At 71.1% G+C, this 57,273-nt stretch carries 47 protein-coding genes, 1 tRNA gene and 6 pseudogenes (2 of these 54 cut by a window edge); 24 read left to right on the top strand and 30 right to left on the bottom strand.

All coding sequences use genetic code 11. The annotated features are described in order from the left end of the window. A protein-coding gene (locus tag N5875_RS22720; protein ID WP_318210822.1) for an MFS transporter crosses the window boundary here: on the bottom strand, positions 1-1,154 show its 5' portion. 268 nt of this gene lie to the left of the window's left edge; 1,154 of the gene's 1,422 nt are visible here — the first part of the coding sequence; the start codon lies at positions 1,152-1,154; its stop codon lies beyond the left edge, outside the window. Between the two features lie 186 nt (positions 1,155-1,340). Beyond that, entirely contained in the window at positions 1,341-4,190 is a 2,850-nt protein-coding gene (gene nirB, locus N5875_RS22715) for a nitrite reductase large subunit NirB (RefSeq protein ID WP_338495601.1), read from the bottom strand. A gap of 400 nt (positions 4,191-4,590) precedes the next feature. Between nirB and N5875_RS22710 the strand changes: the two genes are divergently transcribed. The 4 genes and pseudogenes from N5875_RS22710 to N5875_RS22695 all read left to right on the top strand — a co-directional run bounded on the left by N5875_RS22710 (position 4,591) and on the right by N5875_RS22695 (position 8,831). Further along, positions 4,591-5,364, top strand: a complete 774-nt coding sequence (locus N5875_RS22710) for a CbiX/SirB N-terminal domain-containing protein (protein ID WP_338495600.1) — start codon at positions 4,591-4,593, stop codon at positions 5,362-5,364. A gap of 137 nt (positions 5,365-5,501) precedes the next feature. Continuing rightward, complete coding sequence (locus N5875_RS22705; RefSeq protein WP_338495599.1) at positions 5,502-6,731, top strand: low temperature requirement protein A; 1,230 nt, start codon at positions 5,502-5,504, stop codon at positions 6,729-6,731. Positions 6,732-6,757: 26 nt separating this feature from the next. Then, positions 6,758-7,900, top strand: coding sequence for a P1 family peptidase (locus tag N5875_RS22700; RefSeq protein WP_338495597.1), 1,143 nt, complete (start codon positions 6,758-6,760; stop codon positions 7,898-7,900). Between the two features lie 83 nt (positions 7,901-7,983). Continuing rightward, a pseudogene (locus N5875_RS22695) lies at positions 7,984-8,831 on the top strand (DUF6227 family protein). 55 nt (positions 8,832-8,886) lie between these two features. Here N5875_RS22695 and N5875_RS22690 read toward each other — a convergent pair. Beyond that, positions 8,887-9,252 carry a hypothetical protein gene (locus N5875_RS22690; protein WP_338495595.1) on the bottom strand — a complete coding sequence of 122 codons (366 nt, stop codon included), beginning with the start codon at positions 9,250-9,252 and terminating at the stop codon, positions 8,887-8,889. A gap of 497 nt (positions 9,253-9,749) precedes the next feature. After that, positions 9,750-9,953: pseudogene (locus N5875_RS22685) on the bottom strand (glycosyltransferase); the annotation flags it as partial. Between the two features lie 434 nt (positions 9,954-10,387). Here N5875_RS22685 and N5875_RS22680 point away from each other — a divergent pair. After that, the gene (locus N5875_RS22680) at positions 10,388-11,305 is read left to right on the top strand and encodes a hypothetical protein (protein ID WP_338495594.1); all 918 of its coding nucleotides are present in this window, start codon (positions 10,388-10,390) and stop codon (positions 11,303-11,305) included. Between the two features lie 85 nt (positions 11,306-11,390). Here N5875_RS22680 and N5875_RS22675 read toward each other — a convergent pair whose 3' ends face one another. From N5875_RS22675 to N5875_RS22660, 4 genes and pseudogenes are all read right to left on the bottom strand, one after another. Then, a complete protein-coding gene (locus N5875_RS22675) occupies positions 11,391-13,415 on the bottom strand; it encodes a fructose-specific PTS transporter subunit EIIC (RefSeq protein WP_338495593.1) in 2,025 nt (674 codons plus the stop codon). Positions 13,416-13,446: 31 nt separating this feature from the next. Further along, positions 13,447-14,367 (bottom strand): annotated as a pseudogene (pfkB, locus tag N5875_RS22670) (1-phosphofructokinase); the annotation flags it as partial. Beyond that, the gene (locus tag N5875_RS22665) at positions 14,364-15,125 is read right to left on the bottom strand and encodes a DeoR/GlpR family DNA-binding transcription regulator (protein ID WP_318210812.1); all 762 of its coding nucleotides are present in this window, start codon (positions 15,123-15,125) and stop codon (positions 14,364-14,366) included. The pseudogene pfkB and the gene N5875_RS22665, both read right to left, overlap by 4 nt. Positions 15,126-15,366: 241 nt before the next feature. Beyond that, a pseudogene (locus tag N5875_RS22660) lies at positions 15,367-16,918 on the bottom strand (MFS transporter). 62 nt (positions 16,919-16,980) lie between these two features. Between N5875_RS22660 and N5875_RS22655 the strand changes: the two are divergent. Continuing rightward, a pseudogene (locus N5875_RS22655) lies at positions 16,981-17,939 on the top strand (YafY family protein). Positions 17,940-18,345: 406 nt separating this feature from the next. Here the strand turns inward: N5875_RS22655 and N5875_RS22650 are convergent. Next, complete coding sequence (locus N5875_RS22650; RefSeq protein WP_338499191.1) at positions 18,346-19,548, bottom strand: IS110 family transposase; 1,203 nt, start codon at positions 19,546-19,548, stop codon at positions 18,346-18,348. 530 nt (positions 19,549-20,078) lie between these two features. Further along, positions 20,079-21,104, bottom strand: a complete 1,026-nt coding sequence (locus N5875_RS22645; RefSeq protein WP_318210809.1) for a sigma-70 family RNA polymerase sigma factor — start codon at positions 21,102-21,104, stop codon at positions 20,079-20,081. A gap of 382 nt (positions 21,105-21,486) precedes the next feature. On the opposite strand from N5875_RS22645, the gene N5875_RS22640 reads away from it, so the two are divergent. Continuing rightward, positions 21,487-22,575, top strand: coding sequence for a questin oxidase family protein (locus N5875_RS22640; RefSeq protein ID WP_338495591.1), 1,089 nt, complete (start codon positions 21,487-21,489; stop codon positions 22,573-22,575). 36 nt (positions 22,576-22,611) lie between these two features. On the opposite strand, the gene N5875_RS22635 is transcribed toward N5875_RS22640, so the two are convergent. Continuing rightward, complete coding sequence (locus tag N5875_RS22635; RefSeq protein ID WP_318210807.1) at positions 22,612-23,418, bottom strand: class III extradiol ring-cleavage dioxygenase; 807 nt, start codon at positions 23,416-23,418, stop codon at positions 22,612-22,614. A gap of 124 nt (positions 23,419-23,542) precedes the next feature. Between N5875_RS22635 and N5875_RS22630 the strand changes: the two genes are divergently transcribed. Beyond that, a complete protein-coding gene (locus tag N5875_RS22630) occupies positions 23,543-24,031 on the top strand; it encodes a MarR family transcriptional regulator (RefSeq protein WP_318210806.1) in 489 nt (162 codons plus the stop codon). Between the two features lie 49 nt (positions 24,032-24,080). Here N5875_RS22630 and N5875_RS22625 read toward each other — a convergent pair whose 3' ends face one another. Both N5875_RS22625 and N5875_RS22620 read right to left on the bottom strand, forming a co-directional pair. Beyond that, a complete protein-coding gene (locus N5875_RS22625; RefSeq protein WP_318210805.1) occupies positions 24,081-25,610 on the bottom strand; it encodes an MFS transporter in 1,530 nt (509 codons plus the stop codon). 116 nt (positions 25,611-25,726) lie between these two features. Further along, the gene (locus N5875_RS22620; protein ID WP_318210804.1) at positions 25,727-26,389 is read right to left on the bottom strand and encodes a TetR/AcrR family transcriptional regulator; all 663 of its coding nucleotides are present in this window, start codon (positions 26,387-26,389) and stop codon (positions 25,727-25,729) included. 263 nt (positions 26,390-26,652) lie between these two features. Between N5875_RS22620 and N5875_RS22615 the strand changes: the two genes are divergently transcribed. Beyond that, positions 26,653-27,924: a M6 family metalloprotease domain-containing protein gene (locus N5875_RS22615; protein WP_318210803.1), complete on the top strand. Its 1,272-nt coding sequence runs from the start codon at positions 26,653-26,655 to the stop codon at positions 27,922-27,924. Between the two features lie 171 nt (positions 27,925-28,095). On the opposite strand, the gene N5875_RS22610 is transcribed toward N5875_RS22615, so the two are convergent. After that, positions 28,096-29,793 (bottom strand): class I adenylate-forming enzyme family protein, encoded by a 1,698-nt coding sequence (locus N5875_RS22610; protein WP_338495588.1) that lies wholly within the window; start codon positions 29,791-29,793, stop codon positions 28,096-28,098. 236 nt (positions 29,794-30,029) lie between these two features. Here N5875_RS22610 and N5875_RS22605 point away from each other — a divergent pair, with 236 nt between their 5' ends. The 7 genes from N5875_RS22605 to N5875_RS22575 all read left to right on the top strand — a co-directional run bounded on the left by N5875_RS22605 (position 30,030) and on the right by N5875_RS22575 (position 37,762). Continuing rightward, a complete protein-coding gene (locus N5875_RS22605; RefSeq protein ID WP_318210801.1) occupies positions 30,030-30,569 on the top strand; it encodes a hypothetical protein in 540 nt (179 codons plus the stop codon). A 123-nt stretch (positions 30,570-30,692) separates the two neighbouring features. Then, on the top strand, positions 30,693-31,529 hold the full coding sequence (locus tag N5875_RS22600; protein ID WP_338495587.1) for a DUF4097 family beta strand repeat-containing protein: 837 nt from the start codon (positions 30,693-30,695) through the stop codon (positions 31,527-31,529). 274 nt (positions 31,530-31,803) lie between these two features. Beyond that, on the top strand, positions 31,804-32,262 hold the full coding sequence (locus N5875_RS22595) for a hypothetical protein (RefSeq protein WP_318210949.1): 459 nt from the start codon (positions 31,804-31,806) through the stop codon (positions 32,260-32,262). Positions 32,263-32,516: 254 nt separating this feature from the next. Beyond that, positions 32,517-34,778, top strand: a complete 2,262-nt coding sequence (locus N5875_RS22590) for an MMPL family transporter (protein ID WP_338495586.1) — start codon at positions 32,517-32,519, stop codon at positions 34,776-34,778. Positions 34,779-35,120: 342 nt separating this feature from the next. Then, entirely contained in the window at positions 35,121-36,164 is a 1,044-nt protein-coding gene (locus N5875_RS22585) for an ATP-binding cassette domain-containing protein (protein ID WP_318210799.1), read from the top strand. Then, entirely contained in the window at positions 36,161-36,985 is an 825-nt protein-coding gene (locus tag N5875_RS22580; protein WP_338495585.1) for an ABC transporter permease, read from the top strand. The genes N5875_RS22585 and N5875_RS22580 overlap by 4 nt, the downstream gene beginning before the upstream one ends. A 102-nt stretch (positions 36,986-37,087) precedes the next feature. Beyond that, positions 37,088-37,762 (top strand): hypothetical protein, encoded by a 675-nt coding sequence (locus N5875_RS22575; protein ID WP_338495583.1) that lies wholly within the window; start codon positions 37,088-37,090, stop codon positions 37,760-37,762. Between the two features lie 462 nt (positions 37,763-38,224). Here N5875_RS22575 and N5875_RS22570 read toward each other — a convergent pair whose 3' ends face one another. After that, positions 38,225-39,208 (bottom strand): hypothetical protein, encoded by a 984-nt coding sequence (locus N5875_RS22570; protein WP_338495581.1) that lies wholly within the window; start codon positions 39,206-39,208, stop codon positions 38,225-38,227. Positions 39,209-39,942: 734 nt separating this feature from the next. Between N5875_RS22570 and N5875_RS22565 the strand changes: the two genes are divergently transcribed. The 4 genes from N5875_RS22565 to N5875_RS22550 are packed head-to-tail and all read left to right on the top strand — an operon-like array spanning position 39,943 to position 42,024. Further along, positions 39,943-40,500: a hypothetical protein gene (locus N5875_RS22565; RefSeq protein WP_338499237.1), complete on the top strand. Its 558-nt coding sequence runs from the start codon at positions 39,943-39,945 to the stop codon at positions 40,498-40,500. Between the two features lie 51 nt (positions 40,501-40,551). After that, a complete protein-coding gene (locus N5875_RS22560) occupies positions 40,552-41,073 on the top strand; it encodes a transposase (protein WP_338499236.1) in 522 nt (173 codons plus the stop codon). Positions 41,074-41,080: 7 nt separating this feature from the next. Continuing rightward, positions 41,081-41,617: a hypothetical protein gene (locus N5875_RS22555; protein ID WP_338495579.1), complete on the top strand. Its 537-nt coding sequence runs from the start codon at positions 41,081-41,083 to the stop codon at positions 41,615-41,617. Beyond that, positions 41,614-42,024: a hypothetical protein gene (locus tag N5875_RS22550; RefSeq protein WP_338495577.1), complete on the top strand. Its 411-nt coding sequence runs from the start codon at positions 41,614-41,616 to the stop codon at positions 42,022-42,024. The genes N5875_RS22555 and N5875_RS22550 overlap by 4 nt, the downstream gene beginning before the upstream one ends. 13 nt (positions 42,025-42,037) lie before the next feature. On the opposite strand, the gene N5875_RS22545 is transcribed toward N5875_RS22550, so the two are convergent. From N5875_RS22545 to N5875_RS22525, 5 genes are all read right to left on the bottom strand, one after another. Then, entirely contained in the window at positions 42,038-42,694 is a 657-nt protein-coding gene (locus N5875_RS22545) for a hypothetical protein (RefSeq protein WP_318210794.1), read from the bottom strand. A gap of 11 nt (positions 42,695-42,705) precedes the next feature. Then, positions 42,706-43,725: a hypothetical protein gene (locus tag N5875_RS22540; protein WP_338495576.1), complete on the bottom strand. Its 1,020-nt coding sequence runs from the start codon at positions 43,723-43,725 to the stop codon at positions 42,706-42,708. Between the two features lies 1 nt (position 43,726). Continuing rightward, positions 43,727-45,982, bottom strand: a complete 2,256-nt coding sequence (locus tag N5875_RS22535) for a DUF6571 family protein (RefSeq protein WP_338495575.1) — start codon at positions 45,980-45,982, stop codon at positions 43,727-43,729. Between the two features lie 12 nt (positions 45,983-45,994). Further along, positions 45,995-46,438: a hypothetical protein gene (locus N5875_RS22530; RefSeq protein ID WP_318210791.1), complete on the bottom strand. Its 444-nt coding sequence runs from the start codon at positions 46,436-46,438 to the stop codon at positions 45,995-45,997. A 207-nt stretch (positions 46,439-46,645) separates the two neighbouring features. Next, on the bottom strand, positions 46,646-47,143 hold the full coding sequence (locus N5875_RS22525; protein ID WP_338499394.1) for a hypothetical protein: 498 nt from the start codon (positions 47,141-47,143) through the stop codon (positions 46,646-46,648). Here N5875_RS22525 and N5875_RS22520 point away from each other — a divergent pair. Continuing rightward, positions 47,127-47,899 (top strand): annotated as a pseudogene (locus N5875_RS22520) (transposase). The gene N5875_RS22525 and the pseudogene N5875_RS22520 overlap by 17 nt on opposite strands. 392 nt (positions 47,900-48,291) lie before the next feature. Further along, positions 48,292-48,364 (top strand) — tRNA-Arg (locus N5875_RS22515). 1,073 nt (positions 48,365-49,437) lie between these two features. On the opposite strand, the gene N5875_RS22510 is transcribed toward N5875_RS22515, so the two are convergent. The 10 genes from N5875_RS22510 to N5875_RS22465 form a co-directional block, all read right to left on the bottom strand. Then, positions 49,438-50,589: a site-specific integrase gene (locus N5875_RS22510; protein ID WP_338495574.1), complete on the bottom strand. Its 1,152-nt coding sequence runs from the start codon at positions 50,587-50,589 to the stop codon at positions 49,438-49,440. Continuing rightward, positions 50,589-50,780: a helix-turn-helix domain-containing protein gene (locus tag N5875_RS22505; RefSeq protein WP_338495573.1), complete on the bottom strand. Its 192-nt coding sequence runs from the start codon at positions 50,778-50,780 to the stop codon at positions 50,589-50,591. Before N5875_RS22505 ends, N5875_RS22510 begins: the two co-directional genes overlap by 1 nt. Further along, on the bottom strand, positions 50,777-52,165 hold the full coding sequence (repSA, locus tag N5875_RS22500) for a replication initiator protein RepSA (RefSeq protein WP_338495572.1): 1,389 nt from the start codon (positions 52,163-52,165) through the stop codon (positions 50,777-50,779). Before repSA ends, N5875_RS22505 begins: the two co-directional genes overlap by 4 nt. Positions 52,166-52,255: 90 nt before the next feature. Further along, positions 52,256-52,561: a SpdD-like protein gene (locus N5875_RS22495; protein ID WP_338495571.1), complete on the bottom strand. Its 306-nt coding sequence runs from the start codon at positions 52,559-52,561 to the stop codon at positions 52,256-52,258. 26 nt (positions 52,562-52,587) lie between these two features. Then, positions 52,588-52,746 (bottom strand): hypothetical protein, encoded by a 159-nt coding sequence (locus tag N5875_RS22490; RefSeq protein ID WP_017947661.1) that lies wholly within the window; start codon positions 52,744-52,746, stop codon positions 52,588-52,590. Between the two features lie 13 nt (positions 52,747-52,759). After that, on the bottom strand, positions 52,760-52,954 hold the full coding sequence (locus N5875_RS22485; RefSeq protein WP_338495570.1) for a mobile element transfer protein: 195 nt from the start codon (positions 52,952-52,954) through the stop codon (positions 52,760-52,762). A gap of 17 nt (positions 52,955-52,971) precedes the next feature. Continuing rightward, a complete protein-coding gene (locus tag N5875_RS22480; RefSeq protein WP_338495568.1) occupies positions 52,972-53,622 on the bottom strand; it encodes a DUF2637 domain-containing protein in 651 nt (216 codons plus the stop codon). An 89-nt stretch (positions 53,623-53,711) separates the two neighbouring features. Then, positions 53,712-55,076, bottom strand: coding sequence for an FtsK/SpoIIIE domain-containing protein (locus N5875_RS22475; protein ID WP_338495567.1), 1,365 nt, complete (start codon positions 55,074-55,076; stop codon positions 53,712-53,714). 2 nt (positions 55,077-55,078) lie between these two features. Then, complete coding sequence (locus N5875_RS22470) at positions 55,079-55,435, bottom strand: hypothetical protein (protein ID WP_150269278.1); 357 nt, start codon at positions 55,433-55,435, stop codon at positions 55,079-55,081. Between the two features lie 138 nt (positions 55,436-55,573). After that, positions 55,574-56,353, bottom strand: a complete 780-nt coding sequence (locus tag N5875_RS22465; RefSeq protein WP_338499235.1) for a GntR family transcriptional regulator — start codon at positions 56,351-56,353, stop codon at positions 55,574-55,576. 18 nt (positions 56,354-56,371) lie between these two features. Between N5875_RS22465 and N5875_RS22460 the strand changes: the two genes are divergently transcribed. Further along, positions 56,372-56,842 (top strand): NUDIX domain-containing protein, encoded by a 471-nt coding sequence (locus tag N5875_RS22460; RefSeq protein ID WP_338495566.1) that lies wholly within the window; start codon positions 56,372-56,374, stop codon positions 56,840-56,842. Beyond that, positions 56,839-57,273 carry the 5' portion of a hypothetical protein gene (locus N5875_RS22455; protein WP_338495565.1) on the top strand. The gene runs 42 nt beyond the window's last position, so 435 of the gene's 477 nt are visible here — the first part of the coding sequence; it begins with the start codon at positions 56,839-56,841; the stop codon falls past the right edge of the window. Before N5875_RS22460 ends, N5875_RS22455 begins: the two co-directional genes overlap by 4 nt.

Raw genomic sequence — 57,273 nt, 5'->3', positions numbered from 1 at the left:
ATCTGGCGGAAGGTGGAGCCGTTGCCGATTCCGGAGAAGAAGAACGCGGCGAGGAAGCAGAAGAAGAAGCCGTGGAACGAGCCGCCGTCACCGCCCGAGGGCAGGAAGTTGATCACGCCGATGATCGCGACGGCCATGCCCACGAAGGACAGGATGGTGACCCGGGCGCCGCCCCACTTGTCGGCGATCCAGCCGCCGCCCCAGCGGGCGAGCGCGCCCACGGCGGGGCCCATCCAGGCGTAGGTGGCGATCGAGTAGTCCGGGAACGTGGTCTTGATCAGCATCGGCAGGGCGGCGGCGAAGCCGATGAAGGAGCCGAAGGTGCCCACGTACAGCCAGGTCATCAGCCAGTTGTGCTTGCGCCTGAAGATGATCTTCTGCTGATTGAACGGGGTCGAGGCGACCTTCAGGTCGTTCTGCCCGAACCAGGCGACGGCCGCCAGGACCAGCAGCACCGGGACCCAGAGGAACGCGGCGTTCTGCAGGTACACCGGGGTGCCGTCGGCCTCGTGCTGCGCCGAGCCGATGGCGATGGTCGACCAGGTGATGACGATCGGGGTCAGCAGCTGCACGACGGAGACACCGAGGTTGCCGAGACCGCCGTTGATGCCGGTCGCGCTGCCCTTCTTCGCCTTGGGGAAGAAGAAGCCGATGTTGGCGAGGGAGGAGGCGAAGTTCGCGCCGCCGATGCCGCAGAGGGCGGCGATGGCGACCATCACGGCGTACGGGGTCGTCGGGTCCTGGATGGCGATGCCGAGCCAGATCAGCGGCACGATCAGCACGACCGTCGACAGCGCGGTGAAACGGCGCTGGCCGACCATCGGGCCGAGGAAGGTGTAGAAGATCCGGGCGGTGCCGCCGGTCAGACCGGGGATGGCCGTCAGCCAGAACAGCTGGGAGGTCGAGAAGCCGAAGCCGACGTCCTTGAGGTTGGTCGCGGTGACCGACCAGACCTGCCAGACGACGAACGCCACGAGAAGCGCCGGGACGGCGATCCACAGGTTGCGGGTGGCGACCTTCCTGCCGATCGACTTCCAGAAGAGCTCGTTCTCTGGCTCCCAGTCGGTGATCGGCTTGCCGGGGCGGTACTGCTCCGTGTCGTACGAGGCGGAGGGCCCGCCCGTCCTTCTGCTGTCCTGGACTACGGAACTCATGGCGCTTCCCTGACTTCCCTGACGTTCGGGGGTGACCTTCGGGGGTGACCTTCGGGGCTTTCCTTGCTCTTCCAGGCTGCGCCGCGGGGTGGGGGGCGGGTGAGTGCCGATGGTCGTCAGGGGGCCGGGCCTAGGTCGGGCCGTCGGGCGGGCCTAGGTCGGGCCGTCGGGCGGGCCTAGGTCCCCTCAGGGGCGGGCCGTAGGCACCGGGAGGACCGGGAGGGTCACCTCCGGGTCGTCGAGGCAGGCGCCGGTCCGCAGGTCGAACTCCTGCTTGTGCATGGGGGATGCCACCACCGGAACGCCGTCCCGGCTGCCCATGATCCCGTTCGCGATCACGGCGGCGCCCGAGAACGGGTCCCGGTTGCCCACCGCGTACACCTCGCCGTCCCCGTCCCGGAACAGTGCCGCCTCGGTGCCGTCCGCGAGGACCGCGGCACGGCCCCGGCCCGGCTCCAGGAACTCCACCGCGGCCACGTGCGGCTCGAAGCGGGCCAGGGCCGCCGGGTCGTCGAGGACGGCCTGCCACTCGTCGCGGTACGCGGCCACATGCCGGTCCATCTGCGCTTCCAGCTCCGCGCACAGCCCCAGCGCGTCCTCGATCAGGACCTCCCTGAGGTGGTCGAGGCCGCCGTCGAGGCGTTCCAGCCACGCCGAGGTGCGTTCGAGGCGCTCCCCGGTCCATACGTAGTACATGAGGAACCGGTCGATCAGCGCGAACAGTTCGGCGGCCGACACGTCGGAGGCGAGCAGCTCGGCATGCCGGGGGTCGGTGCCGCCGTTGCCGCAGACGTACAGGTTCCAGCCGCCGGCGGTGGCGATGACGCCGATGTCCTTGCCCCGGGCCTCCGCGCACTCGCGCAGACAGCCCGAGACCCCGCCCTTGATCTTGTGCGGGGCGCGCAGGCCCCGGTAGCGGAGCTCCAGGTCGATCGCGAGCCGCACCGAGTCGCCCTGCCCGAAGCGGCAGAACCGGGACCCGACACAGGACTTGACCGTGCGCAGGGACTTTCCGTACGCCTGCCCCGATTCGAGGCCCGCCGCGATCAGCTTGCGCCAGATGGCGGGGAGTTCCTCCTTCCTGGCGCCGAAGAGGTCGATCCGCTGGCCGCCGGTGATCTTGCTGTAGAGGCCGTGGTCGCGGGCCACCTCGCCGATGGCGATGAGCTGCTCGGCGGTGATCTCGCCGCCCGGGACGCGCGGCACGACCGAATAGGTGCCGTCCTTCTGGAGGTTGGCGAGGAAGAGGTCGCTGGAGTCCTGGAGCGCGGCCTGTTCGCCGTCGAGGACGTGCCGCAGACCGAGCTCGGGGGCGAGGGTGCCGAGGACGTTGGCGACGACGGGCTTGCAGACGGTGCAGCCGCTGCCCGCGCCTGCCCCCGCGCCCTCGCGTGCACCCGCGCCCGCGCCCGCACGCGTACCCCCGCCGTCGGAGCCGTACCGCTCCATCAGCTCGGTGTACGAGCGGATGTGCTCGGTGCGGATCAGTTCGTAGATCTCGGGGCGGGAGAGGTCCGGGAAGTGCTCGCACAGTCCGCGTGCCTTCTCCACGCCCGACGCGTCGAGGACGGCCTGGAGGGTGTTCACACAGCCGCCGCAGCCCGTGCCTGCCTTGGTGCAGCGCTTGATTCCGCCGATGTCGGTCAGGCCGTGCTCGGCGATCGCGCCGGCCACCGCGCCCTTGGTCACGTTGTGGCAGGAGCAGACCACGGCGTCGTCGGGGAGCGCGTCCGCGCCGGGCAGAGCGGCGGCGGAGGCCGGGAGGAGGAACGCCTCGGGCGGGGCGGGCAGTCGGCGGCCCGCGTGCGGCTTGAGGGAGCCGTACGCCTCGGTGTCGCCGACCAGGATGCCGCCGAGGAGCTGCCCCTCGGGACCGAGCAGCAGCTTCTTGTAGACGCCCTCGCGCCCGTCCGAGAACACGATCTCGGTGGCCCGCGGCCCGCCGTCCGGCCCGTCTCTCCCGTCCCTCCCGTCCCTCTCGTCCGCGAACGGATCGCCGAAGGAGGCCACGTCCGCGCCGAGCAGCTTCAGTTCGGTGGAGGTGTCGGCGCCCGTGAAGACCGTCGCACCGGAGCCCGCGAGCTGGTCGGCGACCGCCTCCGCCATCTGGTAGCCGGGCGCGACCAGGCCGTACACCCGCCCGTCGGAGGTCTGCGCGCACTCGCCGATCGCGTACACGGACGGGTCGGTCGTCCGGCAGCGCTCGTCCACCGCCACTCCCCCGCGGTCCCCGACCGCGAGCCCCGCCTCGCGGGCGAGCCGGTCGCGCGGCCGCACCCCGGCGGAGAAGACGACGACGTCGGCGGGGAGCCGCTCGCCGTTCGACAGCTTCAGCAGGCAGGCCTTCCCGTCGGCGTCCGTCTCGACCTCGACGGCGCCGACGCCGGTGTGCACGGCCACGCCCATCGACTCGATCGTCGCGCGCAGGGCCGCCGCGCCGCCGTCGTCGACCTGGAGCGGCATGAGCCGGGGCGCGAACTCGACGACGTGCGTGGCGAGTCCGAGGGTACGGAGCGCCCCGGCGGCCTCCAGGCCGAGGAGGCCGCCGCCGATGACGACACCGGTCCGGGCCTGCTCGGCGTACTGGGCGAGGGCGTCGACGTCGTACAGCGTGCGGTACGTGAAGCAGCCGGGCGCGTCGGCGCCGGGGATCGGCGGCACGAAGGGGTACGAGCCGGTCGCCAGGACCAGGACGTCGTACGGGACGACCGCGCCGGAGGTGGTGGTGACCGTGCGGGCGGCCGGGTCGATGTGCTCGGCCGGGTCGCCGAGCCGCAGGTCGATGCCGTGACCGGCCAGGAACTCGGGGGTGGAGAGACCGAGTTGGTTGGGGTCGGTGCCGGTGAAGACGGAGGACAGGTGCACCCGGTCGTAGGCGGGCACGTCCTCCTCGGCGAGCACCGTGACCTGCCAGCCGGGAGCACCGCGCACGGCCGGGTCGGCGAGCGCGCCGCGCTCGGCCAGCGCCTCCAGGAGCCGGTGGCCGACCATGCCGTGGCCGATGAGCACGAGGGTCTGTGTCCGCTGGGCGGCCATGGCGGTCTCCGTGGGGTGGTGAGGTCGGGTGCGCGGGGTGTGGTTCGCGGTCTGATTCGCGGGGTGCGGTTCGCGGGTCGGGTTCGCGGGGTGTGGTTCGGGGGTCGGGTTCGCGGGGTGTGGTTCGGGGGTCGGGTTCGCGGGGTGTGGTTCGGGGGTCGGGTTTCGCGTACGGGTGGTTTCTCCTCCGACCGTAGGGGCGCGGGGTGGGCGTGTCGGGGCCGTGAAGGGCCCGAGGATCCGGGACTTGAGACCCCCCGACCGGGGCCGAACGGCGCGGCCGCGGGGCGGCGGCGTGGGCTTAGCGTCAGCGGGTGGGGCCGCGACGACGAACGACACCGTCGCGCGGCCCCCGACGGGGCCGAACCGCACGACCGGGGCGGGTGGAGGTGAGGTACGGATGACGCGCGACCTGGTGATCGCCGTGCATGGGAGCACCGCGCCGGAGGCGGGAGCGACGGTCGCACGGCTCGCCGGCTCCGTGCGCGAGCTGGCCGGTGCGCCCGTCACCGTCGGGCACCTCGACCATCGGACGCCCTCCCTGCCGCATGTCCTGGCGGACCGGCCCGGTGCGGTCGTCGTGCCGCTGCTCCTCGGCGACGGCTACCACCGCACCGTCGACATCCCGGCCGTCGCCCGCCGCTTCGACTGCGCGGTCACGCGCGGCCTGAGCGGCGACCACGCGGTGGCCCTCGCCCTGTACGACCGGCTGCGGGCCGCCGAACGGGTGGCCGGCGGTCCGGCGGACGCGGTCGTCGTCGCCGGCGCGGGCTCCTCCCGGCCGGGCGGCAACGACGGCACCCTCGCGGCGGTCCGGCAGCTGGGCCTGCTCCTGCCGCCGCCGGTATCGGTGCCGGTGCCGGTGCCGGTATCGGTATCGGTGCCGGTGACCGCCGCCTACTGCTCGGCGACCAGCCCGACCCCGGCCGAGGCGGTCGCGCTGCTGCACGCCCGCGGCTTCCGCCGGGTCGTGGTGGCCACCCACCTCCTCGCCCCGGGCCGCTTCACGCGCGCGCTGGCCTCGGTCCCGGACACCTGGGCGGTCACGGCCCCGCTCGCCGACCACGCGCGCGTGGCGCGGCTTGTGGTGGCGCGGTACACGGGGTACGCGGGGTACACGGGCGCCGACGGGGTGGACGTACGGGCAGCCGCGGGAGCGCGGGCCGCCGCCTGAGGTCCCACCGGGCCGGGGCCCTCCCCGGCTCCGGCTCCGACTCCGGCTCCGGCTCCGGCTCCGGCTCCGGCCCCGGCCCCGCCCCGATGCGCGTGGCAAGCCGACACGAGAGGCCTCCCCTCTGGTGTGCTGGGGTCATGACACAACCGTTCCTCCCCCTCACCGCGCGCTCCCGCGAGGAGTCACACCGGGCGGCCACGCCCCTGGAGCTGTTCTTCGACCTGTGTTTCGTCGTCGCCGTCGCACAGGCGGGCGCGGAGCTCGTGCACGCGGTCGCCGAAGGCCACGCGGGCGAAGGGGTCATCAACTACGCGATGATCTTCTTCGCGATCTGGTGGGCGTGGATGAACTTCACGTGGTTCGCCTCGGCCTACGACAACGACGACGTGCCGTACCGCGTCGTCACCCTCGTCCAGATCGCGGGCGTGCTCATCCTCGCCGCCGGGGTCTCGCGGGCCTTCGAGGACCACGACTTCCTCGTGGTCTACATCGGCTACGCCGTCATGCGGCTCGCGCTCGCCTCACAGTGGCTGCGGGCCGCTCACCACGCCACCGATCCCGCCGAGCGGACGATGTGCCGGCGGTACGCGGGCGGGGTCGTCGCCGTGCAGATCGGCTGGATCGCACTGCTCCTCGTGCCGGAGTCGGCCCGGCCGTGGGTCTTCCTCGTCATGGCGCTCGCCGAGATGGCCGTGCCGCTGGTCGCGGAGAGGGACGCGCCCAGCACGTGGCACCCGCACCACATCGCCGAGCGGTACGGCCTGTTCACCATCATCGTGCTCGGTGAGACCGTCGCCGCGGCGACCGTGGCCGTGAAGACCGGCATCGCCGAGAACGACGCCCTCGGCGAGGTGCTGCCGATCGCCGCGGGCGGGCTGCTGCTCGTCTTCGCCGCCTGGTGGATCTACTTCGTCGTCCCCGCGCACGACCGGCTGACCTCCAGCCGCGAGGCCTTCCGGTGGGGGTACGGCCACTACGTGATCTTCGCGGCGGCGGCGGCCGTCGGCGCGGGCCTGGAGATCGCCGTGGAACAGGCCGTGGGCAAGGCCCACATCTCCACGCTCGCCGCCTCGTCCGCGGTGACGATCCCGTCGGCCGTGTTCCTGCTGTCCGTGTGGTTCCTCCACGCCCGCTACTTCAAGGTCGGCATCGCCCAGCAACTCGTCCTGCCGGTCTCGGCGCTCGCGATCCTGATGTGCTCGTTCGCGGGCCACTGGGCAATCCTGGCCGCGGGCGTCGTCGCGGCGGTGACGGTCGCGGTCGGCGTGACCCTGACGGCGCGGAACCCGGCGACGCGGCCGGGCACCGGCGCGGGCACGGGTACGGGGACCGGCGCAGGTACGGGCACGGGCACGGCGGCCGGCTGAACCGGCCCACGTGGTAGGCAGGGGACATGACACAGCCCGAACAGCACCGGACGACGGACTCGATCACCGATGTGCGCGGTCTACGCGTGGGGCACGCGCGCGTGGAGGGCGACGGGGCGCTGACCGGTACGACCGTGGTGCTCGCCCCGGTCGGCGGAGCCGTCGCCGCCGTGGACGTGCGGGGCGGCGGGCCGGGTACGCGGGAGACGGACGCGCTCGACCCGCGCAACGTCGTCCAGCGGATCGACGCCGTCGTCCTGACCGGCGGCAGCGCGTACGGCCTGGAGTCCGCCGCCGGGGTGATGGCCTGGCTGGAGGAGCGGCACCGGGGCGTGCGGGTGGGCCCCGATCCCTCCCACGTGGTGCCGGTCGTGCCCGCCGCGTGCGTCTTCGACCTGGGCAGGGGCGGTGACTTCGCGGCCAGGCCCGGCCCGGCGACAGGGCGGGCGGCGGCGGAGGCGGCCGACGCGAGCGGGGACCACGCGCGCGTGGAGACGGGCGCGGTCGGCGCGGGCACGGGTGCCGTGGTCGGCGGCCTCCGGGGCGGGGTGGGCACGGCGAGCACCGTCCTGGAGTCCGGGATCACGGTCGGCGCGCTCGTGGTGGTGAACGCGGTGGGCTCGGCCGTCGACCCGGCCACGGGTGCCCTGTACGGGAGTTACGGGAGTGCCGGGGGTTACGGGAGCGCTGGGAGTTACGGGAGTCATCTCGACGGCGGCCTGCCCGTCTTCCCCGACCCGGCGGTGCACGAGGCCGCGACGCGGCGCCTCGCCGAGGCGCGGGAGGCGGCTGCCCCGCCCCCGCTGAACACCACGCTCGCCGTCGTCGCGACCGACGCCGTCCTGACCCGCGCGCAGGCGCAGAAGGTCGCGGGCACGGCCCACGACGGCATCGCGCGCGCCCTGCGCCCGGTGCACCTGATGAACGACGGCGACACCGTCTTCACCCTCGCCACCGGGGTGCGCGAACTACCGGAAGGCCCCGGTCCGCTGGCCCTGAACGAGATCCTGACGGCCGGTGCGGACCTGGTGACCCGGGCGATCGTCCAGGCCGTGCTCGCGGCCCCCGGCGGCCTGCGCGGGCCGGGCGGGGACTTCCCCTCGTACCGTGAGCTCTACGGCGGCGAGCACGGGGAGAACGGACCGCGATCGGAGCCGTACTCCCGGTAATCGCAAGGGAGTTGGGCGGGAGCGGCCCGACGGGGCCGGGAACTTCCTCCCGACGCCCTTCGTTTTCCGGAACCCCGGACGCGATGTCGGACCCAGGGACTACGTTAAGCAAGCACCAAGTGACATGCGGCGACGGCCTGGAGACCCTCTTGAACGATCCGCAGGATCCTCACGATCCGTACGAGACGACCGAGACGCACCTTGAGCGCCTCCTCGGCCGGGCGCTCAACTCCTTCGACCTGCCCGACTCGACCGTCGAGCGCCTCGGCACGGCGCTCGCCCACTCCAGCGCGCTCCACTCCTCGCACCACAGCGCGTCGCTGCGCCGCGCCACCTACCGCCACACGTATCTGCTGAGCGACGGCTCCGCGCTCAGCCTCTGGGAGCTCACGCACAACGCCGGCCGGGACGGCACCGACCAGCACGAGGTGTACGCCGAGGAGTCGGAGGCCCGGCTCGCCGCCTCCCGCCTCCCCACCGGCCCCCTGCCGGGCTGGAGCGCCGAGCGCTCCGACGGCCGCGCCCTCGACGAGGGCGATGACGACGACCTGGAGCTGCTGAGCGCGCTGCTCGCCCGCCCGATACCCGTCCAGCCCCGGATGTACGTGCCGGACAACTCCGCCGACCACGCCCGCCGCGTCCTGCGGCGCGCGGAGAACGCGGACCGGCCCGGCGAGGCGACGGCCCGCCGGCTCCGGCTGGCCTTCGCCCACCACATCACCCAGGCCTTCGGCCGCCACTGCCCGGTGGAGGGGGCCGGGACGCCGGCTTCACCCTCTACGAGCACCAGTTCCTGCTGCTCGACGGCAGCGAGGCCAGCCTCTGGGAGGTCGAGCACACGGCGACACCTGACGGCCGCCACATGTGCGAGGTGTACGAGGACGAGCGCACGGCCCGCGACGCGATGGAGTCCCGCTCCCGGGTCCGCTGACACCGCTCCCGTACGGCCCCGGACGGAGGCGGCGTACGGCCCCGGTCCCCCGCGCTCAGACCAGCGCGGGGGCGTCCGCCGCCTCCGTCAGGCGCTGGACGGCGAACGCCCGGTTGGCGCGGGTCTGCTCGCGGTACGTCTCCGGCAGGTCCGGCAGACCGAGCAGCCGGTCGCAGGCCGCGAGGGAGGCGGCGTGGTCGCCGACCCAGTACGCGGTGATCGAGTACTCGAAGAGCAGCCCCCACCGGTACACCCAGGGCTGCATGAACAGCAGGTCGTCGGGCTGCTCCCGGTCCAGGACGGCGGAGACCACGGCGTGGGCCGCCCGGTAGCGGTGCATCTTCCGCAGCCGCGCCGCCAGCTCGTAACAGGCTTCGAGGCGGTCCGGCCGGGACTCCCAGGCGCGGGAGAGCGCGTCCATCGCGGTCGGCCAGTCGCCCGACTCGGCGCGGAGGACGCCGGACTGGAGCAGGGAGTAGTAGACCTCCTCCCCCAGCCGCCCATGGCCGCGCGCCGCTCGTAGAGGTCGGCGGCCTCCTCGGCGCGGCCGAGGTCACGGAAGGTCTGCGCGAGATAGAAGACGGTGCGCGGATTCGCCGGGTCGCGTTCCAGCTCGGCGCTCAGGAGGCGGGCGTCGCGCTCGAACTTGTCGTGGCGTGAGCCGCCGTCGGCGTAGTCCTCGATGACGAGGGCGTCGAGGTTCGCCTGGACGCGGTCTCCCTCGGCCGTCAGGTACTCGTGGGTGACACCCTCGTACCGCCACGGCAGACCAGCCCTGACCAGGCGTTTGATGCGGTACTCCAGGGCTCCCTCGTGCCGGAGCATGTACCCGTCGGCGGTGAGCTCGGGCAGCGGGCCCTCCTGGCGGAGGACGTGGTCGGCGTCGAGGAGCAGGAGGTAGTCGGCACGACCGCGGGCGTGCGCGATGTTCAGGCTGCGGTTGTGGCCGAAGTTCACCCACGGTTCCTCGCGCAGCTCGCCGGGGATGCCGGCGAGGGCGGTCCGGATCAGCTCCTGGGTGCCGTCGGTGGAGCCCGTGTCCGAGATGACCCAGGTGTCCACGAGACCGCGGACGGAGGCGAGGCAGCGCTCGATGACCGCGGCCTCGTTCTTGACGATCATGCACAGGCAGATGGACGGCTTCACGGCAACACCACCTCCGGCGGTTCGGTCGGGGGGCGACGGTACGCAGGGCCCGCTGCGGAGGCGGCGGCGGCACGCCGAGGGGTGGCCGCAGGTTCGCCGTCCCGTACGCACCCATTCGGCTGGCGGGACTACGCCATGGCGGCTCAACCCGTCCGAAACCGTCAAGTCCCCGCCGCAGCGGTCCGATGTTCCGATGGGAAGCTCATCACCGCTTCCCTCTTCGTCCCACCCCCACATCGTGGCGCCGGCGACCGAAGCCGGCGGAGGAAAGGAGCATGCATGCGTCCTGATCCCAGGACTCTGTCCAGGTCCAAGCTCGGTCCGCTGCCCCGGCGGCGCGTCTGGGTGGGCGGCGGTGCGCTGGCCTCGGTCGCACTCGTCCTCACGGGCCTCGCACCCATGGCGTCGGCGTGGGCCGGCCCCACGGCGGGTGCACCGGCGGGACGACGGCCGCCGATCCGGCCACCGGCTGCAAGCCCAGGGCGACGCAGGAGGCCCCTCCGCACCAGCACGACGAGCAGGGCCGGCCGATGACCGCCGGACTCCAGGAGTTCCTGGACGAGGAGGTCGGACGCCTGGTCGAGGGCCCCCAGGCCCGCACGGTGGTCGGCGGCCCGGACTCGCCGAACGGTGACTGCAAGAAGGGCCCGACGGGTCCCACCGGTCCGAAGGGCCCGACCGGCCCCCAGGGCCCGAAGGGCAACACGGGCCCGACCGGCCCCCAGGGCCCGAAGGGCAACACGGGCCCGACGGGTGCGACGGGAGCAACGGGCGCCACCGGAGCCACGGGTGCGACGGGAGCGACCGGCGCTACGGGCGCGACCGGCGCTCCGGGCACGGGTGCGACGGGTGCGACCGGCGCCACGGGCGCCACGGGTGCCACGGGTGCGACCGGCGCGACGGGTGCCACCGGTGCCACCGGACCCACCGGGCCCTGCATCGACATCGACACGTACAGCCCGTCCAACACCGAGGACTTCCAGGCCGCGCTCTACAACGGCAAGGCGTTCGTCGGTAAGGCGGCCACCCCGGGCGGGGCGATCGTCTGGCAGGACCTCACCAACCCGATGGCCGTCGGCACGGATCCCGGGAACCCCAACTACCCCACCAACGCGTGCGGCATCGCCATCGAGGCCCAGGGCAACGACGCCTACGTGAAGGTGATCACGACGGCCGGGACCGTGTGGCAGACGCACGGAGACATCATGGGCAACACCTTCGTCTGGGACGAGGCATGGGTGCAGCAGGCCACGCCGACCCCGGTGGTGATGCGGTCCGTTCCGTTCAAGGGCGACCTGAAGTACGGGGGTGCCGTCAACCGCGAATGACGCCATGAGGCCGAGGGGCGGTGCGCTCGCCGATACCGCACCGCCCCTCGTGACCACCCTCGTGACCGGCCCCGTCCGGGACCGGTCAGGCCGCCACGGCCACCCCGGTCCCGGACGGGGCCTGTTCGCCGTCCGGCGCCGCCGTCTCCGGAGCCGGCTTCCGCAGGCCCTTGAGGAGGATGACGAGACCCGCGCTGACCACCGTGCCCGCCATGATCGCGAGCAGGTAGAGGAACGGGTTGCCGATCAGCGGGATCACGAACAGTCCGCCGTGCGGGGCCCGCAGGGTGCATTCGAAGGCCATCGACAGGGCGCCGGTGACCGCGCCGCCCGCCATCGCCGCCGGGATGACCCGGAGCGGGTCCGCGGCGGCGAACGGAATCGCGCCCTCGGAGATGAACGAGGCCCCGAGGACCCAGGCCGCCTTGCCGTTCTCGCGTTCGGTACGGGTGAAGAGCCGGCCCCGTACGGCCGTGGCGAGGGCCATCGCGAGCGGCGGCACCATGCCCGCCGCCATCACGGCGGCCATGACCTTGAGGGAACCCTCGTTGGGGTTGGCGAGGCCGCCGACGGCGAAGGCGTACGCGACCTTGTTGACCGGGCCGCCGAGGTCGAAGCACATCATCAGGCCGAGGATGACGCCGAGGATGACGGCGTTGGCGCCGGAGAGGCCGGACAGCCAGTCGGTGAGCGCCTTCTGGAGCGAGGCGATGGGCTTGCCGACGACCAGGAACATCAGGAAGCCGACGACGATCGAGGACAGCAGGGGGATCACGACCACCGGCATGATGCCCCTGAGGACGGCGGGGATCCTCACCCGCTGGATGGCGAGCACGGTGCCGCCGGCGAGCAGACCGGCGACGAGGCCGCCGAGGAAGCCGGCGTTGACGGTGAGCGCGATGGCGCCGCCGACGAAGCCGGGGACGAGACCGGGGCGGTCGGCCATCCCGTACGAGATGTAACCGGCGAGGACCGGTACGAGGAAGCTGAACGCGAGACCGCCGATCTGGAACATCAGGGCTGCCCAGCTGTCCGCCTGTCCCCAGGCGAAGTGCTCGGTGACGGAGGGTGCCTTGTCGATGTCCCAGCCGCCGATGGCGAAGCCGAGGGCGATGAGGAGGCCGCCGGCGGCGACGAAGGGAACCATGTAACTCACGCCGGACATGAGCCACTTGCGGAGCTTGGTGCCGTATCCCTCGCCGGGCTCGCCCGCCTTGTCGACGGGTGTCGCTGCGGTGGCGGGGGCGGAGACCTCGCCGCGTGCGGCCTTCTCCCTGACCTCGGCGATCAGTTCGGCGGGGCGGTTGATGCCGGCCTTGACGCCGACGTCGACGGTGGCCTTCCCGGCGAACCGTTCCTTCTCCCGTACGGGCACGTCGTGCGCGAAGATCACGCCGTCGGCGGCGGCGACGACGGCCGGGTCGAGCCGGGTGAACCCGGCGGAGCCCTGCGTCTCGACGACGACCTCGACCCCGGCGGCGCGACCGGCCTTCTCCAGGGACTCGGCGGCCATGTAGGTGTGGGCGATACCAGTGGGGCAGGAGGTGACGGCGACGATCCGGAACGGCACCTCAGGTACGGGAGTCTCCACCGGGGCCTCCACCAGGGCCTCCACCGGGGCCTCCGCCGGAACCTCCACCGGCGCCTCCGCCGGAACCTCCTCCCGGGCCTCCTCGCCCGCGATCAGCGCCGCCGCTCCCGTCGGGGACGTCGCCGACCGCAGTGCCGTCGTGAAGTCCTCGTTCATCAACTGGCGGGCCAGCGAGGAGAGGATCGTCAGGTGGGCGTCGTCCGCGCCCGCCGGGGCCGCGATCAGGAAGATCAGGTCCGCCGGGCCGTCCGGGGCGCCGAAGTCGACGCCCTCCGTCGAGCGGCCGAACGCGAGCGTCGGCTCGGTGACATGGGCGCTGCGGCAGTGCGGGATGCCGATGCCGCCGTCCAGGCCCGTCGGCATCTGGGCCTCGCGCGCCGCGACGTCCGCGAGGAAGCCGTCGAGGTCGGTCACCCGGCCGAGGGCGACCATGCGCTCCGCGAGCGAACGGGCCGCCGCTTCCTTCGTGTCGGCGGACAGGTCGAGGTCGACCAGGTCCGCGGTGATCATCCTGCTCATCGCGCGGGCTCCCTTGCTCGCTGAGGGTGAGGTCCAGGGGTACGTCGGCGGTCACCGTGACCGCCGACGGGTTCAGGTCGCCCGGGGTGGGCATCTCGCTGCCGGGCAGCTGGACCGCGGCCGCCCCGTGGGCCACGGCGGCCGCGAGGGCCTCGGGTCCTTCGCCGCCCGCCGCGAGGAAACCCGCGAGGGAGGCGTCGCCCGCTCCGACGTTGGAGCGGACGGCGGCCACGGGCGCGGAGCCGTACCAGACGCCCTCGCCGGTGACGAGGAGCTGGCCGTCGGCGCCCAGGCTGGCCAGGACCGCGCCCGCGCCGCGCTCGCGCAGTTCCTCCGCCGCCTTCACCGCGTCGCCGACCGTGGCCAGCGGGCGGCCCACCGCCTCCGCCAGTTCGTCGGCGTTCGGCTTGACGACGTCCGGGCGGGCGGCGAGGGCCGCGAGCAGGGACGGGCCGGAGGTGTCGAGCGCGATCCGCGCCCCGGCGCCGTGCGCGCGGGTGACCAGCCGGGCGTACCACTCGGGTGCGAGGCCGCGCGGGAGGCTGCCGCAGCAGGCGATCCAGTCGGCGGCCGGCGAGTACGCGCCGACCGTCGTCAGGATCGTCTCCGACTCCTCCTCCGTCAGCTCCGGGCCCGGCGCGTTGATCTTCGTCAGCGTGCCGTCGGGCTCCGCGAGCGCGATGTTCGAGCGGGTGTGCCCGGCGACCGGTACCGGCGCGACCTCGATGCCCCGGCCCGCGAGGAGTTGGGCGACGAGGGCGCCCGGGGCTCCGCCGAGCGGGACCACGGCGACCGTGCGGTGTCCGGCGGCGGCGACGGCCCGGGAGACGTTGACGCCCTTGCCGCCGGGGTCGACGCGTTCGGCGGCGGCGCGCAGCACCTCGCCGCGCTCCAGGGCGGGGACCTCGTACGTCCGGTCCAGGGAGGGGTTGGGGGTGACGGTGAGGATCATGCGCGGACGACTTCCGTTCCGGCCGCCTCGATGGCGGCGGCGTCCTCGTCGGTGAGGCCGCTGTCGGTGATGAGCAGGTCGACGTCGGTCAGGTCGCCGAAGCGGGCGAAGTGCTCCTGGCCGTGCTTGGCCGAGTCGGCGAGGAGGACGACCCGGCGGGCGGAGGCGATCACCGCCCGCTTGACGGCGGCCTCGGCGAGGTCGGGGGTGGTGAGTCCGTGCTCGGGCGAGAAGCCGTTGGCGCCGAGGAAGGCGACGTCGGCGCGGATCTCCCCGTACGCCCGGAGCGCCCAGGCGTCGACGGCGGCGCGGGTGCGGTGCCGTACGCGTCCGCCGACCAGGTGCAGGTCGATGCCGGGGTGGTCGGCGAGCCGGGCGGCGGCGGGGAGGGCGTGGGTGACGACGGTCAGCGCGCGGTCGAGCGGGACCTCGGCGGCGAGCCGGGCGACGGTCGAGCCGGCGTCGAGGACGACGCTGCCCTCCTCGGGCAGTTCGGCGAGGGCGGCCCGGCCGATCCGGTCCTTCTCGTCGGCGGCGGTGGACTCGCGCTCGGCGAGGTCGGGCTCGAAGTCGAGCCGCCCGGCGGGGATGGCGCCGCCGTGGACGCGGCGGACGAGCCCGGCCCGGTCGAGGGCCTTGAGGTCGCGCCGTACGGTCTCGGCGGTGACCTGGAACTCCTCGGCGAGGGAGAGGACGTCGACGCGTCCGCTCTCGCGGGCGAGCCGCAGGATCTGTTGCTGACGCTCCGGTGCGTACATGAGGGTTTACGTCCGTTCGATGCCCGAACCTGTGGTTTCAGGGTCAGACTACGCCCGCGTTTCCGCGAAGTAAACGGACTCGGGCATTCAAGCGGGCATGAACGGACATCCGTCTCTGCCTGGACACGACGAAGGGCCCTGCTCCCGGGGCGATTCCCGGGACCAGGGCCCTTCGGCGGCCGACTCAGTGCGCGAACGCCGGCTCAGTGCGCGAACGCCGGCTCAGTGCGCGAACGCCGGCTCAGTGCGCGAACGCCGGCTCCTTCTCGATCACGGCGTCGCCGTCATAGCCGCCCTCGCCGCCTTCGCCACCCTCCAGGTGCTGCTTCGGCTTCGCCGGAAGCGCGAACATCACCAGGAAGATCACGGCGAGCACGCCCGCCACCCAGCCCATCGCGTTCTGGAAGGCGTCCGTGAACGCCCCCGCCGCCTCGGCCCGAGACTTCGGCGTGGGCTTGCCGTCGATCACGCCGAAGAAGACCACCGACACCAGGCCGAGGCCCAGCGCGTTGCCCATCTGGCCCGTCGTGTTGATCAGACCCGAGGCCGAACCGGCGTGCTCGCGCGGGACCTCGGAGAGCACCGCGTCCGTCAGCGGCGCCACGATCAGGCCCATGCCGAGACCCATGACCACCAGCGGCGGAATCATCTGCCAGGACGTGATGTCCGAGCCGTACCGGCCCGCCTCGAAGAGGTAGAGCAGCACGCCCGCGATCATCGTCAGCGCGCCCGCCTGGAGCACCTTCCGGCCGAAGCGCGGCACCAGCTTCTGGACCGAGAGACCGGCCGCCGTCGACACCGCGATCGAGAAGGGCACTCCGGTCACGCCCGCCCGCAGCGGGCTCCAGCCGAGGCCGGTCTGCATGTACAGCGTCCAGACCAGGAAGAAGATACCCATCACGACACCGAAGGTCAGCTGCACCGCGATACCCGCCGCGAAGCTCTTCACCTTGAACAGCGACAGCTCGACGAGCGGCGAGCCGTCCTTCTTCGTCTTGTACTTCTCGTACGCGATGAGCGCGCCGAAGACGACCAGGCTGCCGGCCATCATCAGGTGACCCCACACCGGCCAGTCCAGCTCACGGCCGCGCGTCAGCGGGTAGATCAGCATCAGCAGCGCGGCCGTCACCAGGAGCACGCCGACCATGTCGAGGCGGAGCGCCTTCGGGGCCTTCGACTCGGTGATGAACTTGCGGCCCAGGAGCAGGCCCGCGATGCCGACCGGCAGGTTGATGAGGAAGATCGGGCGCCACTCCAGGCCCGCGATGTTCCACTGCGTGAGCAGCGCGCCGAGCAGCGGGCCGGAGACCGCGCCCAGACCGATGATCGCGCCGAACATGCCGAAGACCTTGCCGCGCTCGTGCGCCGGGAAGGTGACGTGGATGATCGACAGCACCTGCGGCACCATCATCGCGGCGGCCGCGCCCTGGAGCAGTCGGGAGGCGACCAGCATCTCCTGGTTGGCCGCGAAGCCACAGAGGGCGGAGGCGATCGATGAAGCCCGCCGTGCCGAGGAGGAAGAGCCGCTTGCGGCCGAAGATGTCTCCGAGCCGGCCGCCGGTGATCAGACCGGCGGCGAACGCGAGCGCGTACCCCGCGGTGATCCACTGGATGGCCCCGAAGGAGGCGCCGAGGTCCCGCTCGATGCTGGGGATCGCGATGTTGACGATCGTGGCGTCGACCAGGTCCATGAAGGCGGCCGTCATGACGATGGCAAGGGCTATCCAGCGCCGCTTGTCACTCGGTTCGATGGGGGCCGCGTCCGTGGCGGCGTCGGCGTCGTGTGCACTCATACGAAGAAGATAAAGGCCATCTAGGTCAGTCCATGTCCTAGATGGCCCTCATCCTGGAACGCATGACGGACACCCCGGCACGACTCCTGAATCTGCTCTCGCTCCTCCAGACACCGCGCGAGTGGCCCGGAAGCGAACTCGCCGAACGGCTCTCGGTCTCCCCGCGCACCATCCGCCGTGACATCGACCGGCTCCGTGACCTCGGCTATCCCGTCGAGGCGACGCTCGGCGCGGTCGGCGGCTACCGGCTCGTCGCCGGGACGGCCATGCCGCCGCTCCTCCTCGACGACGAGGAGGCCGTCGCCATCGCGGTCGGCCTGCGGGCGGGGGCGGGACACGCGATCGAGGGCGTGGAGGAGGCGTCCGTACGGGCCCTGGCGAAGCTGGAGCAGGTCCTGCCGGCGCGGCTTCGGCACCGGGTCTCGACCCTCCAGAACGCGACGATCCCGCTGACGCGGGGGACGGCGCGACGGTCACGCCCGCCACCCTGACCGCCCTGGCGGGCGCGGTCACCGGCCGCGAGAAGCTCCGCTTCGGGTACCGGGCGGGCGACGGGGCCGAGTCGAAGCGCCTGGTCGAGCCGTACCGGCTGGTCTCCACCGGGCGCCGGTGGTACCTGGTGGCGTACGACCTGGGGCGGGAGGACTGGCGGACGTTCCGGGTGGACCGGGTGACCGACCCGCTCGCCACGGGGGCACGCTTCACACCGCGGGAGCTGCCGGCGGGCGACGCGGCACAGCTCCTGGTCCGCTCCATGTCGCGGGCGCAGCCGGAGCTGGACCTGGACGTCACCTTCGAGGCCCCCGCGGACTTCGTGACGGCCCGCCTCCCGTCCCACCTGGTCCCGACGGCGACGGGCCCGACGACCTGCCGCCTCCGCACCCGCTCGACGGACTCCGTCGAATGGCTGGCCATCCGCCTGGCCCTGGTGGACGCCCCCTTCACGATCCAGAGCCCGCCGCCCCTCCTCACCTACGTAGAGGACCTGGCAACCCGCCTGACGGCGGCGACGGGTTCGTGAGGCCATCCCGCCTGACGGCGAGGGGGGCGTGAGACCACCCCGCCTGACGGCGAACGGGGCGTGAGGCCATCCCCCTGACGGCGGCGAGGGTGAGGCCGCCCCGCCTGACGGCGACGGGGGCGTGAGGCGGGGCGCGGGTGGCCCCGCGGGCCGCCTTCGCCGACGGCGGACGCGCCCCACCAGGGGACCCGCAGCCGACGTCGAACTCGCACGGGTGGTGCGGGGGGGGGCCCCTATGTCTTTGGTCAAGGTGGTCGGGTGGCAGTGTGGCTGTCATGAGTGATGACGTGCCCGTTCAGGACTCGGCGGGTGAGGGCATCCGGTCGTGCGACTTTTGTGGTCATCCGGTCGCGATGGACTCGGTCGACGAGCGTGACTGCCCTGCGTGCGGCGAAGGTGCTGAGGATCAGCCCGCTGCGGCTGGCCGGGATTCGTAGAAGGTGCCGTCGCGGAGCATCGCGAAGAGGACGTCGGCTCGTCGTCTGGCGAGACAGAGGAGTGCTTGGGTGTGGTGCTTGCCCTGGCTGATCTTCTTGTCGTAGTAGGTGCGGGAGGCCGGGTCGGCCAGGGATGCGAACGCGGAGAGGAAGAAGGCCCGTTTGAGCTGCTTGTTTCCTCTCCGAGACGGTTGTTCGCCTCGAATCGACGAACCCGAGCTGCGGGTTGCCGGGGCGAGGCCGGCGTAGGCGGCGAGGTGGGCGGCGGACGGAAAGCTGCTGCCGTCGCCCACGTCGATCAAGATCCTGGCTCCGGTCCTGACGCCGATCCCCGGCATCGAGGTCAGGACCTTGGAAAGAGGGTGGGCCTCCAGCAGTTCCTCGATCCGTCCGGCCAGCAGTTTCCGCTGGTCAAGGACGGCGGTCAGCGATCCGGCCAGGCTCGGGACGATCAGAGCGGCCGCCTCGGTGCCGGGAACGACCACTGTCTGCTCGTCCAGCGCGGTGAAGATCTCCTCGACCAGTCGCTCGGCCATCCGCGGCGCCTTCGGCCGCAACAAGGTCACGAGTCGGCGGCGTCCGGCCTTGCGGACCTGGGCCGGGGACCCGAACCGTTCCAGCAGCGTGAGCACTGCCGGGTGCTGGATGCGCGGGCCGAGGACTCGCTCCAGGTGCGGGTGAATCTGGGTGAGCAGGCCGCGAAGCCGGTTGCTGATCCGGGTGGCTTCGCCGGCCAGATCGTCGTCGAAGCCGACGATCATCTCCAGCTCGGCGATGGTCTCTTCTTCAAGATCGACCGAGCGGAGTGTGTGAGGCATGACGCGGGCCGCGTCGGCGATGATGAACGCGTCGCGGGCATCGGTCTTGGCCTCGCCTGGGTAGAGGTCGGCGATCCGCCGCATCGTCAGACCGGGCAGATAGGCGACGGGGCAGCCCATGTCCCTGGCCACCGCCAGTGGCAGGGCGCCGATCGAGGCGGGCTGGTCCACGACCACCAGCACGGTCCCGTGCTTGGCCTGCAGCTTGTCGAACACCTCGCGGAGCTTGGGCTCGCTGTTGGGCAGCCGCTTGTCGAATGCCTTCTTCCCGGCCGGGGTGACGGCAGTGGCGTGGTGTTCGCCCTTGCCGACGTCCAGGCCGAGGAAGGCGCCGATCTCGCTGACGTCGATCACGTGCGTCCTTCGGTCGTCCCCGCCCGGCCGTCCCACGGCACCGATCGCCACATCCACATTACGAAGAGCCTCCCGACCTGCGAAGAAGCCGGTGGTCATGCCCCTAATCAGCGGTCTGTCGATGCCTCCGGAGCCGGTGACACCACCCCCCAGGCCATACGTTCGACAGGGGGAGAAAGTCATGCCAACTCCGGAGGCCAGGCACCCCCTTGCGGGGCCACCAAGAAGGTAATGGGGGGACCCAAACCCCGGCCGGAGGCCGGGGCCGGAGGCCGGGGCCGGAGGCCGGGGCCGGAGGCCGCAGACCGCAGGCCGCAGGCCGGGCCGCAGACCGGGCCGCAGGCCGGGCCGCAGACCGGGGCGCGGGCCGGGCCGCAGACCGGGGGCCTCAGGCCGGGGCCGCAGGCGCGGGGCCGCAGGCGCGGGGCCGCAGGCCGGGGCGCGGGCCGGGGCCCCGCGTCCCGGGATGCAACGTGGGGCCGGGGGCCGAGGGCTTGCCCCGGTCCCCGGTGTCCGGTCCGCCGGCCGCCCTAGGCCACCGCGTCGAAGCCCGTGTCGTGCGCCATCTTCTTCAGCTCCAGCAGCGCGTGCTTCTCGATCTGGCGGATCCGCTCGCGCGTCAGGCCGTGCTCCTTGCCGACCTCCGTCAGCGTCCGCTCGCGCCCGTCCTCGATCCCGTACCGCATGCGGATGATCGACGCCGTCCGGTGGTCGAGCTTGTCGATGAGGTCGTCGAGCTCCTCGCTGCGCAGCAGCGTGAGCACCGACTGCTCCGGCGAGATCGCCGACGTGTCCTCCAGGAGGTCGCCGAACTGCGTCTCGCCCTCGTCGTCCACCGACATGTTCAGCGAGACCGGGTCACGCGCCCAGTCGAGCACGTCGACGACCCGCTCGGGCTTCGTGTCCAGCTCGGCCGCGATCTCCGCCGGCTCCGGCTCGCGGCCGTGCTCGCGGTTGAACTCGCGCTGCACCCGGCGGATCCGGCCGAGCTCCTCCACCAGGTGGACGGGGAGCCGGATCGTGCGGGACTGGTCGGCGATGGACCGGGTGATGGCCTGCCGGATCCACCACGTGGCGTACGTGGAGAACTTGAAGCCCTTCGCGTAGTCGAACTTCTCGACCGCGCGCACCAGGCCCGCGTTCCCTTCCTGGATCAGGTCGAGCAGCGGCAGCCCGCTGCGCGGGTAGCGCCGGGCGACCGCCACCACGAGCCGCAGGTTGGACTTGATGAAGAGGTCCTTGGCACGCTCGCCCGCCTCATAAAGGGCTTCGAGCTCCTCGCGGGACGCGCCGCCGGCCTCGGTGGCCCCCGCCGCGGCAGCGGCTGATGTCACAGCACCGTCGAGTATCTGCCGGGCATAGACGCCCGCCTCGATCGTCTGCGAGAGCTCGACCTCCTTGGCGGCGTCGAGCAGGGGCGTACGCGCGATCTCGTCGAGGTACATGCCGACCAGGTCGCGGTCGGCGATCTCCCCGCCCACGGCGCGAACGCTGCTTGCCCGTGCGGCCCCGCTCTTGGCGGAGGTCTGACGACGGGCGACGGCACGGGTTGCCATGCGTGCTCCCTTGCTGAGTAGGTCGCGACACCTTTTCGGGTGCCCTGCATCCGACGGAAACAACGACTGGAATCAGGACAGAATTCCCACCCGGCACATGGATTTTCGCGATCATGCAGTATCCTGCGCGGCCGCCGCCCCTGCGGGCATGCTTCCGGCACCCACGGAGGTGCAGGTCAGACCGGGCACGGGGGGTGAGCCGACGCCACTCGCGGACCCCCGACCACACCGTCGGTGAGACCGCGATCACATGCGGCGTCATCCCTCAAGACGCGTGGGCGGGCCATCGGGTTGCCCCCGAGCGGACGGAGCCGTCTCGGTCCCCCGGACTAGGTCCGGAGCCCGTTACGGCCCACCCCTCCCCCGCCCTAGCGTCGCCCCCATGAGCGACGCATCCGGCACCGACGCATCCCGCACCGACGCATCCGGCACCCTCGACGAAGCCCTCGAACGCCTCCACACCACGGGCCCCGAGCGCAACGGCTGGCTCACCAACCACGCCCCCATGGCCGTCGAGGCCCTCGTCCGCAACGGCCAGGCCCCGACCGTGCACCGCTGGCTGGACCACTACGCACACAAGCTGGAGGAACTGCCGCCCCCGTCCCGCCCGGTGGCGGCCGACGACTGGCGCGAGGCGCTCGGCGACCCGGTCCGGATCACCGACTGGACCCGCTTCTTCGGCCGCGAGCTCGCCGAACGCCCCTGGCGGGAGGTCCTCGCCGCGTGGTGGCCCCGGCTGCTGCCGGGCATCGCGGCCTCGGCGACGCATCCCGTGATCCGTACCGGTCACGCCGTACGGACCCTCCTGACGTCCGAGGGGGCGCCGGCCGGCGGGGGAACGACCGCACCCCGCCTCGCCGAGCTCGCACACGCCCTCGGCTACTGGGCGGCCCGCAGCAAGCCGCTGCCCCCGCTCGCCGCGCTGGCCGCGGCGCCGACGGCGGCCGCCGCACTCGACGCCGTACCGCCGGTTCCGGTGCAGGAGGGCGGGATACGTGATCGGCTGCCGCAGCTGACGGCGTTCCCGGCCTGGGGTGCGGCGCCGGACCCCGACACCGCGAAGGCCCTGCTCACCGAGCTGGTCACGGCGGCCACCCACCGGTACGCGACCCACGGCCACGGCGAGCCGATCATGCTGGTCCACGCGGCGACCGCGCCCAACGCGGTCCTGCGCGCCCTGCCCGCGCTCCCCCGCGAGCTGTGGGCGCCGAGCCTGGCGGCGGCCTGGACGGCGGCGGCCGCGGTGACGGCGGCGTACACCCCGCCTGAGCCCGCCGCGTACCCACCGACCGCCCTCACGGCCCAAGAGATCACGGCCGAGGAGGTCACGGCCGAGGAGGTCTTCGAGCGGGCGGCCGCGCACGGCGACGATCACACGATCAAGTTCACCGACACGGCACTCGACGTCGGCGACCCCCTCGCCCTCGCCGCCGCGATCCGCTCGATCGAGCTGAACCCGCCGCTGTTCTGAGACCGACCCCAACCGGCCCCAGGGCAGGCCCACCGGCTACCCGAACTGCACCGACCGCTTGGCGAGCCCCATCCAGAACCCGTCGATCACCGACCGCTCCGCGTCGAGGTCGCCCGCCGCGTCCGCCGCGCCCATCGTGACGAACAGGGGGGCGAAGTGCTCCGTACGTGGATGGGCGAGGCGGCCGGCCGGCGACTTGTGCTCGAAGTCGAGGAGCGCGTCGACGTCCTGCGCGGCGAGGGCCTCGTGCCCCCAGGCGTCGAACTCGGCCGACCAGCCCGGCACCCCGCCGCCGGTGTGGCGGAGGGCGGCCAGGTTGTGGGTGAAGAAGCCGCTGCCCACGATCAGGACGCCCTCGTCGCGGAGCGGGGCGAGCCTGCGCCCGATGTCCATGAGGCGGCGCGGGTCGAGGGTGGGCATGGAGATCTGGAGTACGGGGATGTCGGCGCCCGGGAACATCTCGACGAGCGGCACGTACGCGCCGTGGTCGAGGCCCCGGTCGGGGATGTCCTGCACGGGCGCGCCGGGCGCGCGGAGCAGCTTGCGGACGGCCTCGGCGAGCCGGGGCGCGCCGGGGGCCGCGTACTGGACGCGGTAGTAGTGCTCGGGGAAGCCCCAGAAGTCGTACACGAGCGGGATGGTCTCGGTGGCGCCGAGGGCCAGCGGGGCCTCCTCCCAGTGGGCGGAGACCATGAGGATGGCGCTGGGGCGCGGAAGGTCCGCGGACCAGGCGGCGAGTTCACCGGGCCAGACGGGGTCGTCGGCGAGCGGCGGTGCGCCGTGGGACAGGTAAAGGGCGGGCATCCGCGCCCGCGTGGCTCCTGTTTCCAGCGTGGCGTCCATGGCGACCACCTCCGGTTTCTCGATCGCGGCAGGTTCTTGAAAATTCAAGTGTCCTGCCGTACACCGTAGACCTATGTAGTTCAACTTTCAAGAACGAGTCGTACGATCGGGCACTATGGGAGACATGACCGAACCCCGCTGGCTCACCGACGAGGAGCAGCACGTCTGGCGCGCGTACCTGCACGCCACCACGCTCCTCGAGGACCACCTCGACCGCCAGCTGCAGCGCGACGCCGGGATGCCGCACATCTACTACGGGCTCCTCGTCCAGCTCTCCCAGGCCCCGCGCCGGCGGCTGCGGATGACCGAGCTGGCCAGGAGCGCCAAGATCACCCGCTCCCGCCTCTCCCACGCCATCGCCCGCCTGGAGAAGAACGGCTGGGTACGACGCGAGAACTGCCCGTCCGACAAGCGGGGCCAGTTCGCCCGGCTCACGGACGAGGGCATGGAGGTCCTCCGGCAGAACGCCCCCGACCATGTGGCGGCCGTCCGCCAGGCCCTCTTCGACCGGCTCTCCCCCGATCAGGTGGAACAGCTCGGCGCGATCATGCGCGTCATGGCCGAGGGCCTCGAACCCACGGACGCGGACGCGGACCTGCCCTGGCTCCGCTGAGCGGAACCAGGGCAGGTCCGAACCGGACGGAATGGATCACCGGAATGGATCAGTGCGCGATGACCGGCACCTTCACCTCGTCCTCCGCGCCCTCACCGGACCCGGCGACGACCCCGGTGTCCGGCTTCCCGGTGTTGATCAGGACGAAGGCGATCACGGCCGAGGCGACCAGAATGCCGACGGCCCACCAGATGGCCGCGGTGTAGCCCTCGACCATGCCCTGGAGCTGGAGCAGCTTCTGGGCGGCCGGAGTGGTCGCACCCGCCGCGTTGTCCGTGAGGTACGCGGTGGTCGCCGAGGCGGCGATCGTGTTCAGCAGGGCCGTACCGATGGCGCCGCCGACCTGCTGCGAGGTGTTGACCATCGCGGAGGCCACACCGGCGTCCCGCGGGTCCACACCGTGCGTGGCGAGCGACATGGCCGGCATGAACGCCGTACCCATGCCCAGACCGAGCAGCAGCTGCGCGGGCAGGATCAGACCGGCGTACGAGGTGCCGACCTCCAGCTGGGTGAGCAGCAGCATGCCGACACCGGCGGTCAGGAAGCCGGGGGCCATGAGCAGCCGCGGCGGGACGCGGGTCATGAGCCGCGTACCGATCTGCGTCGAGCCGATGATCATGCCCGCGATCATCGGGAGGAACGCGAAGCCCGTCATGACCGGCGAGTAGCCCTTCACGACCTGCAGGTAGTAGGTCAGGAAGAGGAAGAGGCCGAACATCGAGATGACGGCGAGACCCAGCGAGAGGTAGACACCGCCGCGGTTGCGGTCGGTCAGGACGCGCAGCGGCAGCAGCGGGGACTTCACCTTCGCCTCGGTGAACACGAAGCCGGCGAGGAGCACGGCGGAGCCGACGAACATGCTGATCGTGCCGGCGTCGCTCCAGCCCTCGGACTCGGCGCGGGTGAAGCCGTACACGAGCGCGACCAGACCCAGGGTGGACAGGATCACGCCGGGGATGTCGAGCGTGGAGCGGTTGCGGCTGCCCGCGGGCTCACGGATGACGAGGTACGCGCCGACGGCGGCGACGATCGCGAACGGGATGTTGACGAAGAAGGTCCAGCGCCAGTTCAGGTACTCGGTGAGGACACCGCCGAGGATCAGGCCCACGGCGCCGCCACCACCGGCGATCGCGCCGTAGATGCCGAAGGCCTTCGCGCGCTCCTTGGCGTCGGTGAAGGTCACGGCGAGCAGCGAGAGCGCGGCGGGCGCGAGGAGCGCACCGAAGGCGCCCTGGAGTGCGCGGGCACCGAGCATCATGGCCTCGCCGGTCGCGGCCCCGCCGAGGGCGGACGCGAGGGCGAAGCCGATCAGGCCGACGACGAAGGTGCGCTTACGGCCCCACAGGTCGGCGATGCGGCCGCCGAAGAGGAGCAGACCGCCGAAGGCGAGGGCGTAGGCGGTGATGACCCACTGCCGGTTGCCGTCCGATATCCCCAGGTCCTGCTGGGCGGAGGGCAGCGCGATGTTCACGATCGTCGCGTCGAGCACGACCATCAGCTGCGCGAGCGCGATGAAGACGAGCGCTTTCCAGCGGCCCGGGTCGGGGTGGGTCACGGTGTTGTCGGGGACTTTCGGCATGGGGGTAGCCACCTCTTGGCGCGTACTGGTGAAAAAGGACGTAAAGGGAGTGCGGGTTGAGCAGACGTACGGGAGGGGTGCGGGTTACGTAAGTCGAGATCCCTGGGGACGGACACTCACGACGAGCAGGAGTCGCGTCTCAGGTCCTCCAGGGTCGCGGCCTTCCCCGGCAGCTCGGAGCGCGCGGGCGCCTCCAGGCCGTCGAGGAACAGCAGCAGATGACGGCGGACGAACTGGTCGAAGGCCGCGCAGCCCGATCCGGGCAGCGGGCGGGTCAGCTGGGAGAGCGCCACCATCAGGTCACCGACGCCGACGTCGGTGCGCAGCCGGCCGGCCCGCTGGGCCCGCTGGACGAGGCCCTCGACGGCCTCCTCCAGGCGCTCGCGCTCGGCGATCAGGTCGGGGTGGTCCTTGTCGAAGGCGCCGTCGAGCATCGGGCACAGGGCGCCGACGCGCTCGTCGGCGGCGCCGAGGGTGAACCGGCGGAGGGCGGCGAAGGTGTCGCTCTCCTCCTCGGCGGCCCGTTCGGCGACTTCGGTGACGCGGGCCATCAGCGAGAGGACGACCTCGTGGACGAGGTCGGTGCGCTCGGGGAAGTTCCGGTAGAGCGTGGCGTTCCCGACGCCGGCCCGGCGCGCGATCTCGTCGTAGGGCACCTGGGACCCGAACTCGACGAACATCTCGCGGGCCGCCGTCACGATCCGCTCGCGGTTGCGCAGGGCGTCCGCCCGGGGGCGGGGTACGCGGCGGGCGGGCGCGGTGGCGGGGGTGCTGGTCACGCCACGACCTCCTCACGGTCATCCATGGACTGATTCATCCGGGGAAGGACTCCCCACTTCGCTGAACACAGTCATAAACGGGGACCAGGTCCCCGGTTATTTCCCGGCCCGGACGTGACCTGGGTCACATTCATCTCGTCCCACGATCGGGCCACCCGGCGCGCGCGCCGGAAGCAGCCGTCACAGAGTGATCGCACAGCGCGGCCCCGCGAGTACCGGAAGGGGCCGTGCCGCTGACCTGCCCCCACCGGAGAGGCGACCGTATGCAGCACCCCCGACGACGGATACGCAGACCCGTCGCCCTGGCCGCGACCACGGCACTCTCCCTCACGCTGCTCGCCTCCGCGAGCACCACCCTCCCCGGGCCCGCCCCGGCCTCGGCGGGCCCCGTGGCCGCCGCGCCGGACGGCGCGCAGCTGGGGCCCTGCCGCATCGCCACCACGCTGGGCGTGCAGATGTCGGAGGGGCTCCCCACGGCCCCGGGGTACGTGCGCTCCACGGGCCGGGTCAGGGCCCTGAACCTGATGATCGACTTCCCCGACGCGGCCGGGGACGGCACCGCGATGGGCCGCTTCCGCGAGTTCTTCCCGCAGACCGCCGAGTGGTTCCGCGTCAGCTCGTACGGGCGTCTTCGCTACCAGGCCGAGGCCCCGATACCCGACTGGCTGCGCATGCCGAAGGCCTTCTCGGCGTACGGGATCGAGCGCGGCTCACCGTACGAACCGGGCTACCGCTCCCTCGTCGAGGACATCGTCAAGACGGCCGACGCGAAAGTGGACTTCAGCGCGTACGACCTGGTCAACATCCTGGTCACGCCGAACGCCGGGCCCTCCGCCCTCGACACCGTCCTGTCCGTGACCTTCTCCGGAAACGACGACGCCCCCTACGCGGACGGCGTGCCGCTCGCCAACACGTCCTTCGTCTACAGCCGCCAGGACGACGGCTCCGGCAGCTTCGCGGAGACCGGCTACCGGGTCCTGCCGCACGAGAACGGGCACGTCTTCGGCCTGCCCGACCTGTACACCTCGGACGGCGGCGGGAGCGTCGGGCACTGGGACATCATGTCCGAGGACTGGGGGGCCAACAACGACCTGCTCGGCTGGCACAAGTGGAAGCTGGGCTGGCTCGACAACGACCAGATCGGCTGCGCGTCCGGCACCGGCAGCAGCGACTACACGCTCACCCCGCTGGCGGTCGCCGGCGGCCCCAAGCTCGCGGTCGTCCCGCTCTCCGAGACGTCGGGGTACGCGCTGGAGGTCCGCAGCAAGGAGGGCAACGACGAGGCGGTCTGCGAACACGGCGTCCTGGTCTACCGGGTGGAGTCCGACGTGGACACCGGCCACGGCCCGGTGACCGTCTCCGACAGCGAGCACGCGAGCGGCGGCTGCACACGGCGCGCCAACGTCCACGCGGAGCTGTCGGACGCACCGTACCGGCCCGGCGAAACGTTCACGGACCGGGCCAACGGCATACGGATCAGCGTGCTGGACGAGGACGCGAGCGGTACGTACCGGGTGCGGATCACACGGAGTTGAGGCGGGCCGATCCCCGTCGGAGCGGATCGCACGGAGTCGAGGCGGGCCGCCCCGCGTCGGAGCGAATCACACGGAGTCAAGGCGAGCCGATCCCCAGGCGGAGCGGATCACACGGAGTCGAGGCGGGCCGCCCCGCGTCGGAGCGAATCACGCCGCCTCGATTCGGGCGGATCAGCCGTCGCCGGTCAGGGCGCCCCGCAACTCCCGCTTGAGGAGCTTCCCGGTCGGGTTCCGGGGCAGCTCCTCCTCGCGTACGAGAACGTGGGCGGGCACCTTGAAGGCGGCGAGCCGCGCGCCCACGTGCGTGCGCAGCTCGTCGGCGCCGACGGCGGCGCCCGGCCGCAGCCGGACGACGGCCGCGACCTCCTCGCCCAGGAGCGGGTGCGGTACGCCGAGAACGGCGGCGTCGACGACGTCCGGGTGCTGCTGCAGCACGGCCTCGACCTCGACGCAGTACACGTTCTCGCCGCCGCGGACGACCATGTCGGTGAGCCGGTCGACGATGCTGACCCGCCCGTCCGCGTCCACACGCGCGAGGTCCCCGGTCCGGAACCACCCGTCCTCGGTGAACGCGGCGCGGGTCGCCTCCTCGTTGCCCCAGTAGCCGCGGACGAGGGACTGCCCGCGCAGCCACAGTTCGCCGACGCCCTCGGCGTCGGGCCGGTCGATCCGCACCTCGGTGACGGGTGTGGGGCGGCCGACGCTGCCGGGATGCGCGCGGTACTCGGCGCCGACGTTCGACAGGACGCCGCCGCTGGTCTCGGTGAGTCCGTAGCCGTTGCGGGGCTCGACGCGCTCCCCGTACCCGGCGGTGATCCCGCCGACGATGCCGGGCGGGGCGGCGGCGCCGCCGGTGCTGAGCAGGGTGAGGCTTTCGAGCGGGTCGCCGGTGGCGCGGGCGAGGTCGAGCAGCTGGAGGGCGGTGGTGGGAACGCCCGCGTAGTGGGTGACGCGGTGCTCCCGGATCAGTTCGAGGGCCCGGCCGGCATCCCACTTCCGCATCATGACCAGGGTGCCGCCGGCCGCCATCACCCCGTAGAAGGAGGTGAACGCGGCCACGTGGAAGAAGGGGAACGTGGTCAGCGACACGGGCACGGGCCCCACCCCGGGCACGTCCCCGCGCGCGAGGGCCGCGGCGGCGGCGAAGAACCGCGGGTTCATGGCGGCCCCGGCCTGCGCGAGATGGGTGGCGACGGCGCCCTTGGGGCGCCCGGTGGTGCCGGACGTGTAGATGATGGTGGCGTCGTGCTCGGGCAGGACGTCGACGAGGGGCGGCCCGAGGTGGGGATCGGTGTCGGGGACGTACGGCACGAAGCCGGCCGCGTCGCCGGGAGCAGCTTCGCCCTCCCCGTACGCCTCGCCCTCCCTGTACGCCCCGTACGCCTCGCCCTCCCCCTTCTCCCCGTGGAAGACGATCCCGGGCACGCGGTTACGGACGGCCCACTCCCGCACCCGCCCGACCCGCTCCCCGTCGACGAGCAGCACCGCGGGAGCGCAGTCGTCGAGGGCGTACGTGAACTCGTCCTCGGTCCACCAGGCGTTGAGCGGTACGGCGACGAGCCCGGCGAGCTGGGCGGCCCAGAAGGCGACCTGCCACTCGGGATGGTTCCGCATGGCGATTACGGCCCGGTCGCCCGGCCGCAGCCCGTACTCCCCGACGAGCCGCCGGGCGAGCCCGCAGGCGGCGTCGAAGAACTCGCGGTAGGTCGTCCGCCCGTCATCGGACACGAGGAACACCCGGTCGCCGTAGCCCCAGACGACCTCGACGAACTCCCTCAGCGTGCGGGGTCCGGAGGCGTACACCCCGCTCTCGACGGCGAACGGCGCCCCGTTCGCGGTGAGCCGCTCGTATCCCTCTGCCACCGCCACCGCGCAACCCCCTGAGCATCCGCCGGCCGTCCCGGCGCGGCGACGCTATGCGCACCCCCGAACCGGGTCAACCCCGTGCCCCGCGCCCCCGTGCCCCCGTGCCCCGCGCCCCCGTGCCCCCGTGCCCCGCGCCCCCGTGGCGCCGTGGCGCCAACCCGGCAACACTCTGGCACACCGTGGCGCAACATGGCGCCAGATGACTTGCAATGGCGCCATGATGGTGCCACTATTGCGTCATGGACCTCACCCCGTACGTGGACAATCTCCGCCATGAGCTCGGCGTGGCCGCCCAGGCGGGCGGCGACGACGCCCGCGCCCTGGCGGACCGACTCACCGGGCAGCTCGAGTCGGCCGCCCGGCTGACCCTGCTCAACGCCCTGTCCGACGCGATGGACGAGATCACCCGCGACCTCGCACCCGGCTCGGTCGATCTGCGGCTGCGCGGCCTGAACCCCGAGTTCGTGGTGACCGCGCCGCCCACCGCCGACCTCTTCGAGGAGGCCGAGACCACGCTGCCGGCCCCGCCGCCGCCGGTCGCGGCCCCCGTGGAGGGCGAGGACGGCGGCGCCACCTCCCGTATCAACTTCCGGCCGCCGGCCCAGCTCAAGATCCGGGTCGAGGAGGCCGCGAGCCGCGAGGGACTCTCGGTCAACGCCTGGCTGGTCCGGGCCGTGGCCGCGGCCCTGGAGCCGGGCAGCGCGGCGGGTCGCACCCGGAAGGGCACGACGGGCGTGGGCCCCGCCGTCGGCCAGGGCTTCACCGGCTGGGTCCGCTAGTCCAGTAGTCCGCCAGGACCTGCGGCACGTCCCAGGCACCCCGCACACCTCACCGCCGCACGAGGCACGTCACCCCAGCACTCACCCCACCTCAGCTCACCTCAGTCAAAGGACGGCACAGCCATGCCTACGTTCGACACTCCCGCACCCCTCTCCGCCACCATCGAGATCGAGATCGGGCGGGCCCGGATCGTCGCGGGCAAGCGCACCGACACCGTCGTCGAGGTGACGCCGAGCGACCCCGGCGACAAGCTCGACGTCCAGGCCGCCGCGGAGACCAACGTCACCTGCACGGGTGGAAAGCTGCTGGTCAAGGGCCCCAAGAAGCGCTCGCTCTTCGGCAAGATCGGCGCGGTCGACGTGACCGTCGAGCTGCCCGCCGGCTCGGAACTGACCTGCAGGACGGGCCTCGGCGAGCTGATCGGCGAGGGCCTGTTCGGAGACTGCCGCCTCACCACCGCCGCCGGCGACATCCAGCTGGAGGAGGCAGCGGCGGTACGGCTGAAGACCTCGCACGGCGACGTCCTCGTCGACAGCACGACCGGCGAGACCGAGATCCACGGCTCCGGCCGGGTGCGGATCGGCCGGATCGACGGATCGGCGACGATCCGGAACCTCAACGGCGAGACGACGGTCGGCGAGATCACCGGCGAGCTGCGGGTGAACTCGTCCAACGGGCCCATCAGCGTGGGACGTACGGAGTCCTCGGTCACCGCGAAGACCGCCAGCGGCGCCATCCGCCTCGGCGAGGTCGTCCGCGGCCGGATCACGCTCGACTCCTCCGCCGGAGGCCTCGAAGTGGGCATCGCCGAGGGAACCGCGGCATGGCTCGACGTACGGTCCACGGCCGGCCGCGTACGCAACGAACTGGGTGCGGCGGAGGGCCCGGGCCAGTCCGAGGAGACGGTCGAGGTCCGCGGCCGCACGAGCGTCGGCGACATCGTCATCCGCCGCGCCTAGACACCCGAACAACGAGTCAAGGAATCAAGGAATCAGGGAATCAAGGGGGGACGGAAGCCCGATGGAACGCGGATCACAGCCCACCACCACCGGCGCGCCCCGTACCCCTGGCGCCCCTGGCACCCCCGGAGCTACCGAAGCCACCAGAGCCACCGGAGCCCCAGGCGCCCCCCGTACCCCGGGCGCGGCCCGTACCCCCGCAGCGCCCGGCGCGCCCCCTCCCCCCGCAGCGGCCGCCGCCCCCGGCGCCCTGGCCTCCTTCATTCGCTTCGTGATGTTCGGCGGCGGAGTCGGCCTCGCGTCCAGCGCGGCCGTCGCCCTGCTCGCCGCCCACCTGCCGTTCGCCCTCGCCAACGCGCTGGTCACCGTCGTCTCGACGGTCCTCGCGACCGAGTTGCACGCCCGCTTCACCTTCACGGCGGAGCTCCGGCCCGCCGCCGGGCGCGGCCTGCTGCGCTGCACCCTCCGCCACCACCTGCAGTCCGCGGGAACGGCCGCCGCCGCCTTCTCCGTGACCACCCTCGCGATGCTCGTCCTGCACGCGTTCGAGAGCACGCCCGGTCTCGCCGTCGAGCAGACGGTCTACCTCTCCGCCTCCGGCCTCGCGGGCGTCGGCCGCTTCCTGGCACTGCGCCTGTACGTCTTCGCCACGGCCCGCAAGCGGCCCACGCCGGTCACCTTCGACCTCCACCGGTCCCCGACGCGCCACGAGTTGCTCACCACCGCGTCCTGACCCGGCCCGACCCGGAGCGGCGACGATCCCCGCCCCGCACCGCGCCCCCACCTCACGCGCCTCTCGCGCACCGCGCCTCTCGTGCGCACCGCGCCTCTCGCGCTCCGCGCCTCCGCGCACCGCACGCGCGGCCTGCACACCCCCCTTACCCCCGGCACCACCCGGCACCACCCGGCGCCGCCATGCCGCCACGCCGCATGCGGCCATGTCGTGCTGCCCCGCCCGACCGTCAACCACCCAACGGGAGCCCCACCGTGGCTACGTTCCTTTCCAAACTGGGCCGACTCGCCTTCCGCCGCAAGGGGGTGACGCTGCTGCTCTGGCTGCTGGTCTTCGCCGGTGCGGGCGTCGCCGCCTCGTCCGCGCCGGCGCCGCCCGCCGACACGTTCTCGATGCCGGGCACCGAGTCGCAGGAGGCCTTCGACCTGCTGACCGAGAAGTTCCCCGACGCGAGCGTCGACGGCGCCACCGCCCGGGTCGTCGTCCGCGCCCCCGAGGGCGCCAGGATCACGACACCCTCGACGAAGGCCGAGGTCGAGCGTCTCGTCGCCGACCTGGAGGCGTCGTCCCCGCAGGTGGTGGGCGTCGCCGACCCGTACAAGTCCCCCGCCGTCAGCATCAGCGAGGACGGGACGACCGCCTACATGGTGGTGACGTACAAGGTCCCCGCGGCGGAGGTCGACGACAAGGCGCACGACGCCCTCGATGCGGCCACCGAGCACGCCCGCGAGGCGGGTCTCACCGTCGAGGCCGGCGGTGACGCCGTGAAGATCGAGCAGGCCATGGGCGGCACCGGCGAGCAGATCGGCATCCTGGTCTCCGCGATCGTCCTCGTCCTGACCTTCGGCTCGATGCTCGCGGCCGGAATGCCGCTGATCACCGCGCTGATCGGCGTCGGCATCGGCATCTCGGGCATCACGGCCCTCGGTTCCACCTTCGGCCTGTCCGGCACCACGTCGACCCTGGCGATGATGATCGGCCTCGCGGTCGGCATCGACTACGCGCTGTTCATCGTGTCCCGCTTCCGCGCCGAGCGGGCCGAGGGACGTACTCCCGAGGAGGCCGCGGGACGGGCCGTCGGCACCGCGGGCTCGGCCGTCGTCTTCGCCGGCCTCACGGTCATCGTCGCCCTCGCCGGACTCGCCGTCGTGAACATCCCGATGCTCACCAAGATGGGCCTCGCCGCGGCGGGCACCGTCGCCGTCTCCGTACTCGTCGCGATCACGCTGGTCCCCGCCCTCCTCGGCCTCGCACCGGTCAAGGTGATGGCCCGCAAGGGACGCCTGCGGTACGCCGTGAAGCCGCTGTCGGACCGTCAGCGGCGCAGGGCCGCCAAGCACGAGGCGAAGCTCGCCCGGAAGACGAAGCCCAACCTGGGCACCCGCTGGGCCCGTTACGTCCTGCGCCACCCCGTGATCGTCCTGCTCGTCGGCGTGGTCGGCCTCGGCACGATCGCCGTACCGGCCGCGAGCCTGGAGCTCGGTCTGCCGGGCGAGGGCCAGATGTCGACCCAGACGACCCAGCGCAAGGCGTACGACCTGCTCTCGGAGTCGTTCGGGCCCGGCTTCAACGGCCCCTTGATGGTCACGGTGCAGACGAAGGACGCCCAGAAGGCCACGGCCGCCGGCGACGAGATCGGCAGGGCCCTCGCGAAGACGCCGGGCGTGGCCTCGGTCTCCCCGGCCACCGCCAACACGGCGGGCGACACCGCGATCCTCAACGTCATCCCCACGACGGGCCCGACCGAGAAGAAGACCGAGGAACTGGTCCACGCACTCCGCGACACCGCCGACGACCTGGAGCCGAGCACCGCGTCGCGGATCCTCGTCACCGGCCAGACGGCCATGTTCATCGACTTCTCGCAGACCCTCGACGACGCGCTCCTGCCCTACCTGGCCCTGGTCGTGGGCCTCGCCTTCCTCCTCCTGATGGTGGTCTTCCGCTCCGTCCTGGTCCCGCTCAAGGCGGCCCTCGGGTTCCTGCTCTCGGTGGCGGCCGCGCTCGGCGCCGTCGTGGCGGTCTTCCAGTGGGGCTGGCTGGCCGACGTCTTCGGCATCGACGCACCGGGCCCGATCATGAGCACGATGCCGATCTTCATGATCGGCGTGGTGTTCGGCCTCGCGATGGACTACGAGGTCTTCCTGGTCAGCCGGATGCGCGAGTCGTACGCCCACGGTGCCCGTCCGGGCGAGGCGGTCGTCGACGGCTTCCGCTACGGCGGCCGGGTGGTGGGCGCGGCCGCGGTCATCATGATGAGCGTCTTCTCCGGCTTCATCGTGGAGGACAACGACTTCGTGAAGATGATCGGCTTCGCCCTCGCGATCGCGGTTCTCTTCGACGCCTTCGTGGTCCGCATGGCGATCGTGCCGGCGCTGTTCGCCCTGCTCGGCAGGTCTGCCTGGTGGCTGCCGAAGTGGCTGGACCGGGCCCTGCCCCGGGTCGACGTGGAGGGCGAGAAGCTCGCCGATACACAGCAGGCGCCACGCTCGCCGCGGGAACGCACCCTGGTCGGCTGAGCGGCCTCGTAAGCCGACAGCAGGCGCCCCAGGGCACCGGCCGACCCAGGTCGGCGCCATGGGGCGCCTTTCCGCTGCGCGGGCTGGCCCTGACAAAAGCGCAGGTCAGGGCAGCGCGGCACCGCATGGCGACACACAGACGCAAGAGTGGTGCCACAATGACTCGACATGGCGCCACGCGTGTGCCACGATGATGGCGCAAGCGCGGCACGGAGTGGCGCCAAACGAACGCCACGTACAAGCCAAGCGAACCGACAACCGAGCAACCAAGCAACCGAACGAGCACCACCGTCCCCCAGCCCCACCCTCGCCCGGCTTCCGATCGAGAAAGGCCCGCAGACCATGAGCACCACGGACCACCCCACGCACACGGCGGCCACCGCGGCCCCCAGCACGCGCTCCACGGCGATCTCCGCGATCGGCCTGCGCAAGTCGTACGGCGACAAGGTGGTGCTCGACGGCATCGACCTGCGGATCCCCGAGGGCACGATCTTCGCCCTGCTCGGCCCCAACGGCGCCGGCAAGACGACGACGGTCGAGATCCTCTCCACCCTGATCACGGCCGACGGGGGCGAGGCCCGGATCGCGGGCCACGACGTGCGGGCCGACGCCGATTCGGTACGCACCCTGATCGGCGTCACCGGACAGTTCGCCGCCGTCGACGGGCTGCTGACGGCCGAGGAGAACCTGCTCCTCATGGCCGACCTCTACCACCTGAGCCGCAGCGAGGGCCGGCGCCGTACCGCCGAGCTCCTGGAGCGGTTCGACCTGACCGAGGCGGCCCGCAAGAACGTCGCCACCTTCTCCGGCGGCATGCGCCGCAAGCTCGACCTGGCGATGACGCTGGTCGGCCGGCCGCGGATCATCTTCCTCGACGAGCCGACCACGGGCCTCGACCCGCGCAGCCGCCGCGACATGTGGGAGCTGATCCGGGACCTGGTCACGGAGCAGGGCGTGACGATCTTCCTCACCACGCAGTACCTGGAGGAGGCCGACCACCTCGCCGACCGCATCGCGGTGCTCGACCACGGCAGGCTCGTCGCCGAAGGCACGGCGGAGGAGCTGAAGCGGCTGATCCCCGGCGGCCATGTGCGCGTCCGGTTCGCCGACGAGACCCACCTCGCCACGGCGGCCGCGGTCTTCGGCATCGCGACCCGGGACGACGAGGCACTGGCCCTGCAGATCCCCAGCGACGGCTCGGTCGCCAACCTCCGCTCCATCCTCGACGCCCTGGACAGCACCGGGGTCCGGGCGGAGTCGCTCACCGTGCACACCCCGGACCTGGACGACGTCTTCCTCACCCTCACGGGCAAGCAGAACGCCCCCACCGTCCCCGCCCCGTCCACCGCCACCGCCGCCACCACGCAGAAGGAGTCGACCCGATGAGCACCGCGACCCTCACCCCGGGCACGCCTGCCAAGCCCACCCGCTCGTACGCCCTGCGCGACTCCCTGACGATGCTGCGCCGCAACATCAAGCACATGCAGCGCTACCCGTCGATGACGATCTCGATCCTCGTCATGCCGCTCCTGATGCTGCTGCTCTTCGTGTACGTCTTCGGCGGCGCGCTCGGCGCCGGCATCGGGGCGGGCGGCGACCGCGGCGACTACATCAACTACCTGGTGCCCGGCATCATCCTGATGGCCGCGACCTCGGGGGCCGTGGCGACGGCCGTGTCGGTCTGCACCGACATGACGGAAGGCATCGTCAACCGCTTCCGCACGATGTCGATCTCCCGCGGCTCCATCCTCACGGGCCACGTCATGGGCAGCGTCCTCCAGGTGGCCGCGGTCCTGGTCCTGGTCACCGGCGTCTCCCTGGCGATCGGCTTCCGGCCCGACGCCTCGGTCGTCGAGTGGGCGGCCGCCGCGGGCCTGCTCCTCTTCCTCGCCTTCGGCATGGCCTGGCTGTCCGCCGCGATGGGCATGGGCGCCAAGACCGTCGAGTCCGCGAGCAACGCCCCGCTGCCGCTGACCTTCCTGCCCTTCCTCGGCAGCGCGGTCGTCCCCCCGGAGTCCATGCCGACGGCCCTGCGCTGGTTCGCCGAGTACCAGCCCTTCACCCCGATCAACGAGACCCTGCGCGGCCTGCTGCTCGGCACGGACATCGGCAACGCGGGCTGGATCGCCCTGGCCTGGTGCACGGGCCTCGCCGCCCTCGGCTACTTCTGGTCCCGCGCGGTCTTCAACCGCGAGGTGACGCGCTGACCCACGGACCACGGACCACGGACCACAACCGACCACGCCGAAGGGCGGCCCGGGGAACGATCCCGGTGCCGCCCTTCTCCGCGTGCAGAGGAGACTCGAACCATGACCCCACCCTTACGCCGACGGTCAGGCCGGGCCGCATCCCTTCTGTTCGCGTTACTCCTGGCCGGTGCCGGAGCCTGCTCCGAAGCCCCCGGCCACAACGAACTCAAGCGGATCGCGACATCGGACGAAGTCCGCGAGAAGCGGGAGCGCGCCGAGCGCGAACTGCGCGCGCGGGCCGACGAGATCAACAGCCCCTCACCGTGGGGCCCGGCCCTGCGTACCACCGTGGTGGACACATGCGCCCGGGGCGGGGGCAGGAACTACCTCGACCAGAACGCACCGAAGCAGCCCGCCATGTACTGCCTGATACGCCTGCACCTGTACTTCGTCGTGGACCGCCCCGTCCCCCAAGTCCTCCAAAACCTCCCCGCCACCTGGTCCGAGGGATCGATCCGCAGCGCCCTGAAGTACTACGAGAACAAGACCTACGAACAGCCCCACGCCTTCCGCCCGTCCGTCGCGAGCGTCACCGGCGGGATGCTCCTGTTCTGGGACGCGCCCGGCGACAACGCGCAGGCGAAGATCCCGGAGCCGTGCCCCGCGCGCAAGACGGTCTTCAGCACCTGCGTGTCCGCCCCCGCCGAAGTCACCCTCGCCGAACTGCGGGAACGCCCGGGAACCCTGTTCGAATGGACGCTGACCACCCAGTACCACACCGTGCCGGGCAGGTAGTCGCGTCATGGGGTCGGTGGGAACGTACGAGCTGTCGGCAGCCGGCGGCGGAATCACCGAGAACCCCTGTCCGGGACGGCGACCGCACCCCTGATCCACCCCGGCGACGCCTGACCGAAGAACTCCATCGCCCACGAGTCCCCTGCCGCCACCAGGCCACCCGCTACACTGTCCGCGGTGACAAAGCCTTCACCGGCCACATCACCACAGCACTGTCGGGATCCCAGACAGCCTGACATTCGCCCCCTTCGGGCGGATTTCAGACCCGTCTTCCGACAGATCCCCGCCTTCGTGGGGCTTGGAGAAAACCCCATAACCGCAGGTCAGAGCCCTCGCACGGAAGCTGCCGAAAACGCTTCCCCGGCTCCCGCGGAACGCAGTGCCCATCACCGCAGCTCAGAGGCCCGAGTATGGCCGGTCCGCCCCGGCACCGACGAAACGTGCTGGCGCCCTGCGGGACCATCACCCACGTCGGCGCCATCGTCGCCCCCGGCGGGGAGACGAAGTCGGCGGAGGGACCGAGGACTCGGGCCGCGTCAACTGCTCCAACAGACGGTGGTACGCGGCGGGATCCCGTGCGAAGTCCGTCGCGGCCGCAAGGGCGGCTCGGTCGACGTCCTGCCCCCGGAGCAGGTCGACCGAGGTCTGTGCGAACCGCTCAGGAAGACCGTTCCGCTCTGATTCGGCCAGCAGCAGGCGCAACTCGGCAACGGCCCGGGCGGCGTTCAGCCGGGCCGCCGGGCCGGCCTGCAGCCTGTTCCGCAGCCCGGCGGCGGGCGCCGCATCGTCCAACAGCCCGTGCAGCTGTTTCGTGAGCCTCGCGCCGAGAACTGCTGTCTCGCACGCCGGTGGACCCGCCTCCCTCAGTAGCCACAGCGCCGTGACCAGCGGGCTGGCGGGACCGCTGCCTGCAGCCCTGGGCAGGTCACCGTGACGCCCTGCTTCCCGTACCGCCGCCACAGCCCGCTCGTAGTCCTCGGCCGCCCACGCGGCGGCCTCGGACAGTCGGGTCGCACGGCGGACGAGCCGCGCCTCCACGCCGAGAACCCGCGGGAGGGCACGGAGGTTCCCTCCGATCAGCCCGAGAGCGATGAGCGGCACCCCGGACAACAGGAAGCCGTCCGCGTACCCGAGGTCCGGTTCGGCGGCGAGGTCTTCCAGGTTCCCCCGGTCCGGTCCCTCGGTGAGCATGAACCCGCTCTCCCAGCCATAGCCTCGGCTGTCGGCGTACTGGGGTGCCTTGAGGAGGGAGGAGCGGCCGGCGTCACAGTGGTAGGACGCTTCCCGCGCCCGCTTCTGGTATGGGTCGACCCAGCGGACCCGGCACGATCCGTCGGGCTTTTCGTCGAGCACCGTCAGGTCGATCTGACGCGCATCGGGCAGGTCCGATCCGGCGGCGTAAAGGCCCAGCGCGCACGCGAAGAGCACGAAGCCCAACGTCAGCACCCAACGAAAGAAAGGCATATGCCTCATCCCGCCCCCTCCCCTGATGGTTTGACAGCGTCTCGCGCACCGGGTGGCGGCACGAGGGGCGGCTCCGGCAGCGCCTGGGCGGCGACGCTGCCGGAGCCCGGCAGGAGAAGCGTGTTTCGTTCACGTCCTTCGCGGGTGCAGAAGAAGGTCGTTCCGCACGCGGTAGAGGAAGGGATCGGGCTTCGGGCGGAACAGGCCGGCGCACGCGCCGTCCATTCACCGGGGTCAGTCACGGACACCCGCGAACCGGAAACCAGCTACCGTCCATCACCCGATCAAGGCGCTGGCTGTCGCCTGCCAGGCACGACCGACCGGGACGGGCGCAGGGACCGCTTCCATGAGACGCGGTATTTCCTGTGCGAGGTTGCACCAGGCTTCGCAGTGGGCACCGCACGCCCCGGTGATCCTGGACGATCTAGGGCCATTCGTTTGGATCACTCCCGGAACAGGGAGTGATCCAGGTTGGGGACCTTGCGCGTTTTGAGGCGCCGGGAGACAACCGCGAGACCCGGAGAATGCGGAATCCCTGCCGAGTAAGGCGTCGGCCGTAGTGTGGAGCCCGCCTGTGCCTGGGCGTCCATCCGGCATCCGGCAAGCGCGCACCTTGCCGGGATCCGGCATGCCGAGAGCTGATGACGCCGGTATACCGTGGCGGGCACAGCCGGTGGCGTCGCTGACCGGGGCGAATTCACAGCAAAGGGGGCGTGATGTTCTCGGTGGCTTGGGGGGTGTTCGCGACGGCCGTGGGCTGGATCGTCGCGACGGATTTCCGAGGAGCTGCCCACCGCTTCCACAGGTTGTCCCACGCTGTCATGCCGTTTGGCGGTGTCGGCGTACCGGTCGTGGGCGTTGGCTTCTTCCGCTTGCTGGCAGGGGTGTTCGCCCTGGCTGGGCCGGTCGTCTTGGTCGGCGGGCTTATGGACGTGTGGCGCGGCAAGGCGGGGTCGGACAGTCTGCCTCCAATTCCCGCCTGGTTCGTTGTGGTGGAAGCGACCATCGTGGGTGTCGGTCTCTGGAGAACCTGGCAGCGCACTGGCGTACTGCGCCGTGAGTGGGATGCTGGCAACGGCCCGCGGCGTGCCGCTGTTGCCGGTCTCACGACATCGGCTGTCGCCTTCATCGCGACATTGGGTTTCGGCTGGGGAACGTGGATGATGGCTAGCTGGTTGGCCGGTGGCCTGTGTGGGCTCATCCTGTTGCTGGGCGATCAACCCGGTAAGCCGTCGGACACCGGACTGGCCTCCGCGGACTCGTCGGGATCCTAAGAAGTTTCGTTGAGATCAGCGGATCGTTGTTTCTGTGTGCCGTTGACTGACATGCAGTGGGCGCGGATCGAGCCGTTACTCCGAGACCGGACACCAAGGCGGGGCGGCCGGTGGCGGGACCACCGAGAGGTGATCGACGCGATCGCCTGGAAGTTCCAGACCGGATCGCAGTGGGTCCATCTGCCGGAGAAGTACGGCAACTGGAGAGGCGTCTACAACCGGCTGCGGCGGTCGAAGCCGACGTCGGCTGCCGTTGCAGGCCGCAGCCACCGATCATCGGATACCGGAATGGCAGCCGCCCCTGAGCGGCACCACGCAAAGTACGTGCCCCTGACGACGGGCCTCTCACCGGATGGCTCAGGCGGCGCCGAGCAAGGCACGGGGAGGGCCGTGGTCATGCCCGTCATCGAAGCCACGACCGCGCGCCGTCGGGTCTCGCTACGGTCCGTTTCACGTGATCAGGTCATCGGCCGGCGCGCTGGTGAGAACGGCCCGGTTCCGCTCCTGAGTTCCGTCGGCGGGAAGAGAGAAGACGTGGAGCCGTCCGGAACGCCGACAGCTGCTCGTGGGTGACGCCACCGTGCCCAAAGCACCGTCGAAGGCACGCAAGCAGGAGACGGTCGACCCCGTCACGGGCGATCTGCGCATCCACCGGGTCGACCCGGCCGCCCGCGACTACTACGAGAACGGGGAGAAGGCGAAGCGGCCCGTGCGCGGCACGAAGTGGTTCTTCGGTTCCGGGCGCGGCGACGGCTACTGGACCCGCGTCATCCTGACGTTCGCGCACGTGGCGGGCGGCGAGTACGAGGACGAGGCCGCCATCGCGGTCCGCCAGTTCTCCCAGCTCAAGACAGTTCTGCCCGACTGCATGGGCGTCATCTACGACGGAGCCCTGCGCGGTGTCCACCGCGACGCCCTGGCCCGGCGCGGACTCCTCGTGATCAACAAGCAGCACGGCTCGGTCAACCCCGTCTTCTACGAACGCGTCAAGCCGTGCCGTAGCGGCCACGAACTGTGGTGCGACCAGGGCCGCATCGCCGAGAGCATCCGCATCGACGACGGCACCCGCGTGCTCCAGCCCGTACCGATCACTCGGCTGGAGCCCGCATCGGCGTGACCAAGAGCCGCTGGTACCACCTGCTGAAGATTCCCTGCCGCCACGGAGACCACGAGTACCGCGTCCCCGTCGGCATCACCACCACGGCCGAGGACCGGGCCCTGCGCGACGCCGAGACCGGCCGACGGATCCCCAGCGACCACGAGCGCGGCTTCCACCGCGCCGAGCACCTCCAGCAGATCCCGCAGGAGACGCTCTCCCGCCAACTCGTGTACCCGTACCGCAGCGGTTCCGAGTCCGTCCACAGCCAGTTCGACCTCAGCCTGTGGAACCGCCGCATGATCGCCTACGGCGTCGACCGCCAGAAGGTCTTCGTCCTCGGCTTCGCGCTCTCCCAGAACGCCACCAGCCACCAGGTCTTCCTCGAAGGCCGCACCAGCGCGCACGAACTCCGGAAGGCGGCGTGATGCCTGCCCTGCCTTACTGCACCTGGCCCGCGAGTGCCTTGGCGAGGTCGCCGACCTGTTGCTCCCGGTCCGGGGAAGCTGCCCCCGCCTCCCCGAGGCCGACGAGCAGGAAGGCGTCGCCGTCGCCATCCGGTTTCAGCCGTACGGCGGCGACGTTGCCGCTGTCGGTGACGACGGCATCTCCGGCCTTGGCGTCGCCGGCCTTCTTCGTGTAGCCGACCAACTCGTCGACGGACGATCCGGACATCATCTGGATCACCGGTGCCAGCGGGGCGATGGCCTGAGGCGTGCGGGTGGCGACGGTGTGGACCTGCACGTCGTCCTTGCCGATGTGGAAGGTGCAGCTCACTAGGGCACCCGGGTTCTCGGCCAACGGTTCCCCGGGCTTGGCCCGCTTGCCGCCCTCGGCCGTGGCGACGGGATCGCCGCCGTCCTGTACGGGTCCGGCTCCGGCCGCCCCGTCCAGGCCCGCGGCCTTCGCCGCCTCGGCCACGTCATAGGGCAGCGGGCAGGTGTCGGCCCCGTCGTCGGGCATCCCGTCGGCGGTCTTGGTCAGTCCGCTCAGACTCAGCGGCGCCGCACCGCCTCCGGCATCGCTCTGGCAGCCGGTCACCAGGGTCGCCGCCGCCAGGGCGGCCGCGATCAGCGGTCGGTGTCGTCCGTGTGTCACGTGTCGTGTCCTCAGGAGGTCGGGGCGGAGCAGCCGAGCCGCTTGCCGGCGGCTTCGACGAAGTCGTCGAACAGGTCCTGCCTGCGAGGGGTACCGGGCGCGCCGACGGCGTCCTGGTAGCTCCGGCCGAACTCCAGGGAGAAGTACGTCGGAACACCTGCGCAGTCGGCTACGACGTGCCGGGGGTCGAAGCCCGAGACCTGGCGGCCGGCCACCCGAGGCTGCTCCTTGAATCCGGGCGAGGAGAGGATGCCCTCGACGATTCGCGGTTCCTGGGTCACGGCGTAGGTGGCGTACCCGGCGACCTCGCAGGCCCAGGTGGGCCGGAGGCTCTCCTGCACGGACTCCTTCGCCCCGGTCCGCACTTCCGGTCCGGGGAACGTGAGTCCCTGGAGACCGCACACCGCCGCGTCATCGACCGGCCGTGGCTCCGGGGACGCCGTGAGAGCGGTGGGAGCTCCGAGGGGCCCCTTGTCGAGGCACCCGGCCTGTTCGGCCGCCTTGTTGGCGACATCCGTCAGGAGCCGGGCAAGCTGCACGGGATCAGAGCCCTCGGGCGCGTATCCCTCGACGATGGCGGGCCCGTCCTTCGTCGTGCAGGTGCCCGGCAGCAGGACCCAGCCGTGGTCCTCTCCGACCGCGCCCGTGGCGCCGCCGGTGAAGAACGACGTGGTGGCCGGGTTCGGCCAGCGGCCATCGTCGGTGAAGGGGAAGTCGCCCCGCTCGCGGGTGCCCGAGATGCGCATGTGCTCGGTCTCCGAGCCCGGCAGGAACGACGAGCTCTCGACGGTGCAGGTGAAGGCGAGTCGGTCATCCGGCCGGGAGTCCGGTCCGTCGCGGTCGGAGACGCGGCCGGACGACGGGAAGGCGGCGGCGGCCGAGTCGGTGGTCACCAGCCCACCGCAGACCTCGTCGTCGGCGAAGAGGTTGGTGTTCAGCCACAGGTGAGCGCCGACTGCCAGGACGCCGATTGCCAGGACAGGAGCGATGACCTTCCGCCCGAGAGCTGCCCGGCTGCTGCCGTCCCTCATCTCACTTCCTCGTTCGCAGGGCCGAGTACGCGTCTTCGCGGCCGGTGATGAAGCTCTGCTGCGCCTCGCCCTTGGCGTGCTCGTGCGCCTCGCTGCCCTGGACACCACGCGTGCCGCCCCAGGCGTCCATCAGTGCGTTCGTGCCGCCGATGCCGGCAGAGGTCGCCGTGCTGTCCTTGGACCTGGCCACATCCTCCGCGGCGGCCGACACGTCCTTGGAGTACTCGTAGGTGGCGGCATCCACCATGCGCTGGATCGGGTCGCCCACCACGGGGATCTGGGTGAAGAGGCCACCGACGCCGTGGTACGTGTAGCGCATCGCGTCGTTGAGGTTGCCGATCTTGGTGTCGCGGTCGTCGAGGATCATGTCGGAGCCGATGGCGGTCATCGCTCCGTACACCTCGCCGACGTTGCGCGCCTTGTTGTCCCAGTCGCCGACGACGTTGTTCTGCTGGCCGGCCTCGGCGTCACGTGCCGTGGCCAGGTACTCGGCCGAGTACAGCTTCTGGTTCTCGTACAGGAGGTCGTAGACGAGGACGGGTTCGCCTCCGGGCGTCGTCCCGTACGCCGCGTCGGATACGCCCCGCATCACCCGCAGCAGGCTGTGCTTGTCGTTGGTGATGCTGGAGTCCTCGCCGTTCGCCTTGATCCCGGAGCCGTCCCCGGGGCTTTCGCCCCTGAGGATCGCGTGGGTGTCCATGGTGTAGTCGGCGAGAGCACGCCCCAGGGGTGCCTTCAGGTTCTGCTCGACGGCGTCGCCCTTGCCGTCCTTGTCCAGGACGGTGATGGTCTCCTGCATCACCCGTGCCTGGGCCTCCGAGTGCTGGTCGAAGGCTGCCCCGGCCGCGTTGGGCTCGCGCCCGGTGGTGGCCGCCTCAAGAGCCGCGCCGAGGCCGATCCGGCTGGTGTAGTCGTCGTAGGTGGCGACGCCGTAGCCGGTGATGACGTTCTTGGGCCACTCGCGGGAGTCGTCGCCGCTGCCGAGGAGGTACTTCAGGTGGTCGTTGCCGACGTGGTCACCGGCCGGACCGTTGCCCTGAGGGTCGAAGAACGCGGTCGCGGCCTCGGGGTTCTTGCTCATCACGCCGAGGAGGCCGTCGATCGGGTCACTCTCGATCCCCTTCTCCTCCCAGCCGCCGCCCCACTTGGTGAAGATGCCCTCGTGCTCCTTCTCGGCGGCGATCAGATCGTCACCGAGCTGGTAGAGGAACTGGTCGTCGTAGTCGGCGTCGGCGTGCTGCATCATGCTGACGAACGACTGGTAACCGTAGAGCGGCTGGGTGTTGGAGCCGAAGTTCTTCGTGCCGGACTTGTCGAGGCTCTCGGTCCACTCCTTGTAGAACTTGCCGTCCGGGCTGTTGAGCCACTCGTTGAACTTCTTCGACCCCGGGGGCATCTCGGAAGTCTTCCCCGGCACCTGGGTCGCTCCGGCGACCGTGTTGGCGAGGCCGCGTTCCAGGTCCTGGTGCTCCTTGGTGTTCAGCTTGCCGGAGAGCTTGATCGTGCCCTCGGTGCCCAGGCCCGCGAGGAACGTCTGACTGAACGCCTTGTTGCCGGCGTTGTCGCGGAAGGAACGGTTCAGCTCGGCGTAGTCGGCTGCGGACACCTTCTCGCCGCTGTTGATGCGGGTGGCGATGTCCTGGGCCTTCTGCGCCTCGTACAGCTCGATGTCACCGACCGCGGCGCCGTTGAAGCCGTACTGCTGGTTGGGCAGGCCCGGGATGACGCCCTTGTTCCCACCGGCCGCCTGGGTCAGGGCCAGCTTCGCCCCCTGGTCGGCGTCGTCCACGGCCTTCACGGCGGCATCGATCCGTCGTGTCCACTCGGTCGCCGCCTCGTAGCGCTTGCGCTGGAACTCCGGATAGTCCGGATCGTTCCGGGAGGTCTTGTACTTGGAGGAGTCCCACGTCGCCTTGCCCTGGCCATCGACGATCATCTCGTCCGCCTGGGCTTGGGTGACGACGTCTTTGACCGCCTTGACCAGCGTGACGAACTGGGTGTGCGCGTCCCGGAGCAGCGAGGCGATCGCCTTGGCCTCCACCTGCGCGGCCGCGTACTGCTTACGGGTCCCGGCGAACTGGCCCGAAGCGGAGTTCGCGCTCAGCCCGAGCCAGACACCGTCCTCGGCGACGGACTGCACCGAATCCTTGTAGTCGGTCTCCAACGTGTGAAAGCTCGTCGCCATCTCGTCCCACTTGCCCGCGGAAGTGGTCAGCGGCGTGAGATCGATCGTGACGACATCCTGGTACGTCAGCATCAGTTCCCCCGTTTACTTGGCGTACGGGCCCTGCGGGCCGCCGACTGGCGGCTGAAGCAGCCACTGATGCTGCAGCCCGGTCTCGAATCCCGTGAATCCCGTGCGTGTGCCCTGCAATGCGGCCTTGTCCGCGTCCAGCCGGGCCTGGAGCGACTTGACCTGCATCGCCCACTGCTCGTGCGCGCTCTTGAGACCAGCGCTGGTCGCCCAAGAGGTGAAGGCGGTCTCCGCCGCGTTGGTGGACTCGTCCGCCACGATCCCCGCCTTCTGCGTGTCGGGCTGCAGGCGCGTCTCCAAAGCCTTCACCGCCGCGGCCTTCCCCGGATCGTTCGTCCGGAGATTCGGCTGCCCCGAGCCACCCCCGGGGGAAACCGCCGCGGAGTTCAACCTCATCGCGGAGTCCTGACGCACGGCCGCGTCCTCCCGGACCTCAGCCCATTCCTCGTCGAACGACACCAGTTCCCCCTTCGCCACTGTTGCCCCGCCCGCCACCCTACCCACGCCCCCCTCGAACGCCAGGGCGACAACACCCGTCCCCGTCAAGTCCCCGACCAGACGCGCGCGGCTCAGCGCCAGTGACCGTGCCTAAGGGCTGTACCGCAAATGATCACCAAGTCGCATCGGTCGCGACGGCCGACCGTTTCCCGTACGACCAGGGGCGGGCTACCGCGCTCGGTGGCGATGCAGGAGTCCCTGCACCTGCTCCACGTTCCACGGCATCACGCCAAGTGATAGGCCGCCGGCCGAGGACTGGCACTCGATGATGACGACCTGCGGATTCATGGTCCACATCTCGGCGACTCGCGGGCGCCGCTGTCCGACGGGGTGCAGGTCTGCGGGGAGCGGGAGCACCGAGCCGACTCGCAACCAGGGTTGCCACGTCAGATGTTCCGTCGTCGTGCGAACCCTGCCGTGTCGCCAGCGCCGTTTCCCCGCCAGTCCCTTGACTGCCATCGTGATGACGTCCGGGGCTTCAGCCACTGACTGAGCTTTGGATCGTCGCAGCTTGGCCTGGAACACGAGAGCTACCCCGCCTCCGCCGAGCAGTCCCCACAACACCGCTTCAATCATGGCCGTACTCAACCAGAAGCGGCGGGCTTCAACCACGGGTCTGCTGATGGTGCGCGCGAGAGATGATCTTGACGTGGCTGGTGTGATCACGGCGTCGGATCCGTCCTGGATAGCCCCGTTCTCCGGGCTGAGCCCCCGTGCCTTCAAGGAGCTGGTGACGGTTCTGTGGCGCCAGGGCATGCGGACGCTGTCCGCAAAGGCCGGCCGTGGAGCCTTCCACTGGAGGACCGGGCTCTGCTGGTCGCGGCGTGCTGGCGTACGAACCTGACCATGCGGCAGCTCGCGCCGCTGTTCGGCGTCTCGCAGTCGGCGGCGGACCGGATCATCGACCATCTCGGGCCGATGCTCGCGCTCCAGCCCCGCAAGCGGTTCGCGAAGGACACTGTGCTCATCGTGGACGGCACCTTGGTCCCCACCCGGGACCACACCATCGCCGAGCGGTCGAAGAACTACCGGCACTCCACCAACCACCAGGTCGCCATCGACGCCGACACCCGCCTGGTCGTCGCGGTCGGTCGGCCGCTCGCCGGGAACCGCAACGACTGCAGGGCACGGGAGGAATCCGGCGCCAAGGCCGCCGTCGGTAAGACGATGGCGATCGCCGACGGCGGCTACCCGGGCACCGAACTCGTCATCCTCCACCGCCGGCAGCGCGGCCAGGCTGAACTCCCGGACTGGAAAGAGGAACACAACACGTCCCACAAGCAGGTCCGCGCCCGCGTCGTGCATGTCTTCGCCCGCATGAAGACCTGGAAGATCCTCCGCGACTGCCGCCTCAGAGGCGACGGCGTCCACCACCCCATGCTCGGTATCGCTCGCATGCACAGCCTCGCCCTCGCTGGCTAGAACAACGCACCGCGCGGCGGCCGACCATGCCCGAGGCGACCTGAAGATCATTTGCGGGACAGCCCTTAGGTCAGAACGGACATCACGACTCACCTCCGCGAGGCCAGTGCCTTGATCACGCAGCCTCACCACCATCACCCTCGGCATGAATCGACCCAGCTCAGAGGGGGTAGCACGACGGCACCGCAGTCGACTCGCCCTAGGGGGGCGACCTCCGTGAGCCCTATCCGCTAGGCTGTCAGCGGTCAGTCGACCTTCAGGGCGCCTACCCGGGAAAGTGTCCCTCCGGACCTCACCCGGCATCGCCCCGACGGAAAGCTGACCAGGGCGTTTGTCACATCCCGCCCGGCATTCCCCACTGGGGTTTCCGACAGGGTTTTCGGCAAGCCCCCGCCTTCGTAGCTCAGGGGATAGAGCACCGCTCTCCTAAAGCGGGTGTCGCAGGTTCGAATCCTGCCGGGGGCACAAGGGAAAAGGGCACCTAGCAACATTGCTAGGTGCCCTTTGACATCCACGGCTGACATCAACGGCGAGGCATGGCGTCGTCCTCAGGCTTCCATGGTCTGCCATGCGGTCGTCGGGTCCTACTGGACGGGTGATGTCGGCGTCCTGGCGGTGATGCGAAGGCACCATGCCGGTTGCTTGAAACGACGCTGTTTCGGTGGAGCGCCACGACCATCATGAGGACGATGAGGGTTCGGTCGACCTTGGGGGGTCAATGTGACGTTGATGGAACTCGGGATCGTGGGTCCCGCACAGAGTGACGACTTGTTTCACTTCACGGGGCGCCCTGGCAGCCGCCCTGCAGGAGTGCCGCCCGAGATCCAACAGGCCACTGCGCAAGAACGGTTGGATCGGATCCTCTCCGAGAGGCGAATGCGCGCCTTCCCTCCATTCGGCGACACGCAGCCGTGCGTGTGCTTCTCGGAGAGCCCACCAGAGCATCTGACTCATCTGATCACCGACCGCAGATTCTCCCCATGGGGCATCGTTGCTGGCCGTACATCGATCTTGTCCCTCGGCGGGGGCTCTGTTGCCTACGTGCCGGATGCTGTCCGCGAGGACTTCAGGAGGGCCGGGCTTGGGCACTGGGCTGTTCGGACTGGGGCAGGATCCACCTGGATGCACGAGCGAGAGTGGCGGCTGCCGGCGAGAGCCGGGAGCGTGGAACTTGGTGGCGTCCGCGCGATCCTGATCGGCGATGCCGCATGGCGGCCATCCCTCGTCGAGACTGGCGATTGGATCAGCGGGGAGTCTGGTGAGCGTTTGCCTGGCCCGGATGCAAGCCCGTATGCGCGGCCAGAGGAGGACCTTCCCGAGCTGTGGCAGCAGTCCTGGATATGGGCTTGGAACCCCGAGTCCAAGAGCGTCGACAGGTACGCGCCCGGAACGCTGGTCTAGCTCGACGATCAGCGTCCAGCACCCAGGGACCTGCCGATCTAAGCACGTGTGTGCCCCCGCCCTGGACTCACAGGGCGGGGGCACTGCATGTGGCCCACGGTGGTCAGCTGAGCTCACAGCCGTACGCAATGCCAGAGTCACCCAAGACCGGGCCGCCTCTTGAGCAGCCGGTCCATGTGGCTGATGGCCTCGCGCTGCGTGTCCTGGACGACGTGCGTGTACACGTCCATGGTGATGCTGATCTGGCTGTGCCCGAGGATCTCCATGACGACCCGGGGAGCGACGCCGGCGGCAGTGAGCAGGGTCGCCGTCCCGTGCCGGGCGTCGTGGAGCCGGATGACGCGGAGCCCGGCGGAGGCAGCGACGCGGGTGAAGGATCGGTACACATTCCGAGGCTCGACCGGGCTGCCTGTACGCGTCGTGAAGACGTAATCGCTCCCCTTCCACTTCTCCCCCGCCTTGGCCCGCTGATCGTTCTGCCGCATCCGGTGCCAGCGCAGGGGCGCGATGCACATGGCGGGAAGCGGTACGGCACGCCGGCGGCGCCCCTTGGGATCGTCGTCATACAGGACTCCCCGGCGCCGCTGGATCTGCTGGCGGACGTAGAGGACGCGGTGGTCCAGGTCCACGTCGGCCCAGCGGAGGCCGATCAGCTCGCCCCGGCGGAGCCCCATGGCGATGGCGAGGACGAAGGCCGCGTACAGCGGGTCCCGGCGAGCGGCGGCGAGGAAGTCGAGCGTCTCGTTCAGGGACCAGGGGCTCAGCTCCCGGACCTTCGGGCGGGGCGGCTCGACGAGGGTGGCCACGTTGCGCGTGATCAGCTCCTCGCGGCAGGCGGCAGTGAGGGCGGTCCGCAGGACTCGGTGGGACTCCTTGGCCGTGGCCGCGGTGGTCTTCTTCTCCAGCTGAACAAGGAAGCGCCGGACGTCGGCCACGCTCAGGGACTCCAGCCGCTTGGAGCCGATCATCGGGACGAGGTACAGGCGAACGTGCGCCTCGTACTTGTCGTACGTGCTGAGCTTGCGGCGCGGCTGGACGACGTTGTCCAGCCAGTACGGGAGCCACTCGGAGAGCTTCGCCGAGCGGGTCGGCACGGGGATGCCGTTGTCGGCCTTGTCGAGGAGCGCGCGGCGCTTGGCGTCGCACTCGGCCCAGGTCTTGCCGTAGGCGAACTTACGGGCGCGGGTGCCATCCGGCTGAAGGACGTAGACGGCGGCCTGGAAACGGCCGTCCTTCCGCTGGGTGATGGTGCCGGCGCCGTTCGGGTTGCGCTTGCGCTTGGCGGGCATCAGGCGGCCTCTCGGATTTCGTGGGTGATGAAGTTCCGTACGGCGTCGACGGGCACGCGGCGGGCGCGGCCGACGGTGATCGAGGTGAGGCGGCGCGAGCGGATGAGGTCGTAGACCGTGGAGCGTCCGAGCTTGAGCCGGGCCATGACCTCGGGCACGGTCAGCAGTTCGTCGGTGGTGGCGGTGGTCATGCTGCGGCTCCTTCCGGGACATCCAGGCCGAGTTGGTCGTGCAGGGCCTCGCGGGCGGTCTGGCGATTGAGCTGAATTCCGCGCGAGATGGTCGCGGCGAGGGCGGCCTCCCCGGGGGTGTGGCCGTGTCCGGCGTACTGCCAGGAGGCGAGGACGAGCACGGTGTCCGGGTCGGTGTGGCCGTCCTGCGCGGCGCGGTAGTCGGCGCGGATCTGGCGGAGGGCGCCGAGGGTCGTCGAGTAGCGGCGTGACTTGGTGGAGAAGTGGCCGCGGAAGCCGAGCATGTGGGCCCAGGCGGTGAGCTTGCGGTCCGGGTAGAGCGGGGCCAGGTCGAGGCAGGCCTCAATGAGGCGGCGGGGGTGGTCGGCCATGTTGAGGAGGTCGAGCACTTCGCGGTTGCCGATTCGCCGGTCGAGGCTGCCGGTGGTCTCGGCGGCTTTGGTGGCGTACTTGGCGACGTACGAGGCCACGGCTTGTTCGGTGATGTCGGAGCCGTCGCCGAACGCTTTGACCGGGCGGATGTCGAGCTGGCGTCCCCACTGGAACCTCCGACGCGGCTGGTCTCCGGCGGCCGGGACGGTGATGGTCGTGTACGCGTGGACGGCGGCGGCGCGGATCGCATCGTCGAGCAGCCGCACGGTGGCCCAGGAGGGTGGGGTGGTGCCGGGGCCATCCGGTCCGTCGAGCCGGATCACGGCGTGGAAGTGGATCGCGCCCCGCTTCTGGAACTCGGCGACCTTCCCGTACGAGACCCGTAACACGTCCTTCAATTCGCGCTGGGTGAGCCCGGCGCGGGCGGCGAGCTCGCGGCGCAGACGGTTGGTGAAGCGCTGCCAGAGCTGTCCGGCGTGGTTGTTGAAGAGGACGGCTCCGGCGTAGTCGTACGCCTCGGGGTCGAGCGCCGTGCCGAGGGTGGGGTCGTTCTCCGGGTGGCGAGTCCCGCAGCGGCAGGTGCCGCGGTCGGGCCGGTTGTGCACGGGGCCGAAGGACGGGGCGGTGAGGGTGGCGAAGACCCGGGGGTGGTCGCGGACGGTCGCGGGGATGGCTTTGGACTCGTCACCGGCGAGGCCCGCGCGGATCAGGTGGTAGGTGTCCCCCGCGTAGGTGTGGGCGCAGGAGGGGCAGCGGGAGGCGCGGCGGTTGCCGCAGGCGACGCGGAGACGGCCGCCGGGCTCGGCCTCCGTGGAGTATCGGCGGAGGGTCTCGCCGGACGTGCGGTCCTTGGCGAGGGACCAGCCGGTCAGGTGGATGGGATCGGAGCAGCCGCCGGTGCGGTGCACCTGGTCTCGCCAGCGGTCGAAGTCGGGGGCGGCGGCGACTCGGAGAACGTCGTGGAGGGTGGCCGGGTCCAGGCCCGCCGCGGTGGCGGCGGTGCGCTGATCCATGATGGGTGTTCCTTCCGGTTGAGAGATCGGCGAGGGGTACGGCTCCCGGGCGGCGGATGCTTGGCGGTATCGAGGCCGCCCGGGGGCCGGTCAGCGTCGCTTGGCCGAGGACGCCATCAGCGAGCGGATGACGAGGGCGCAGACGGCGACCGATGCGGCAGTGACGGCGGTCGCGAGGAGCATCGAGACCAGGACCGTTCCGACGACCAGGACGACGGCGGTGCCGGCGCCGATGACGGCGAGCGCGGTGCCGGGGGTGATCTGGATGGTGGGCCGGGCCGGGGTGACCGGGGCCAGGGGCTGCTGCACGGTCTGAACGACGGTCGGCTGAACGACGGCGGGCGGGGTGACGAGGCCGGTCGGCGTCGGCATGGTCGGGATCTTGGGTCGGAACATGAGGCGGTTCTCCCTTCCGGGTCAGGTCACTTGGAGATCGCGGTGTCGATGACGGGGGCCAGCAGGCTGTCGGCGAGGAGGAAGCCGCCGAGGAGCAGCACGGCGACGAGCCACCAGGGCGGGCGGATGAGCTTGATGCCGAGGGCGCCGACGACGATCAGGGCGAGCCAGAGCGGGACGTCCACGAGGGGTTTCCGTTCAGTGGGAGATGCGGCAGCGGTGCGTGCGGGCCGCGAGCTGGGCGGCGGAGGAGCTGGAGTAGTCCGAGGACCAGCCGCAGCGGTCGGAGGTGCAGACGGCGGCGTACTTGGTGCGTCCGTGGCGGTCGCGGTGGCTACCGATCTGGACGGGGCCAATGCGCATCACGGAGTGGAAGTGGTCGCGAGGGGACATGGCGTTCTCCGTTCTGATCAGGCGAGTTGGGCGGCGATGGCGTCCGCCATGGGTGCGGGGACGCCGAGGCGGGCACGCAGGGTGTCGGTGTCGATGGGGTGGCCCGTACGGGCGCGGTGATCGTCGGCGACCTTGCGGGCGTGCTCGACCAGGGCGGCAGGGACGGGCACGGTGAGCGCGGCTGCCAGCGCGGGCGCGGTCGGCTCCAGCTCGGCGACGGCATCAGGCTCGGGGGCGTACTCCGTGTCAGTCGACGTGTCTCCGATCGGCTCCGGCTCGACCACCACGCGGGTCTCCGAGTCCGTCGGGGCTGGGGAGTGGGCGAGGAGCGTGCCACCGAGGAAGGCGACCGCGGGCCACCCGGCGATGCCGAAGCGCAGCCAGCCGGGTGGATGGGCGAGGTCGAGGAACCCGGCGGTGGCGACGTTCGCACCGAGCGAGGCGAACAGGGAGACCAGGAACCAGCACCAGGCGAGCCGGGACGAGCCGTCTGAACGGAGCCGGCGCCAGGCGGCGACGAGGAGCAGGTCGACAGAGACGGGATAGGCCCACGCTTTCCATCCGGTCTGTCCGGCAGCGGCGGCCAGGTCGTGCAGGTGGGCGAAGGACAGCGCACCGGCGATCAGGGCTTGGACCAGCACGGCGTCGACGCGAAGCTTGCTGGTCATGTCGGCACCTCCTTTTGCAGGCGTTCGGGGCATGGCGGGGTAGGGACGTGGCGCGATGCGGTCGCGCCGACCGGGTGGGACGGGGAAGGTCAGGCGGTAGCCGACGACTCGGCAGACGCCGGGGCCGGAACCTTGACCGGGTGTACGAGCGGCGCGACGGCGGGCCGGAAGGCGGCAAGGCCGGGCAGGTCCGGGACGAGGTGCGCGTACTTGTTGCAGGCGTTGACGGCCGTACGGAGCGAGGTGTGCGGCGTACGGATGCGGGCCCAGCCGCCGGAGGCGTCGCCGGTGATCGCGAGGCCGGGCGAGTCGACAGGGATCTGGACGGTGGCGAGGACGGCGTCCGGCGCGATGTCGCCGAAGGCCATGTTGGCGCTGGTCTCGTCGTTGACGCGGTGGGCGGTACGGACACTGAGCTGAGCGCGGAGCATGGTGATGCCCTTGCCGAGTTCGGAGCCGAAGCGCTGCCCGCAGATCTCCAGATAGATGCCGGCGGCCCGGCCGAGCTGGGCGAGTCGAGCGAGTGAGGTGATGATCCGGTCTCGCCGCTTCTCTTCCTCCTTCCTGGCGAAGAGGGCGAGTTCGGCGACCTCGTCGACGAGGAGGACGACGGGAACGGGACGGAGGTGGTCGGGCAGGTCCCAGATGTCGGCGGCGATGTCGGCGTCCGGGGTGTCGGCGGTGATGCGCTGTTCGGCGCGGATGAGTTGGTAGACACCCTCCATGTGCGCGATGAGCGCGTCGAGGAGGTCGGCGGCGGTGTCGGGGTTGTCGGCGAGAGCGGAGAAACGACGGGCCAGAGGGAACAGCTCGACTCCTTGCTTGCAGTCGATCCCCACCAAGGCCACTTCCTGGGCAGCGAGTTCAGCGACAAGATTCCGCTGGTAGACGGACTTCCCGGACTTGGTAGCTCCGATCGTGAGGGCGTGCGGGGTGGTGCGGTAGTCGCGGTAATGAACGGCACCGTCCTCGCGCAGAGCGACCGGTAAGCGCATGGTCGAGCGCTCGACGCCGGCGGGCATCTGCACCCGCTTGAGCACGTCGTAACCGGTCATCCGCAGTTCGACGACGCCGGAGCGGAGCTCCTGGGAGGCCACGCCGTGCATGCCGAACGAGTGCCGCAGCCGGTCGCACGAGGCAGCAACGTCGAAGGCGTCCTGTCCGGGGCGGAGCCCCAGCCGTAAGACGAGGCCGGTCCGGGTGGGCCGAAGCCGCAGGATGCGCGGGGCCCGGGGCTCCGGCACGGGCCGGTTGGCCATGCGGGCGATGGCGAGACGCCAGCGGGGCGGAGGAACGGTGAGCCCGCAGGCGTCCATGACCGAGGAGTACCGGCCCAGGACCCTAAGGGTGGCGAGTACGACCCCGAAGGTCAGCCAGTACCAGGCGGGCCGCCGCCACCGCAGGAGACCTGCGAAGGCGACGACCAGCACAGCGGAGACGATCAACCACCGCATGATCAGGCGGCCTTCGAGGTCGCAGCGCTGCCAACGAGCGAGGTGACCGCGACGGCGCGGAAGGCGATGCCGTGTCGGCGCTGGCCGTTGAACTCGTTCTCCCAAGGCCGGGCGATCAGGCCGGTGACCGCGACCGGGGTGCCCATGACGAGGTCGGCGGAGACACCGGTCTCCGGGACGGTCACGGTCAGGATCTCGACCTCACCGTTCGCCGCGAACATCACGTCCACGGTCGACAGCGCGGCGCCGGTCTCGGCGTCCATGGCGCGCTCGCCGGTACGCCGGTCCTTCACCTTGGGCTGCGGGGACTGGGCGACCATCACGGAGGCCGCGGAGGTGTCGACGGGGATCTGACGCACAGAGATCACTCCTCTAGAAGTGCTGGACTCCGTCACTCATGTATATGAGTGACGTGAAGAAGAGTGCCCGACTCCTATACATGAGTCAACCCGCCCGGACGAAGAAGTCCAAGCGGGTTGAGGAGAGTTGACCGCGCGTCAGTCGGCGGCAGGGATCCGATACTCGAAGACGAACTGGTCAGCGGCCATGAGGGTGTCACACACCTCGACCACGCGACCGGTCTTGGTGACGGCGTTCCGCAGCAGGTGAACGACGGGGGCCCCGGGGCTCAGGGCAAGTTCGGACGCCTCAGCCTTGGCGGCCGGCCGAGCCTGCAACGTCTCCACGAACTCGACGAAGACGTGCCCATCATCCTCCAGCCGGGCGTAGATCCCACCGGGCCCGGGGTTCTCGGAGAAGAGCTGCGGGATGTCCTTGACGACGTCCCACGGAAGGTAGGAGGAGGCGGTCTCAACGGGCACGCCGTTACGGAAGTACAGACGCCGCCGCGCGAGCACCTGCGTACCGGCGTCGACGCCCAGCCGCTCGGCGATGTCCTCCGGCGCCTCCATCGGCCCGATGTAGAGGACGCTCACCTTGGCGGTGGCACCAGACTGAGCGGACTCCGCAAGGTATGCGGCCTTCCCCCCACGCCGATGCGACGCCCGAAACCGATCCGACGACCGCAGCCGCACGGGCGGCCGGTCCTTCACGATCGACCCCTTGCCGTGCCTCGTCTCCACAAGCCCGCTCGCACGAACCTCGACCATCGCCTTACGGATGGTCCCGCCGGCAACGCCGTACCGCTCGACGAGCTCGGACTCACTCGGCACCAGGTCGCCAGGCTTGAGAACCCCAGCCTGGATCTGCTGAACAATCTCCTCGGCGATCTGGACGTACCGAGGTACGGACCGACCACCTCCTACTGGAGTTCCCACAGTCTTTCCCACTCTCCTATGCTCCTGTACATGAGTAACAGCGCCCGAGAGACGACGTCAACGCCACTGCACTCCGTGTCCGTCGCGGGCGCAGTCGTACGCGAAGACGGCCGCCTCCTGGCGATCCGCCGAGCAGACAACGGCACCTGGGAACTCCCGGGCGGCGTCCTCGAACTCACGGAGGCCCCCGAAGAGGGCGTGGCCCGCGAGGTCTGGGAAGAGACAGGCATCCGAGTAGAGGTCGAAGAACTGACCGGCGTCTACAAGAACACCACCCGAGGCATCGTGGCGTTGGTCTTCCGCTGCAAGCCCACAGGCGGCGAGGAGCAAACCTCCGCCGAATCAACCGCGGTCGAGTGGCTCACCCCGGCAGAGATCACCGACCGCATGACGGAGGTGTACGCGATCCGCCTCCTGGACGCCCTGGATGACGAAGGCCCCCACGTCCGCAGCCACGACGGCCGGCAGCTCCTGGGAAGGTCAGCATGACGACCCCTGTAGCGCTCAACTTCGAGCTCCTGTCAGACGGGAGCTCCCACGACAACCTCCGCTTGCGCCTTGGGCCCTACCGCCACACCAGCGATTCGTACTACCTCGCCATCGACGACTCCCCCACAGCGTCAACAGACCTCAAGACGGACCTCGCACGTCTCTTGGAGCAGTGGAGGAGCCAGGTCGACGAGCTGAAGGGCACAGGGGGCACGGCCTACCTGCCCTACGACTTCTCCGACCAGTGCACAGCCTGGCTCCGCGTCTCATCCGCAGACGGCCATAACGCCGAGGTACAAGCGGGGTGGAGCCGGATAGAGGGCTGGAGCTTCATGCCCTCCGACTACCTGGCAACGGCCCGCGAGGTCGCAGACTTTGTCCCCGAAGCGGACGCCCGGATCGAGTGCTCCTTGGAGGCCTTGTCCCGGAGC

The sequence above is a fragment of the Streptomyces sp. SJL17-4 genome, from assembly GCF_036826855.1.
In the GTDB taxonomy this organism is placed as follows: Bacteria; Actinomycetota; Actinomycetes; order Streptomycetales; family Streptomycetaceae; genus Streptomyces.
This window is presented reverse-complemented; position numbering and strand designations above follow the sequence as displayed.

What these genes read in the sequence shown, in the direction of transcription:
- N5875_RS22475 (WP_338495567.1), bottom strand. Translation starts at nt 55,076, where the DNA reads ATGCGGTGGTTGATCGTCTCCGCTGTGCTGGTCGTCGCCTTCGCAGGT.
- N5875_RS22640 (WP_338495591.1), top strand. Translation starts at nt 21,487, where the DNA reads ATGAGCGACGCATCCGGCACCGACGCATCCCGCACCGACGCATCCGGC.
- N5875_RS22485 (WP_338495570.1), bottom strand. Translation starts at nt 52,954, where the DNA reads ATGTCCCCTCGCGACCACTTCCACTCCGTGATGCGCATTGGCCCCGTC.
- N5875_RS22540 (WP_338495576.1), bottom strand. Translation starts at nt 43,725, where the DNA reads ATGAGGGACGGCAGCAGCCGGGCAGCTCTCGGGCGGAAGGTCATCGCT.
- N5875_RS22645 (WP_318210809.1), bottom strand. Translation starts at nt 21,104, where the DNA reads ATGGCAACCCGTGCCGTCGCCCGTCGTCAGACCTCCGCCAAGAGCGGG.
- N5875_RS22565 (WP_338499237.1), top strand. Translation starts at nt 39,943, where the DNA reads ATGTTCTCGGTGGCTTGGGGGGTGTTCGCGACGGCCGTGGGCTGGATC.
- N5875_RS22505 (WP_338495573.1), bottom strand. Translation starts at nt 50,780, where the DNA reads ATGACCACCGCCACCACCGACGAACTGCTGACCGTGCCCGAGGTCATG.
- N5875_RS22615 (WP_318210803.1), top strand. Translation starts at nt 26,653, where the DNA reads ATGCAGCACCCCCGACGACGGATACGCAGACCCGTCGCCCTGGCCGCG.
- N5875_RS22575 (WP_338495583.1), top strand. Translation starts at nt 37,088, where the DNA reads ATGACCCCACCCTTACGCCGACGGTCAGGCCGGGCCGCATCCCTTCTG.
- N5875_RS22595 (WP_318210949.1), top strand. Translation starts at nt 31,804, where the DNA reads ATGTTCGGCGGCGGAGTCGGCCTCGCGTCCAGCGCGGCCGTCGCCCTG.
- N5875_RS22510 (WP_338495574.1), bottom strand. Translation starts at nt 50,589, where the DNA reads ATGCCCGCCAAGCGCAAGCGCAACCCGAACGGCGCCGGCACCATCACC.
- N5875_RS22700 (WP_338495597.1), top strand. Translation starts at nt 6,758, where the DNA reads ATGACACAGCCCGAACAGCACCGGACGACGGACTCGATCACCGATGTG.
- N5875_RS22480 (WP_338495568.1), bottom strand. Translation starts at nt 53,622, where the DNA reads ATGACCAGCAAGCTTCGCGTCGACGCCGTGCTGGTCCAAGCCCTGATC.
- repSA (WP_338495572.1), bottom strand. Translation starts at nt 52,165, where the DNA reads ATGGATCAGCGCACCGCCGCCACCGCGGCGGGCCTGGACCCGGCCACC.
- N5875_RS22625 (WP_318210805.1), bottom strand. Translation starts at nt 25,610, where the DNA reads ATGCCGAAAGTCCCCGACAACACCGTGACCCACCCCGACCCGGGCCGC.
- N5875_RS22690 (WP_338495595.1), bottom strand. Translation starts at nt 9,252, where the DNA reads ATGGACGCGCTCTCCCGCGCCTGGGAGTCCCGGCCGGACCGCCTCGAA.
- N5875_RS22710 (WP_338495600.1), top strand. Translation starts at nt 4,591, where the DNA reads ATGACGCGCGACCTGGTGATCGCCGTGCATGGGAGCACCGCGCCGGAG.
- N5875_RS22495 (WP_338495571.1), bottom strand. Translation starts at nt 52,561, where the DNA reads ATGTTCCGACCCAAGATCCCGACCATGCCGACGCCGACCGGCCTCGTC.
- N5875_RS22585 (WP_318210799.1), top strand. Translation starts at nt 35,121, where the DNA reads ATGAGCACCACGGACCACCCCACGCACACGGCGGCCACCGCGGCCCCC.
- N5875_RS22605 (WP_318210801.1), top strand. Translation starts at nt 30,030, where the DNA reads ATGGACCTCACCCCGTACGTGGACAATCTCCGCCATGAGCTCGGCGTG.
- N5875_RS22560 (WP_338499236.1), top strand. Translation starts at nt 40,552, where the DNA reads ATGCAGTGGGCGCGGATCGAGCCGTTACTCCGAGACCGGACACCAAGG.
- N5875_RS22635 (WP_318210807.1), bottom strand. Translation starts at nt 23,418, where the DNA reads ATGGACGCCACGCTGGAAACAGGAGCCACGCGGGCGCGGATGCCCGCC.
- N5875_RS22665 (WP_318210812.1), bottom strand. Translation starts at nt 15,125, where the DNA reads ATGTACGCACCGGAGCGTCAGCAACAGATCCTGCGGCTCGCCCGCGAG.
- N5875_RS22600 (WP_338495587.1), top strand. Translation starts at nt 30,693, where the DNA reads ATGCCTACGTTCGACACTCCCGCACCCCTCTCCGCCACCATCGAGATC.
- N5875_RS22630 (WP_318210806.1), top strand. Translation starts at nt 23,543, where the DNA reads ATGACCGAACCCCGCTGGCTCACCGACGAGGAGCAGCACGTCTGGCGC.
- N5875_RS22535 (WP_338495575.1), bottom strand. Translation starts at nt 45,982, where the DNA reads ATGCTGACGTACCAGGATGTCGTCACGATCGATCTCACGCCGCTGACC.
- nirB (WP_338495601.1), bottom strand. Translation starts at nt 4,190, where the DNA reads ATGGCCGCCCAGCGGACACAGACCCTCGTGCTCATCGGCCACGGCATG.
- N5875_RS22580 (WP_338495585.1), top strand. Translation starts at nt 36,161, where the DNA reads ATGAGCACCGCGACCCTCACCCCGGGCACGCCTGCCAAGCCCACCCGC.
- N5875_RS22705 (WP_338495599.1), top strand. Translation starts at nt 5,502, where the DNA reads ATGACACAACCGTTCCTCCCCCTCACCGCGCGCTCCCGCGAGGAGTCA.
- N5875_RS22460 (WP_338495566.1), top strand. Translation starts at nt 56,372, where the DNA reads ATGCTCCTGTACATGAGTAACAGCGCCCGAGAGACGACGTCAACGCCA.
- N5875_RS22675 (WP_338495593.1), bottom strand. Translation starts at nt 13,415, where the DNA reads ATGAGCAGGATGATCACCGCGGACCTGGTCGACCTCGACCTGTCCGCC.